This is a genomic window from Paraburkholderia saeva (assembly GCF_907164555.1).
GTDB classification, from domain to species: Bacteria; Pseudomonadota; Gammaproteobacteria; order Burkholderiales; family Burkholderiaceae; genus Paraburkholderia; species Paraburkholderia saeva.
In genome coordinates, this window is the sequence record NZ_CAJQZC010000004.1 from 1 (window position 1) to 57,671 (window position 57,671).

A 57,671-nucleotide genomic window follows, 5' to 3' on the forward strand; every position below is an offset into this window, starting at 1 on the left:
CCCAGCTCGACGCCGGTCTCCTGGGCACGCTGCTTCAGACGGATCGCCGCGGACAGCCCGGCGGGGCCACCGCCGACAATTACCACGTCGTATTCCATTGATTCGCGCGGGCCGTACTGCTCAATGAGACTTGCGGGGGTCATTGATGCTCCTCTTACCGTTAGAATGCTTTTTTCGGGATCGTATTGTCCGGGAACGACCAGGACGCCGCAACCCAAGCCGGATACATTAGCACGACCGTTCTATTTATGTGATACGGTTTAACCCTTCCTTGCGGGCACCCCTACAGGTGGCCGCCGCATCAACTGAACTGAATAAAGGACCGACAATGGGCCGTTCGATCAATCTGGAAGGCAAGGTCGCGCTGATCACAGGTGCGTCGAGCGGGCTGGGCAAACGCTTTGCGCAGGTGCTGTCGCAGGCGGGCGCGAAAGTCGTGCTGGCAAGCCGCCGAACCGAGCGCCTGAAGGAATTGCGCGCCGAAATCGAGGCTTCCGGCGGGGCGGCGCACGTCGTTTCGCTGGACGTGACCGATTACCAGAGCATCAAGTCGGCGGTCGCGCACGCCGAAACGGAAGCGGGCACCATCGACATTCTCGTCAACAATTCGGGTGTTTCGACCACCCAGAAGCTTTCAGAAGTCACGCCCGCCGACTTCGAATATGTGTTCGACACGAATACCCGTGGGGCGTTCTTCGTCGCCCAGGAAGTGGCCAAACGGATGATGATGCGCGGTAATGGAGGCGGCCAGAAGCCGGCCTATCGCATCATCAATATTGCTTCGGTGGCGGGTTTACGTGTGCTGCCGCAGATCGGCCTCTACTCGATGAGCAAGGCCGCGGTTGTCCATATGACGAAATCGATGGCGCTCGAATGGGGCCGTCACGGCATCAATGTGAACGCGATCTGCCCGGGCTATATCGACACGGAAATCAATCACCATCACTGGTCGACGGAGCAGGGGCAGAAGCTGGTTTCCATGCTGCCCCGGCACCGTGTCGGCAAGCCCGAAGACCTGGACGGCCTGCTGCTGCTCCTCGCCGCCGACGAATCCCAGTTCATCAACGGTTCAGTCATCACCGCCGACGACGGTTTCGGCCTCGCCTGAGCGTCTTTACAGCGCGCCGGGCGGGCGGTTGCGAGCCGCCGTCAGCCCGCGCGCAGCAACCTGTTTCAGCCCGCAGAAGAAGTACGATGAGCGAATATCACGCAGTGTTTGAGATGTCCATGCCGATCCGCTGGGGCGACATGGATGCGTTTGGCCATGTGAACAATACGGTCTATTTCCGTTACATGGAGCAGGTGCGCATTTCTTGGTTTGAGCAGCTCGGCATCGCTGGCGGCAACGGCGAAGGGCAGGGGCCCGTCATCGTCAATGCATCGATGGAGTTTCTGAAGCAGCTTCATTACCCCGGCGACGTGGTGGGCCGGATGTCGGTCGGCACGCCCGGACGTAGCAGCTTCGACACGGCTTTCGAGCTGACCCGCGCCGATGACCCGGGCACCGTCTACGCGCGCGGCGCGGCACGTTGCGTCTGGATCGATTACGCGGCGGGCAAATCCGTGCCGATTCCCGACCTGTTGCGCTCGACGATCGAAAACGCCGCGCTCGTGAAGGCGGCCTGAGCGGTTGGTCGCGCTGAGGACGCGGCCGGAGCCAGCCTCAAACGTCGCCGGAACGACGCCCGCGCGGGTAACTCAGTTTCCCAGCAGCCGCTGCAGCAACTCGGTCGCGTTGCCGGTGTCGTACTTGCGCATCAGCCGTGAGCGGTAAACGTCGACGGTTCGCGAACTGATATCGAGCGCCCGGCCAATCTGCTTGCTTGTCTTGCCCGTCACCAGCTGGGCGGCGATTTCGCGTTCGCGCGGCGTCAGCTCGACCGCGACACGCCGCGTCGCGCTGAGATCCTCGAATGTCCACACGCCCACTGCATGCGGCTCGGCGCGATCGAGCGAGCGTCCCGTCACGTGGCACCAGAACAGTTCGCCGGTCGCGCGTTTCATGATGCGGTCGTCGGCGTAACTGCCCTGCGCGGTCATGATCGGCGGAATCCGTTCGCCGATGCGCTCGAATTCATCCGGTGACGGATACAGCATCAGGAAAGACTGCCCGATCAACGCTTCGCGCGGACAGCGGAAAATCGACGCCACCTGCTCGTTACAGTCTTCGATGGTGCGCTCGCGCGAGAGCACGAGCCCGATTGGCGCGAGATGAAAGGCGGTTTGGTAATCCAGTGCGGGCATAAGGTGCGCGGGTGAAGCCTGAGGCGGCGTACAGTGACAAATACTTATGTAGTTTTGCGTATTGTGCCGCAAGGGCGCGCCATCGTACCCTTTCGAACATATCAACAGGTGGCGAAGTCGCAGTTGAAACGGACGATGTTGCGGCGTCGTCGTATGATTCAGCGGTATCGCACCGATCCGGATTTCGGAATTCCAGTCAAGGAAGGGACAAACTGATGAACAAGGTCTATCCAGGCGCGGCCGACGCGCTTAAAGACATCGTCAAGGACGGGCAGACATTCGCCGTCGGCGGCTTCGGCCTGTGCGGCATCCCCGAAGCACTGATCGCCGCGCTGCGCGACACCGGCGTGAAGGGCATCACGTGTATCAGCAACAATGCGGGCGTCGACGGTTTCGGCCTCGGCCTGCTGCTGGAAACGCGCCAGATCAAGAAAATGATCTCGTCGTACGTCGGTGAGAACAAGGAGTTCGAGCGGCAATATCTGGCCGGCGAACTCGAACTCGAATTCACGCCGCAAGGCACGCTTGCCGAGAAACTGCGCGCGGGCGGCTCGGGCATTCCGGCATTCTTCACGAATACGGGCTACGGCACGCTGATCGCCGAAGGCAAGGAAACGCGCCAGTTCGGCGAAAACCATTACGTGCTGGAGCATTCGCTGACGGCAGACGTCGCACTCGTAAAAGCGTGGAAGGCCGACAAGTCGGGCAACCTCATCTATCGCCGCACGGCGCGCAACTTCAACCCGATGTGCGCGATGGCCGGCAAGATCACGGTCGCGGAAGTCGAGGAAATCGTGGAAACCGGCGAACTCGATCCGGACGCGATTCATACGCCGGGCATTTTCGTGCAGCGCATCGTCCTGAACGCGAACCCGGAAAAACGTATTGAACAACGCATTGTCCGCGCGAAAGGAGACTGATCATGGCATGGAATCGTGACGAAATGGCCGCGCGCGCGGCGAAGGAACTGCAGGACGGCTTCTACGTGAACCTCGGCATCGGCTTGCCGACGCTGGTGGCGAATCACGTGCCGAAGGGCGTCGAAGTATGGCTGCAATCGGAAAACGGCCTGCTCGGCATCGGCCCGTCGCCGACCGAAGAGGAAGTGGACGCGGACCTGATCAATGCCGGCAAGCAGACGGTCACGACGCTGCCGGGCTCGTCGATTTTCTCGTCGGCGGATTCGTTCGCGATGATTCGCGGCGGCCACATCAATCTGGCGATCCTCGGCGCGATGCAGATCAGCAAGAAGGGCGATCTGGCCAACTGGATGATCCCGGGCAAGATGATCAAGGGCATGGGCGGCGCGATGGATCTGGTCGCGGGCGTCAAGCGCGTGGTCGTGCTGATGGAGCACGTCGCAAAGGGCGACCAGCACAAGATTCTCGAAGAGTGCACGTTGCCGCTGACGGGCGTGGGCGTCATCGACCGGATCATTACTGATCTCGGCGTGATCGATGTCACGGACGACGGCCTGAAGGTGGTCGAACTGGCGTCCGGCGTGAGCGTGGAGGAAATCAAGGCGAAGACGGGCGCACCGCTCGATGTGAGCGCGGTGAGTTGACAGGCCCGGTTTCGGGTGCGGGTATCGAGGCGGTGTTAGTTCGATAGATCTGCGGGTTGTCAAAAACGGGCGGAACGCGAGTTTCGCCCGTTTTTTATTTCGTGTAAGTGGGCGCAAAGCCGCATGTCTTATGGCGGTGGCTGGCCGTTCGGCCAGGGGGCGGGCATGGTGCAAAGCGGTTTACAATCGGTTGCATGTTGAGCGGCTGTCTGATGCTGCATATCAGGCGTGTTGCATTCTCTATGCGGGACAACGGCCGCGCTTCGGCCAGGAGACTCACGGATGACGACCGCCACGCCTTTCGCGTCGCCCCGCCAGCACGAAGTGCAGTGCATCAGTCCTGGCGGCCTGCATCGCGTCGCGTATACCGAGTGGGGCGATCCAGCCAATCCGCGCGTGCTGTTGTGCGTGCACGGCCTCACGCGAACGGGGCGTGATTTCGACCGTGTCGCGGCGGCGTTCGCCGATACATATCGCGTGGTGTGCCCGGACGTGGTGGGCCGGGGCTTGTCCTCATGGCTTGCCGACCCCAACTACTACGCTGTGCCGCAGTACGTCAGCGACATGATCACGCTCATTGCGCGGCTCAACGTGCAATCGGTCGACTGGTTCGGCACGTCGATGGGAGGCCTGATCGGCATGGCGCTGGCGGGCGTGCCGGATTCGCCGATCCGCAGGATGCTGATCAACGACGTGGGCCCGCATGTCGAGCCGGCGGCGCTGTCGCGCATCGGCGACTATCTCGGCAAGCCGGCGCAATTCGAAACGTTGCAGCAGGGTATCGACTACGCCGCGCTACTCGCAGCGTCGTTCGGACCGCTCACACCCGATGAGTGGCGCGAAATCAACACGCCGCTGCTGCACGAGCGCGATGGCGCATGGCAGCTTCGCTACGATCCGCGCATCGCACAGGCGTTTGCTGCTGTCACGCCCGAAATGACGGCGCTTGGCGAGGCCGCGCTGTGGCGTTCGCTGGCAGTCGCCGAAGGTCCGGTACTCGTGGTTCGCGGAGAGTTGTCCGATCTGCTTTCGCGTGAAACAGTCGAGAAAATGATCGCGCAGGGGCGCGCCGTATCGAGCGTCGAAATTCCGGGCGTCGGGCATGCACCCGCCTTCCTTGCGGAGGACCAGATTGCGATCGCGCGACGCTTCTTCATCGGCGAAACATCTGACGCGTCATAATATGGGGTTGCGCGTCGTGGTTTTTCTGTCGCGTCGCGTGCATGCTCAACCGGTTACCTTCAATCTCAATCACAGGATTTTCCATGGCAGTCATTCGTCACCATGTCGGCGCGCGTCTTTCGGAAACCGCCGTGCATAACGGCACCGTCTACCTCGCCGGCCAGATCGCGGAAGACACGAACCAGGATATCGCCGGCCAGATGCGCGAAGTGCTCGGCCACATCGACCGCCTGCTCGCCGAAGTGAACAGCGACAAGGCGCATCTGCTGTCTGTGCAGATCTACATCTCCGATATGGTTCATTTCGCCGGCATGAACGCCGTGTGGGATGCGTGGGTTGCCGCAGGGGCCACGCCGCCGCGCGCAACGGTCGAAGCGAAGCTGGCAAACCCGGCCTGCCTCGTCGAAGTTGTCGTCGTGGCCGCGCAGCGCAACTGATCGAACACAGCATCCGTTTTTCCGTCTCACCCGGCTTTTCCGGCGAAGCGCCGCATCATGAATACCGATACCGTCACGACCGTTTCGAATCCCATGCCGTCTTTTGACGAAGCGATGGCGTTCGTGCGCGAACACGCGGGCGACGTGCGGCTTTCGTCGGGCGAACTGCTCGCGGATCACGCGGCGGGCACGGCGGCGGTCATGCGCACGCTCAACGTCGATCCGCCCGCGGTGCTGGCGGCGGCGCTGTTCACGTTGACACCGCATCTGAAGGATCCGGAGCGGATCATCGCCGAGCGCTTCGGCGACGAGGTCGCGCAGCTGGTGGGCGACGTCCGCAAGCTGCTGCGGCTGGGTACCGTGAGCCTGCGCGCCGCGAAGCACGCAGTGCCCGACACGGGCCGCGATGCACAGGCCGCGCGGCGCGCGCAGGTCGAGGCGCTGCGCAAGATGCTGCTCGCGTTCGCGCAGGATATCCGTGTCGTGCTGATCAGGCTCGCATCGCGCGTGCAGTCGTTGCGCTACTACGCGGCAGCGAAGATCACGCCTTCGCCGGATGTCGCGCGCGAGACGCTCGATATCTACGCGCCGCTCGCCAACCGGCTCGGCATCTGGCAATTGAAGTGGGAACTCGAAGACCTCGCGTTTCGCTTCGAGGAGCCCGACACCTACAAGCGCATTGCGAAGCTGCTCGACGAGAAGCGCGTCGAGCGGGAGGCTTACGTCGCACAGGCGATCGCGCGTCTGCAACACGAGCTGGCGGCTGCGCATATCCGCGCCGAAGTAAGCGGCCGGCCGAAGCACATCTACAGCATCTGGCGCAAGATGCGCGGCAAGGAGCTCGATTTCTCGGAGCTGTATGACGTGCGCGCGTTTCGCGTCATCGTGCCTGACATCAAGGATTGCTACACGGTTCTGGGTATCGTGCACAACCTGTGGCAACCGGTTCCGAAGGAGTTCGACGATTACATCTCGCGGCCGAAGCCAAACGGCTACAAGTCGCTCCACACGGTTGTGATCGGCGACGACGGCCGGGCGTTCGAAGTGCAGATCCGCACGCAGGAGATGCATCAGTTCGCCGAATACGGCGTCGCGGCGCATTGGCGCTACAAGGAGGCGGGCACGCGCGGCTATGGCGGCCAGTTCACCGCAAGCGAGAAGTACGACGAGAAGATCGCGTGGCTGCGTCAGCTGCTGGCGTGGAAAGACGATGTCTCGGAAGGCGAGCACGGCGGCCGGCCGGCGGCGCAGCCGTGGGAACAGTTGCGTCAGGCAACACTCGACGACGACCAGATCTACGTGCTCACGCCGCAGGCACGCGTGATCCCGTTGCCGCAAGGTGCGACGCCCGTCGACTTCGCGTATCACCTGCATAGCGAACTCGGGCATCGGTGCCGGGGCGCGCGCGTCGACGGCGCGATGGTGCCGCTCAACACGCCGCTGCAGAACGGGCAAACCGTCGAGATCGTATCGGTGAAAGAGGGCGGTCCGTCGCGCGACTGGCTCAATCCGCAACTCGGCTATCTGCGCAGTTCGCGCGCGCGTCAGAAAGTGCGCGCGTGGTTCAACGCGGTCGATCTGCAGGAGAACATGTCGATCGGCCGCGCGATGGTCGAAAAGACGTTGCAGCGCGAGGGCAAGACCTCCGTCAATCTCGATCAGCTTGCTGCGAAGCTCGGCTTCAAGACAACCGACGATCTCTTCTGGGTCGTAGGCAAGGAAGAGTTCAGTCTGCGTCTCGTCGAACAGGCGCTACACGATGCGCCGCCGCCGGAGCCGGTTGTCGAGGCACCGGAGCAGTTCGAGAAGCGCAGCAGCGGTGCGAGTGTCGCGCAGGGTGCATCGACAGGCGTGCTGGTTGTCGGCGTCGACGCGCTGCTCACGCAGCTCGCACGCTGCTGCCGCCCGGCGCCGCCTGACGCGATCAGTGGCTTCGTCACGCGCGGCAAGGGCATGTCGATTCATCGCAGCGATTGCCCGACGTTCCGGCGCATGGCGGAGCGCGCCCCGGAACGCGTGCTCGAGACAGCGTGGTCGGCGGATGTGATGAGCGGACAGGGGCGCTCGGTGTACCCGGTCGATCTCACAATCGAGGCATCGGACCGGCAAGGTTTGCTGCGCGACATCTCCGAAATTTTCGCGCGCGAGAAGATGAACGTGATCGGCGTGAAGACGCAGACGCGGCGTAACGCGGCGTTCATGCAGTTCACTGTCGAGGTGTCGAGCGCCGCGCAGATTCAGCGCGCGTGCGCGTTGCTGGGCGAAGTAACGGGTGTCGTTCGCGCGTCGCGCAAGGGCTGAAAAGTGGCTCGTCTGGAGACGTCGACATGCGGCGTCAGGATTTTTAATGTCGACGCATAAAAGTGCTTGCCAAGTTTCGAGGTGCTCCATATAATCTCGTTTCTTCAGGCTCGTAGCTCAGCTGGTTAGAGCACCACCTTGACATGGTGGGGGTCGTTGGTTCGAGTCCAATCGAGCCTACCAACGAAAAGAAACGCTGGTTCGCCAGGGTTTCGTAGCAAGCAGCAACAGGCGCTTCGGCGCAAAAGGCGAATACGGTTATGACACCGCGAACGTTGACCGGAAGCACTTCGGATCGGCGCTAGTCGAGGACCAGGTTTGCCGTTGCAGTTAGCTGAAAATGTGAATGCGGCCCCTCGAAAGCGGGGCCGCATTTTTTTTCGCTTTTTTTGGTTTTCTCGCCTGATCGCGGCACGTGCCGCGGATCGGCCTTACGGAGAACACAATGGTTTCGATACGTCTGCCTGACGGTTCTGTTCGACAGTACGAGCATCCGGTAACGGTGGCCGAAGTCGCGGCGTCGATTGGCGCGGGTCTCGCGAAAGCGGCGCTCGGCGGCAAGGTCGACGGCGAGCTGGTCGATACGTCCTCGCTGATCGATCACGACGTCTCGCTCGCGATCGTCACGGAGAAAGACGCGGACGGCCTCGACATCATTCGTCACTCCACGGCTCACCTGCTCGCGTACGCGGTCAAGGACCTGTACCCGGAAGCGCAGGTGACGATCGGACCGGTTATCGACAACGGCTTTTACTACGACTTCGCGTACAACCGTCCCTTCACGCCGGAAGATCTCGAGAAGATCGAAAAGCGCATGCAGGAACTCGCGAAGAAAGACGAGTCCGTTTCGCGTCGCGTCGTGTCGCGCGATGAAGCAGTCGATTACTTCAAGAGCATCGGCGAAAAGTACAAGGCCGAGATCATCGCGTCGATTCCCGCTACCGACGAAATCAAGCTCTACTCGCACGGCGGTTTCACCGACCTGTGCCGTGGCCCGCACGTGCCGTCCACCGGCAAGCTGAAGGTCTTCAAGCTGATGAAGGTCGCGGGCGCCTACTGGCGCGGCGATTCGAAGAACGAGCAGCTGCAGCGCATCTACGGTACGGCCTGGACGAAGAAGGAAGATCAGGAAGCGTACCTGCACATGCTCGAAGAGGCCGAGAAGCGCGATCACCGCAAGCTTGGCAAGCAGCTCGATCTCTTTCACATGCAGGACGAGTCGCCGGGTATGGTGTTCTGGCATCCGCGCGGCTGGACGCTGTGGCAGCAGGTCGAGCAATACATGCGTCGCCGCGTGAACGACGCCGGCTACCTCGAAATCAAGACGCCGATGATCATGGACCGTTCGCTGTGGGAAGCGTCCGGTCACTGGCAGAACTATCGTGAGAACATGTTCACGACGGAATCGGAAAAGCGCGATTACGCGATCAAGCCGATGAACTGCCCGGGTCACGTGCAGGTCTTCAATCATGGCCTGCGTTCGTACCGCGATCTGCCGCTGCGTTACGCGGAATTCGGCTCCTGCCACCGCAACGAATCGTCGGGTGCGCTGCATGGTCTCATGCGCGTGCGCGGGTTCGTGCAGGACGACGCACACATTTTCTGTACCGAAGACCAGTTCATCAGCGAATCGATTGCGTTCAATACGCTCGCGATGAGCGTGTACCGCGACTTCGGCTTCGATAACGTCGACATCAAGCTGTCGCTGCGCCCCGATGCGCGCGCCGGCACCGACGAGACCTGGGATCGCGCAGAACAGGGCCTGCGCGATGCGCTGACCGCGTGCGGCGTCACGTGGCAGGAGCTGCCGGGCGAGGGCGCGTTCTATGGCCCGAAGGTCGAATATCACATCAAGGACGCGCTCGGCCGCTCGTGGCAGTGCGGTACGCTCCAGCTGGATATGGTGTTGCCAGAACGTCTTGGCGCCGAGTTCGTGGCCGAAGACAACAGCCGTCGCCGGCCGATCATGCTGCATCGGGCAATCGTCGGATCGATGGAGCGTTTCCTCGGTATTCTGATCGAGCACCATGCTGGTGCAATGCCGTCGTGGCTTGCTCCGATGCAGGTTGTGGTGATGAATATCGCCGAAAGTCAGGCCGAATATGCTCAGTCTCTGGCCCAAACGTTGCAAAAACAAGGGGTTAGAGTAGAGGCCGATTTGCGCAACGAGAAGATTAGCTATAAAATACGCGAGCACACGCTGGAAAAGGTCCCGTACCTGCTGGTTGTCGGCGACAAAGAGCGTGATGCCCAAACGGTAGCCGTGCGTGCCCGTGGCGGTGTCGATCTGGGTGTGATGCCGGTCGATGCCTTCATTGAGCGTCTGCGACAGGACGTCCAGTCGTTCAAGTAAGCCACCTGGCAGCGCGGCTCGTTTTTTTAATTTTTAGAGGAAACGTAACATCGCTACTGATAAGTCTGCGCATCGCATCAACGGTGAAATTACTGCACCCGAGGTGCGTCTGGTCGGAGTCGAGAACGAACCCCTCGGCATCGTGAAACTCGCTGATGCGTTCCGCCTGTCGGAACAGCAGGACGTGGATCTGGTCGAAATCGCCCCGCAGGCGGTTCCGCCGGTCTGCCGTTTGATGGACTACGGCAAGTTCAAGTACTCGGAAGCGAAGAAGCAACACGAGGCCAAGCTCAAGCAGAAGATCGTCCAGGTCAAGGAAGTCAAATTCCGGCCGGGTACGGATGACGGCGATTACAACGTCAAACTGCGCAACCTCATTCGCTTCCTCGAAGACGGCGACAAGACGAAAATCACGTTGCGTTTCCGCGGCCGTGAAATGGCGCACCAGGAAATCGGTATGCGCATGCTGGAGCGCCTGCGCACTGACCTCGACGAAGTCGGTTCGGTTGAGCAGATGCCGAAGATGGAAGGGCGCCAGATGATCATGGTGCTGGGCCCGAAAAAGAAGAAGTAAGCGGCGCGCTGCGCATCAATTGGTGCGCAATGTCGATGCTGTCGTACAGAACAGGTAGTGTCCGTCGGTGAGTGGCGGAATGGCAGGTTTCGGAAGTGGGTCCGCAAAGCGGGCGCTTTCCTGAAAAAGCGGCGGCCAGCAATATCGGCCTGCTGCATACCAAGTGGAGTGGGTTTCGAAGGGCGGGTCAGGGCCATCAGGGCCGACCGCACACCCATATCCATCTAATAATGGAGTTGTTCGTCATGCCTAAGATGAAAACCAAGAAGAGTGCTGCAAAGCGCTTCGTGGTGCGTCCGGGTGGTACCGTCAAGCGCGGTCAAGCCTTCAAGCGCCACATTCTTACCAAGAAGTCCACCAAGAACAAGCGTCACCTGCGTGGTTCCACGGCCGTTCATGATTCCAATCTGAACTCCGTGCGCGCGATGCTGCCGTTCGCTTAACCCTTAACTGAAACTCACAGGAGCTAGATATGCCTAGAGTCAAACGTGGGGTTACCGCACGGGCCCGTCACAAGAAGATCATCAAGCTGGCCAAGGGTTACCGCGGCCGTCGCAATAACGTCTATCGCATCGCCAAGCAGGCGGTCATGCGCGCAGGCCAGTACGCCTACCGCGATCGCCGCAACAAGAAGCGTGTGTTCCGCGCATTGTGGATCACGCGTATCAACGCGGCGGTGCGTCAGCACGACATGACGTACAGCGTGTTCATCAACGGCCTGAAGAAGGCTTCGATCGAACTCGACCGCAAGGTCCTGGCCGACATGGCTGTGTTCGACAAGGCCGCTTTTGCTGCGATCGTTCAGCAGGTGAAAGCCGCCGTTGCAGCCTGATTGCGCTAGTTAGCACATCGTACTGCGTGGTTCGTTGCAGCGAAGATCCGGTAGTCTCGGTGACGCTGCAACAGAAACGGGGCTCCTCACCGAGCCCCTTTTTTGTTGGTCGGGCGGTTTTCGCTCGTACCGAACATTGAACACTGACGTTGAAAAGATGGGATCAATGGATCTGGACCAGATTGTCGCCGATGCGCAAAAGGCCTTCGAACAGGCCACCGACCCCACCACGCTCGAAAACGAGAAGGCGCGTTTTCTCGGCAAGTCGGGTGCGTTGACCGAGCTGTTGAAGGGCCTTGGCAAGCTCGATCCCGAGACTCGCAAGACTGAAGGCGCGCGCATCAACGCCGTCAAGCAGCAGGTGGAAACCGCGCTGACGGCCCGTCGCCAGGCACTGGCCGACGCGTTGCTGAACCAGCGCCTCGCCGCCGAAGCCATTGACGTCACGCTGCCCGGCCGCGGCATCGGTGCAGGCAGCCTGCATCCGGTGATGCGCACATGGGAGCGCGTCGAGCAGATTTTTCACTCCATTGGTTTTGACGTGGCCGACGGCCCCGAGATCGAAACCGACTGGTACAACTTCACTGCGCTGAACAGCCCGGAAAACCATCCGGCGCGTTCGATGCAGGACACCTTCTATATCGACGGCAAGGATGCCGACGGCCGCCAGTTGCTGCTGCGCACGCACACGAGCCCGATGCAGGTTCGCTATGCACGCACCAACACGCCGCCGATCAAGGTCATCGTGCCGGGCCGCACGTATCGTGTGGACAGCGACGCAACGCACTCGCCGATGTTCAATCAGGTCGAAGGCCTGTGGATCGACGAGAACATCAGCTTTGCGGACCTGAAGGGCGTCTACACCGACTTCCTCAAGAAATTCTTCGAGCGTGACGATATTCTCGTGCGGTTCCGCCCGTCTTATTTTCCGTTCACGGAACCGTCTGCCGAAATCGACATGATGTTCGAACACGGCAAGAACGCGGGCAAATGGCTGGAGATTTCCGGTTCCGGCCAGGTTCACCCGACGGTCATCCGCAACATGGGCCTCGACCCGGAGCGGTACATCGGCTTTGCATTCGGCAGCGGCCTCGAGCGGCTGACGATGTTGCGTTATGGCGTGCAGGATCTGCGTCTGTTCTTCGAAAACGACCTGCGTTTCCTGCGGCAGTTCGCCTGACGCGCGACGTGACACGCAAGGCGACGGCTGCGTTGTGCGAGACGCGCGCGCCGTTACCGCAAGCTGCACGTCCGGCAGAGGTCTGAAAGCAGGCAACCCGCCGGATGTGGACCTAACCTGTTTAGAACGTAAAGAACCATGCTATTCCCTGAATCCTGGCTGAGAAGCTTTGTCGACCCGCAGATGACGACCGACGAGCTGTCGCACGCATTGACGATGGCGGGTCTCGAAGTCGAAGGGCTCACGCCCGCTGCGCCGCCGACGTCGAAGATCGTCGTGGGCCGCGTGCTCGAAGTGGTCAAGCACCCCGACGCGGACAAGCTCAACGTCTGCCAGGTCGATGCCGGCACCGGCGCGACGCTCAACATCGTGTGCGGCGCGCCGAACGTGGCGCCGGGCATCAAGGTGCCCGTGGCGCTGGTTGGCGCGCAGTTGCCGCCGGCCGAAGAGGGCGGCGCACCGTTCGCGATCAAGCTTTCGAAGCTGCGTGGGGTAGAGAGTCAGGGCATGTTGTGCTCGGCGCGCGAACTGAAGCTGTCGGAAGATCATAGCGGTCTCATGATCCTGCCGGAAGATACGCCGATAGGCCAGGACATCCGCGAAACGCTGAATCTCGACGACACGATCTTCGAAATCAAGCTGACACCGAACAAGGCCGATTGCCTTTCCGTGTTCGGCGTGGCGCGTGAAACGTCGGCGATTACCGGTGCACCGCTGAAGCCACTCGAAATCAAGCCCGTCGCCGTCAAGCTGGACGAAACGCTGCCCGTAAAAATCTCGGCGCCGGATCTGTGCGGCCGTTTCTCGGGTCGCGTGATTCGCGGCGTGAACGCGCACGCGAAGACCCCGCACTGGATGGTCGAGCGCCTCGAGCGTTCGGGCCAGCGCAGCATTTCCGCGCTCGTCGACATCTCGAACTACGTGATGCTCGAACTGGGCCGTCCCTCGCACGTGTTCGATCTCGACAAGATTCACGGCGGCATCGACGTCCGTTGGGGGCGCCGTGGCGAATCGCTCAAACTGCTGAACGGCAACACGGTCGAACTCGACGAAACCGTTGGCGTGATCGCCGACGATCAGCACGTCGAGAGCCTCGCGGGCATCATGGGCGGCGACAGCACGTCGGTCACGCTCGACACCACCAACATCTATCTCGAAGCCGCGTTCTGGTGGCCGGACAGCATTCGTGGCCGCTCGCGCAAGTACAACTTCTCGACGGATGCGGGTCACCGGTTCGAACGCGGCGTCGACTATGCGACGACGGTCGAGCACATCGAACGCATCTCGCAGCTGATCCTCGACATCTGCGGCGGCGAAGCCGGTCCGGTCGACGACCAGATCGTCAACGTGCCACAACGTGCGCCGGTAAAGATGCGCGTCTCGCGTGCGAACCGCATTATCGGCGTGCAGATCGGCGCGGACGAAATCGCGCAGATCTTCACGCGCCTCGGCCTCACGTTCGAGCGCGAAGGCGACACGTTCGCCGTGATGCCGCCGTCGTATCGTTTCGACATCGAAATCGAAGAAGACCTGATCGAAGAAGTCGCGCGCATTTACGGCTTCGAGAAGATTCCGGCGCGCCCGCCGGTCGCGACGAGCGAGATGCGCCGGACGAACGAGACGCAGCGCTCGATCCACGCGATCCGTCATGCGCTCGCTGCGCGCGACTACGCGGAGACGGTGAATTTCAGCTTCGTCGATGTCGAGTGGGAGCAGGATTTTGCCGGCAACGATAATCCGGTGCGTCTCCTGAATCCGATCGCGAGCCAGCTTTCGGTGATGCGCACGACGCTCTTTGGCAGCCTGATCAACGTGCTGCGTTCGAACCTGAATCGTCGTGCCGATCGTGTTCGCGTGTTCGAAGCTGGCCGTGTGTTCCTGCACGATCCGGCGATCAAGGCGGGCGAGCTGGCGGTCGAAGGTTTCGCGCAGCCGAAGATGCTGGGCGCGCTCGCGTACGGTCCTGCGCTCGAAGAACAGTGGGCCGCGCCGTCGCGCGCAGTCGACTTCTTCGACGTGAAGGGCGATGTCGAGGCGTTGTTCGCGCCTGTGGTGCCGAAGTTCGTGAAAGCGGAGCATCCGGCGCTGCATCCGGGGCGTAGCGCGCGCGTGGAAATCAATGGCCGGGCAGTGGGCTGGATTGGCGAGCTTCATCCGCGCTGGATGCAGAAATATGATTTGCCGCATGCGCCGATTCTGTTTGAAATTGAAGCGGATTCGTTAATTGAGCGCGCGTTGCCGATTCCATCGGAAGTTTCGAAATTTCCGCCGGTTCGACGAGATATTGCGGTTGTCGTCGATCAGAATATCGAGGCTCAGACGCTGCTTGACGAGCTGCAAAAGGTCCTTTCGGACGACGCCTGCAAGACCGTTCAGAGGGTTGCGCTTTTCGACGAATTTCGTCCAAAATCAAACACTTCCGGCGGTCTGGCGGCCACCGAGAAAAGCCTTGCGTTCCGTGTGACCTTGCAAGATACTGGCGGGACCCTTCAGGACGAAACGGTCGATCTGGCCATTAAAACCCTGGTGGATCGTCTGGCTCGAGTATATGGCGCACGGTTGCGCGGATAACCTTAAAACGGCTGTTTCCGCATTTACGTTTCTGGTTATCGCGCCATTTTATAGATTATGAACGAAATGAACTCGAGTGATTTCGAAGCCCTTCTTACGGCGCAGCGTAGCGCCATGATTCGCGATATTCCGACATCACCCGTCACTGCGTCGGCTGAAACGCCGACGCTCACCAAGGCTGAGCTTGCCGAGTTGCTGTTCGACAATGTCGGACTCAACAAGCGGGAAGCGAAAGACATGGTCGAAGCGTTCTTCGAGGTGATTCGCGATGCGCTGGAGAGCGGCGACAGCGTGAAGCTGTCCGGGTTTGGCAACTTTCAGTTGCGCGACAAACCTCAGCGTCCCGGCAGAAATCCGAAAACGGGCGAGGCGATTCCGATTGCCGCGCGCCGCGTCGTAACGTTTCATGCAAGTCAAAAGCTGAAGGCGCTGGTTGAAAGCGGCGCTGAGACGAATTTTACGCGCTCGTAGTTTTCGCGCGTTCCCTGCGCAACCACCACGGCTAACTGACGATGACAGCGACGATCGAAAAAGTCGTCTTGCCTCCGATTCCGGCGAAGCGCTACTTCACGATCGGTGAAGTCAGCGAGCTATGCGGGGTGAAACCGCATGTGTTGCGCTATTGGGAGCAGGAGTTCACGCAGTTGCGGCCGGTGAAGCGCCGCGGTAACCGTCGCTACTATCAGCATCATGAAGTACTGCTGATCCGACGGATACGCGAGTTGCTGTACGAGCAGGGCTTCACGATCAACGGCGCGCGCAATCGTCTCGATTCGCACGGCGGTCACGGTGGCCCTGCTGCGATTGAAGAGGTCGAAGAGCCGGTGGCGGCGCAGTCTTCGGCGGCGTCGCCGACTGTCGATGTCGACCAGTTGCGCAAGGAACTGCTGCATGTGATTGATCTACTGAGCCATTGATCCCGCCGAAGGTTCAATCGCAGTGCGTGAGGTTTGTTGAGCACCAGCGGTTCTAATCGGGCGAAGGCTCTGTTATACTTTTGTGCTGTTCGGGGCGTAGCGCAGCCTGGTAGCGTACCTGCATGGGGTGCAGGTGGTCGGAGGTTCAAATCCTCTCGCCCCGACCAAAGAAATCAAGGCCTTACAAGCAATGCTTGTAAGGCCTTTTTCGTCTGGGGCGCTTTTTGCCCCCACGTTTGCCCCCACACGACGGACGGCTCTCCCGGGAACAGCGTGGAATTTCCGGCAGATGCGAGAGGACGACCGTGTTCGTTGCTCACGAGTTCGGGGCTACATTGCGTGCTCGAAAATCTATGCGCGAGCTACGCCCGCGACAATCGGCTATACCAGTAACGCAGTCTCATCTCTGACGGTTCGGAGGCTACTAGCCGCCCAAGACTTTATCGTCGTTTGGATCTTTACAGTGGCGTTCAGGCATCACCGTCCACGTGCGTCTTCGCTGAGGTACCCGGCACGAGGGTGGTATTCTGCGAGGCCATAACTGTTCCACAGGGACAGCCCCGTACTTTCACTCTGAAGCGAAGGGGACACCCGGGTCGAAGTATCCGTGCGCCAACACGGTTACCTCTCCATATTGGCACGCTTGCGTTTCGCTTCACGCCATTCCCGGATAATTTCTAAGAGCGTGTCTACGTTTTTCGTAACCGAACGCCAATCCCGTCTTGAATATGGGGTATTGATCGGGCATCGTGCCGTCGAAGGAGATCGCGGCGACGGGTGGATCAAGGGTCGACAGATATGCGCCGGCGGCGCCAGTACAGTGCGGAGTTCAAGACAGCGACGCTGGAGCAAACGTGGCAGCGGGGGACATCAGTGATGGGCGTCGCGCGTTCACACGGCCTCAACCCGAACATGGTGCGCCGCTGGATGCGAGAGGCGCTAGCAGCAAGTCATGGCCGGTTGTCAAATGGCGGTCAAGCATTGGTGCCAATAGCGACTCCCGACGATCGGACCGCTGTGTCCGTGCCAGCGAGCTGCGCTTCCAGCCGCGGCCAACGCTGAAGTCAACCGAGCAGGACCACATTGGCCGCAACGTCGCCGGACATGCGCACGGGCGCCGACACGGCACGGACAAGAGCGGTCACTGTCGTCGATGCCGCCCATGCGCGCCATGCCTGCATATTTGCTAACAAGCGCGCCAATCGACTAAAGATGCTCATGCATGACGGCATACGGATCTGGCTGGCCCGCTCACCGGCTACACAGGGCAAGTTCATCTGGCCGATGGCCAGGAGTGGCGAGATGGTACCAAGCCACATTATCTGTATCGATCTCAACATTAGCTTCGCCACGGTGCACGAGGTAGTTCAGGCATGCCACACTTTCGCCGGTGGCCATGCTCAGCAGGTTGACGTCCGCCTCGCCAATCTCGCGGGCAAACAACGCACCAAACACATCGACGACCCGCCGGGGCTCGCCCAACGCTCGACGAAGGCGCTCGATGGCGCGGTCCTGGCCCTTTCGCAGTGAATCGAGCCGAGTATGCAGGCCTCGGAAGCATTCGTTGTGTGCCGGTAGGACCAGAACGTCATCGGGCACTTCCCGTTTCAGCTTCGCTAACGACGCATACCAGTCGGCCATAGGATCTGCATCCGGCTCGTTCGGATAGACAGATACGTTCGACGATATCTTGGGCAGCACCTGGTCGCCCGAGATTAGGACTTTCAACTGCGGACAGTACAGGCAGGCGTGCTCGGGCGAGTGCCCGTTGCCGACAATGACGCGCCAAGTGTTGGCGCCGATTCGAAGCTCTTCACCGTCTTGCAGACGGCGGAAGCTGTCCGGCAATGCATGGATGAACTTTCCGAAGTTTCCAAATCGCACGCGATAGGTTTCGATCGCAGCGGCGCCCCAGCCGGCACGGCGGTAGAAATCGGTGCCCTCTGGCGGCGCCTCGCGGCCGGTGTCAGAGGCCATTACGCGGCAGGTCAGGTACTCGAGCCGCGTCATCCACAGACGCACGCTGAACTTGCGGGTGAGCCAGCCCGCCATACCGACGTGGTCCGGATGCATGTGAGTAACGAACACGCGGGTTAGCCTTCGAGAGCCGGGCGCGTTGGCGAAAAACTCCCGCCAAAACAGCATGGAGTCCTCGGTCCGTAGTCCAGTGTCGATCAACGCCCAGCCATCGTCGTCATCGACCATCCAGAGGTTGATGTGATCTAGCGAGAACGGCAGCGGCATGCGGATCCAATGCACCCCTGGAGCCACCTCGATGCTGCGTCCTCGCTCCGATGGCGTTTCGAAGGGATACATGATCCCGGCCGTGGCCACGGTATCAACGGTTTCAAGTCCATCTGACATAGATTTATCTTTCAGTTAAGGGCAGCTTGCTGCCGGTGGTGCAAGCGTTCGCAACTTCGTGGGTCGCCGAGGTGCCGTCGAAGCTCAGATCAGCATAGCGATCTTCCTACGAAGGAAGCGAGTGCCGTGCTTGAACTTCCACGCGGTGTTGCCGAAGTAGGCTGCCCGCAACTGCCCGGGATCACAGTCAGCCTTCTTCAACGCGACCCGGATAGCCCATGCCGTCAAGCGCTGCGCACTCTTGCTCATGTGCCGGACCGTTTGCTACGGGTCGAGACCTAGGGACCATTCGGGAGCTTTGCCCGAAAACGAAGGTGTTCACGCTGCAAGTCTATACGGCACCCTACCCACAGCTCCTCATCCAAAGGGATGAAGCGGCAACACACTCCAATATCGTTCGATCGTGGTACGCGCGGGACGCCAATCGTCTCCAGAATCCGGAATCGAGTCGTAGCGAGCCTGGCCGTCCAGCTTCTCTTTGGGCCGATAGGTTTCCTTCAGCCAGATTGATCAGGAAAATCAACATGAGTAGCGTTCGAGTTGCCGGGGTCGGCATGATCCCCTTCACCAAGCCCGGCAAGAGCGAGGATTGGGATGTGATGGCGGAGAAGGCCATCCGCCTCGCGCTGGCTGACGCAGGTATTACGTACGATCAGGTTCAGCAGGCTTATGCGGGCTATGTTTACGCGGATTCGACTGCGGGACAGTCTGCCGTCTATCGGGTCGGGTCCACCGGCATTCCAGTCATCAACGTCAACAACAACTGTGCAACGGGCTCGACCGCGCTTTATCTCGCGCGCCAGATGATCGAAGCAGGCGTCGCAGATTGCGTACTCGCCTTCGGCTTCGAGCAGATGACGCCGGGCGCGCTCGGTGCAGTTTTCAGCGACCGCAAGGCAGTCATGGCGAATTACGGCGCCAAATTCAATGAGCTGCAGACGTTCGACCCGACCAAGCCGCCCACGGCGCAGCTTTGGGGCGGAGCGGCCCTTGAATATCAAAAGCGTTACGGTGGAAGCGACGAGTCGTTCGCGATGATTTCGGTTAAGGCGCGCCGGCACGCAGCCAACAACCCGCTCGCCGTCTTCCGCGATCCGGTGACAGTGGAAGAGGTGATGGCGTCCCCCAATCTCTCTGGGCCGGTTACGCGCCTGCAGGCCTGTCCCCCTACGTGCGGCGCGGCCGCGGCGGTGCTGGTCTCGCCCCGCTTCGCCGCCAGGCATGGAATTGATGCGCGGGTGGAGATCCTCGCGCAATCGCTCACGACCGATTTTCAGAAGACGTGGGATGGGAGCTCGATGATTAGTCTGGTTGGTTTCGACATGGCCCGGGCGGCCGCAGACCAGGTCTATGAAGCTTCGGGTGTGTCGCCCGACGACGTGGACGTAGTCGAACTTCATGACTGTTTCACGCCGGGCGAATGGCTCGCATACGAATCGCTGCGACTGACGCCTGAGGGAACAGCCGAGCGCTACATCCGAGACGGGCTGAACACCTATGGTGGCAAGCACGTGGTGAATCCGTCTGGCGGCCTTTTGTCAAAGGGGCACCCGATCGGTGCGACCGGCCTGGCTCAATGTTATGAGCTGACAAAACAACTCCGTGGGACCGCCGAAAAGACGCAGGTCGATGGTGCGCGACTTGCACTCCAGCACAACCTGGGCAATGGCGGCGCATGTGTAGTGACGCTCTACGGCCGGAGCGATTGAGTGGGTCACGTGGTCGCCACATTCGGCGAGCCAAAGGCGAACCGCGCTTCTTTTTCGTTAGCCGATCAGCAAGTGTGAAACAGGAGACACAAACATGACGACAGAAGACCGCAAGTACGAACAGGTGATTTACGAGGAGCCCGCTCCCAAAGTGGCGCGGATCGTGATGAATCGACCGAGCCGGCGCAACGCGCAGGGCATCACGATGACGTACGACCTGGACGACGCGTTCAAGCGCGCGTGCCACGACGACAAGATCAACGTGATCATCCTCGCCGGCTCCGGCGATCATTGGAATTCCGGCCACGACGTCAGTGGCGAAGGACCGGACAACCCGTCGCCGGACCAGATCGTTGGACTTTGCGGCTGCTTCGGCGGGAAGGGCTGGGAAGGGCCCTATTGTCGCGAGAGGGAGATTTATCTCGAGATCACTGAACGCTGGCGTAATGCGCCGAAGCCAGTGATCGCCGAGATCCAGGGATCCGTGATTTCGGGCGGACTTATGCTCACGTGGATGTGCGATCTTATCGTTTGCTCGGAGGATGCCCGCTTTCGCGACGCGACGGCGGCAGAGATGGGCATTCCAGGCGTGGAGTTCTGGCAGCATCCCTACGAGATGAGCGTGCGCCAGGCGAAGGAATGGCTGATGACCGGCGGGTGGTTGACCGCGCAGGAAGCGCAGCGGCGGGGTATGGTCAACCATGTAGTTCCCCGCGAGCAGTTGGCGGCGCGAACGCTTGAATTGGCCAACAACATCGCGGCCAAGAACCCCTTCACCATGAAGTTGGTAAAGCAGGCGATGAACTTCACGCAGGACCAGATGGGGCGCAAGGCGTCGATGGATTTCGCCTTCCATCTTCACCAGATCGGTCATATGCAGGCGATGCTCACCAACGGCTTCCCTGTTGACATCGACAGTCTGCCGCCCATGATTCGCAACAACGTCGAAAAGATCATTGCCGCGCGCAAGACTGCTGCTGGAGGTTGAAATCCTGAACACCGCAGAAGGTGATGCGCTTGCTGCGCGGGACAGCATGTCGCGGGTGAGCGTGATTGGGAGCGTGGCTGGCTGGCGAAGCGATAGGAGGCCACGACGGTGGGTCAGGCAATTGACGCAATGCGTCATCGCGAGTTTCTCACTAAGTTAACATGTATGGCATCGAGTGTAGATCAGCGCCCACTGGGCCGAAGGCGACAAGCATGTACATAACCCAGTCGCTACACCGCGCCGTGCAGCATCATCCCGACCGCATCGCGGTGCGGTTCGGAGATAGGCAGCGCACGTTTCGCGAGTTCGCAGACCGCGTGGCGCGCCTGGCCGGTGCGCTGCAGAAGATCGGTATGCAAGAGGGCTGTCGCGTCGCGATGTTGTCGCTGAATTCTGACCGCTACCTGGAATACCAGATGGCCGTGCCTTGGGGCGGCGGCGTGCTCAACCCGTGCAATACCCGCTGGACGGCGGCCGAAATCCTGTACTCGCTCGATGATTCGGGCTCGATTATCCTGTTGGTGGACGAGGCCTCTCGTCCAGTGGCGGAGCGACTTCGCCATGACTCGAGCAGTCTTCGCGAATTGATCTATTGCGGCGATGGCGAAGTACCTGCGGGCATGCACGGCTATGAGGAGTTGCTGACCTCCGTCGACCCTGTTCCGGACGTCGTTCGCCGCGACGAAGACCTGCTTGGAATTTTTTACACCGGCGGCACAACCGGGTTTCCCAAGGGGGTGATGTTAAGCCATGCCAACGTGTACAGCGCGGGTCTCGCGCTATGCGCAGGCGGGCTGGCGGCGCCTGGCGGAACCTACCTGCACGCCGCGCCAATGTTCCATCTAGCCGATCTGGGTATGGGCATATCGCATTGGATCGAGGGCAACACACACAGCGTCATCCCTGCGTTTGCTCCCGAGGCGGTGCTCGACGCACTGGAACGGGACCGCGTAACCCATGTGGTGCTCGTGCCGACGATGATCCAGATGATCGTCGACCATCCGGCCATGAATAAGCCGTACGACCTGAGCTCCTTGCAGACCATCGCCTACGGCGCGTCACCGATCTCTGATGCCGTGCTCGAACGCGCATTGGACGCCTTGCCCGACGTCGGCTTTGTCCAGGCCTACGGCATGACGGAACTGTCAGCGTTGGCGACCATTAACTCGGCCTATTACCACACGGCCGAAGGACGCAAGCTCGGTAAGTTGCGCTCAGTGGGGCGGGCTGGATGCTGCGTAGAACTTCGTATTGTGGACCAGGAGGACAAGGAAGTGCCGCGCGGTACGGTGGGCGAGGTCGTGGTGCGCGGTCCTAACGTGATGCTGGGTTACTGGAATAAACCCGAACAATTCGCCGAGGCCGTGCGTGATGGCTGGATGCACACTGGCGACGGCGCCTGGATGGACGATGACGGCTTCATCTTCATTGCCGACCGCCTCAAGGACGTCATCATCAGCGGTGGTGAGAACGTTTATTCTCCTGAAGTCGAGAACGCTCTTTCACAGCACCCCGACGTGGTCGCCTGCGCGGTGATCGGCGTGCCTAGCGAACAATGGGGCGAATCGGTCCACGCCGTGGTGGTACGCAAGCTTGGCGCCGAGCCTTCGCCCGAAGAACTCATCGCACATTGCAAATCCTTGATCGCCGGCTACAAATGCCCGCAGAGCGTGGCATTTGCGGACGCGCTGCCTTTATCCGCGACAGGCAAGGTCCTAAAAACCATGCTGCGCAAGCCCTTCTGGCAAGGCCGCAGCCGCGGCGTTGCGTGAGACGGCGCTCTGTTTCCGTTTCTGCCTTCAACCCAACTGGAGTTTCCAATGAGCCTTGACGTTTACGTCTGCGGGGTCGGCATGATCCCCTTTACCAAGCCGGGTGCTAGCGAGCCATATCCGCAGATGGCAGCCAGGGCGGCGCGCACAGCGCTCGCCGACGCCGGCATCGGTTACGAACTGGTGCAACAGGCCTATGTGGGATATGTCTATGGGGACTCGACCGCCGGTCAGCGCGCACTTTACGAGGTCGGCATGAGTGGCATCCCGGTTGTCAACGTTAACAACAATTGTTCGACCGGTTCGACTGCGCTGTTCCTGGCGCGCCAGGCGGTGGCCAGTGGCGCGGCTGATTGCGTGCTGGCGCTGGGCTTCGAGCAGATGAGCCCGGGTGCGATCGGCTCGGTGTTCAAGGATCGTCCCAGCCCATTCGAGCGCTTCGACGAAGTCACCGACGAGTTGGTCGGTCGTGGTGAAGTGCCTCTGGCGCTACGTTACTTCGGCGGTGCAGGTCTGGCGCACATGCAGCAGTACGGTACTCAGCTGACCACCTTCGCGAAGATTCGCGCCAAGGCGAGCCGCCACGCCACCAACAACCCGCTGGCACTGTTCCGCAATGTCCTTACCGAAGAGGAGGTGATGGCTTCTCCGATGATGTGGGACGGTGTGTTGACGCGCTTGATGGCTTGCCCACCGACCTGCGGCTCGGCTGCGGCCATCATTTGCTCGAGCGAATTTGCTGTGTCCCACGGACTGAGCCGCAGCGTCCGCATCAAGGCGCAGGCGATGACCACCGATCGCCCCACTACCTTCGAGGCGGGCGATATGCGCGAAGTGGTTGGTTTTGGTATGGCCCAGGAAGCTGCACGCCAGGTCTACGAGGCCGCAGGTATTAGCCCACATGAGCTTGACGTGGTGGAACTGCATGATTGCTTTGCGCAGAACGAGCTCATCACCTACGAGGCACTAGGCCTGTGCCCGCCGGGCGGTGCCGAGAAGTTCATCTGTGACGGGGACAACACCTACGGCGGCAAGGTTGTTACCAACCCTTCGGGCGGGCTACTTAGCAAGGGCCATCCGTTAGGCGCCACTGGCCTTGCTCAGTGCACCGAGCTGGTCCAGCAACTGCGCGGGACCGCGGACAAGCGCCAAGTCGACGGTGCGCGGCTGGCGTTGCAGCACAACCTGGGGCTAGGCGGTGCGTGCGTCGTAACCCTCTACGAACGCGTCTGACGGGGAATCGCATGATCGACAAGAAATGGATCGGCTATGAACTGCCCGCATCGGTGCTGCCTATCGAGCGAACCCGGCTTCAGTTCTTCGCCAAGGCTACCGGCGAGACCAATCCCATTTACACCGAAGTAGAAGCTGCGCGCGAGGCGGGTTATCCGGACTTGCCTGCACCGCCAACCTTTCTGTTCGCAGCGGAGCTCGACTCAGGTGCCGTGTTCGATCTGATGGATGACATGCAGGTTCCGATCGCCAAAGTGCTCCACGGCGAGCAAAGCTTCACCTACCACCGTACGGCCTGCGTTGGCGACACGGTGACAGTGCGTTCGAGGGTCACCGATATCTACGAAAAGAAAAGCGGTTCACTCGAATTTGTCGTAAAAACCTCGCGCGCCGTGAACCAGAACGATGAACTGGTGGCTGAGATGCATTCGGTGCTGGTCTGTCGCCATTGAGCCGAAATCCCATGAAATCACCTACCTTCGATACCGTGCAAGTGGGCGACGAGTTGCCACCTTTGCAACTGCCGCCCGTCGAACGGACCATGCTGGCCCTGTTTGCCGGCGCCTCAGGCGACCACAACGCCGTCCACATCGACATCGATGTGGCGCGTCGCGCTGGCATGCCCGACGTGTTTGCACACGGCATGCTGGGTATGGCCTGGCTAAGCCGGTTTGTCACGCGTTGGGCACCGCAGAATCAACTGCGCGGCATAGAGGTGCGTTTCCAGGGCATCACTCATCTTGGCAACGCGCTTTACTGCAGAGGCCGCGTAGTGGAGAAGCTCGAACACAACGGCGAGCTTTGCGTACGCGTCGAGTTGCAGAGCGCCAACCAGTTTGGGCAAACCAAAATCGCCGGCGAGGCCCTTGTCGCCCTGCCTTGATTCCCGGCAAATGACCGTTCAGCCCCAATCTGCACCGCGTCGATGATGCCGGTTGCTCGGGCAACCGTATCCGCTTGCCTAGCAGCTGCGCAAAAACCTCTACAGCGGACATGCGCAAATTGCGGTGGTTCGTCGATGCGGCTTCCAGAAGAGATCCCCATCAACAAACGAACGATCAAGGATCGCACGCCGCCAGCGAGTGGGCGGTTAACTTGAAGGGCGCTTGCTCGCGGCTTCTCGCTAGCAGCAAGCCCAACTGAACCAGGAGAGGCCATGTTGCCCCAGCTTTACCGCCATCAATGGATGGACGAGGATATCGAAGCGTTTCGCGAACAGGTGCGCCGCTACATTGCGGGTGAGCTATCGCCGCATATGGACGGCTGGCGGCGGCAGGGCTTCATCCCGCGGGAGGTCTGGCGGCCATTCGGGGAGATGGGTTTCATGCTGCCCGAGATAGACGAGGCCTATGGCGGTGTGGGCGCGTCGCGGGCCTACCAGCTTGTGGTGCAGGACGAACTGGCGAAAGCTGAGGTTCCGGCAACTACTGCCGTGCACACTATTGCCGCGCACTATATCCTCGACTACGGTACGGAGGAACAGAAACGTCGCTGGCTGCCGAAACTCACCAATGGCGAGCTGCTCGCCGGTATCGCGCTTACTGAACCCGGATGTGGCTCCGACTTGAAGGCGTTGCGCACCCGGGCGACTCGTGAAGGCGAAGAGTACGTTATCGACGGCGCCAAGACCTTCATCACTAATGGCTACAGCGCCAACCTACTAGTGGTGGCCGTGCGCACCGGAGAACCGGGCGGGCGCGGCGTGTCGCTAATCGTGCTGGAGACAGAGAACCTGCCGGGATTCCGGGTCGGGCGGCGGCTGGAAAAGCTGGGACAGCATGCCTCCGACACGGCCGAGTTGTTCTTCGACGGCGTGCGTGTGCCGGTGGACAACCTGCTCGGCGAGAAGGAAGGCAATGGCTTCACCCAGCTGATGAGCCAACTGCCGTACGAGCGGCTGCTTTTGTGCGTGCCGGCTGCTGCGGTCGTAGAACGCGCAGTTGAGTTGACGGTGGACTACACGAAGCAGCGCAAGGCATTCGGGCAGTCGCTGGCGGAATTTCAGAATACGCGATTCAAGCTCGCTGAGTGCGCGACAATCGCGCATGTGGTACGCGGGTTCCTCAACGATTGTGTCCAGCGTATGCTCGACGGCACGCTCGATGACGAAGCGGCCTACATGGCCAAGTGGTGGTGCACGGAGCAGCAGGGCAAAGTCCTTGACGAATGTCTGCAGCTATTCGGCGGCTATGGCTACATGGTTGAGTACCCAATCGCCAGGCTATACGCCGATGCACGCGTGCAGCGCATTTATGGTGGCACCACCGAGATCATGAAAGATCTTATCGCTCGGAAGCTGTTCGCTTAAAGCCCGCGCCGGTCCCGCTGACTGACCGGCGTGGACATTGCCAGTAACTATAAGACCTCGACGTCGTCCCTGTGCCTTGCCAGGCAGCCTCTGGCTGGGGCGGGGGGAGGTCAGGGTTGTCGCGGGGCAAGCCCGGCGGGCGATATTGATCCACACACCCCATAAGGACACTTCCGCGATTTACGCGCGCCATTCCCCGATGCGCAAATCGTCTGGAACGCGCGATGTCCGCGCCTGCGGCAGGCTAGCCAGCGCCGAGCAGACCGAGCCGACGGGCCAGCGCGACGGCGTGCGTGCGGTTAGTGGCGCCAAGCTTGCTGTTAATGCTACGTAGATGCGTCTTGACGGTGGCTTCCGATACGCACAATTGCTGCGCGATCAGCTTGTTACCCTGGCCCTCGGCCACCAGCCGAACGACTTTTGTCTCTGTGCCGGTCAGCGCATCGATAAGCGGCATGGGGTGCTCGGACTCAGTCTTCAAAGGAGGGTTGGTCTCCAGTTCGGCGCCTGGACGCAGTTTGCTGAGCAGCCGCAGCACCGCTGGACCTTCGTCGGCGAAGCTGCGCATCAGGCGTCCAGCCTCGGCGAAGGTCAGTGCCACCCTAAGGCAGCGCAGCGCCTGCGGGAGGTCACCGCTGAGCTGCAAAGCCAGCGCCAGCAGGATGCGTAGCTGGTGTGCCCGCCGCAGTCGTCCCCGGCCCTCGGCATCGCGTATGGCGTCGCGCAGCAATGACAGCGCGGCGGAGGCGCCGCTGGCGTGCACCTGGAGGCGCAGGGTGGCGATCTGTAACGAGTCAACATCGTCGGCGCCGGTCGCCCAGCCATCGCCGATTTCGCGGCATCCCGACTCTTGTGCATGTCGCAGCGCCACAGCCGCAGCCTCGGCGTCGTCACCGAGCACCGCGATTCGGGATCGCTCGATCCAGACGCTGCGGGCGATGCGCGGCATGGCGTGGCGCGCGCCAATAGCCTCAAGGGCGTTCAGTAGTGCCGTTGCGCGTGCCGGATTGTCCTCCTGCAGCGCGATGCGAGCGAGGCAGCGATAGCTGGTGATGATCTGCTCGGGTGATCCGATGTCGCTGATCATCGGCAAGTACGTGTCAAGCAGCCGCTTGGCCTCGGGCAACTCGTTGGCCGCGTAGAGCGCGTCAGCCAGAAAGGCTGCGGCGACTGTACTGCCCGAGACGTGTTGGCCCGGATGCGCTGTTCCTGTCGACAACACCGCGCGCGCTCTCTCGATAGCCTGGCCGGCGCGTCCCTGCGTCAGATGTACTTCCGATTCCAGGCAGGCCGCCAATGCAATGTTGAATGAACTGCCGGTGCGGTGGTGCGACGGCATGCCCGCAGCTGCGGCCTCCAGGGCCGAATCGAAACGGTCGGTGGCAATCAGGCAGAAGGCATACGAGCTGTGCTGCAGTCCGTGCGCGAAGGGTTGCGTAGCGGCCGGAATTTGGCCCAGTGTCTGTTCCCAGATGGCCTTCGCGCCATCGAGCTGCCAGGTCATCGTCAGCAACAACGCGCGCTGTGCCTTTGTTATCACCGCCAGATCATCCGTGGCGGCGGGCAAGGATTCGAGCCGCTCGATTAGCGCGAGCGCCTCCCCATAGCGCTGCGTGAAGATTAGCATCCAGCCAAATATCAGCGCGAGCTGCGGCGCGAGGCCGCAGCGCACGGCGGCCGGCAGGCTATCGAACAGCCGCCCCAGGAGGCGCACGCGACCCTCCCAAAGCAACGGCTCTGCGTGCTGCGCCAGCAACTCAGTCGCGATGTCATTTAATCCGCCGCGGATCGCGTGCTCGATCGCGGGCACCGGCTGCCCTTGCGCTGCATGCCACCGCGAAGCCGCCGCATGTAGAGCGGCGGCTTCGGCCGCACCAAGCTGGGCCTGCAGAAATTCTCGGAACAGCGGATGAAATCGCCAGCTATCGCGCCCCTGGCCCTGCGGCACGATGAAAAGCCCGCTGCGCTCGAGCGTGGACAGCAGCTCCCGGCTGTCGTTGCGCCCGGTGAGGACGTCGCAAGGAGCCGGTCGCAGATCGTCAAGCACGCTGATGTCGATCAAAAAGCGCCGCGTCGGGTCGGGCTGCCGCGACAACACGTCGTCGAGAAGGTAGTCGGCGACGTCAGCGCTCGATCCGGTGAAGCTCGCGACGAAGGTGTCGGGGTCTTGCCGCTCGCGCAACGCCAGCGCGGCTAGCCACAAGCCTGCGGCCCAGCCCTCGGTGCGCTGATGCAGTCGGCCAACCTGGTCCTCGCTGAGCGTCAGTGCGCCACGATCGCGCAGCAACTCGCGCGCCTCGTCGACCGAAAAGCGTAGCGTGGTCGCGCCGATCTCGAGTAAATGACCATGGGCACGTAACCGCGCCAAGCCGAGGTCGGGCGTCGCGCGACTGCAAATCAGCATTTGACCGTGTATCGGCAATGTGTCGAGCAGCATGCGTAACATGCCGAGCACCGTCGTGTTGTGAATTACGTCGAGGTTGTCGACGAACAGCGCGAACGGTGCGGTCTGCGCCGACACTTGCTGCACCAGGTGCATCGCGGCTACCGGCATGCCGGCCTCGGGGGCGTCCGAGCTCATGGTCGCTTGCGCAAGCGACGGGTCAACTGCCCCGAAGGCAGCGAGCATGTGCGCGATGAAGCGTGCGACTTCGTTGTCACCCGCATCGAGCGTCAACCAGGCGGTGGCGATTCCGGCTCGCTGGAGTGCATGGAAATGTTCGACCAGGACGCTTGTCTTGCCGAAGCCGGCAGGTGCGCGCACTAGCACCAACTTGGCACCGTCAGCTAGCTGCAGGGTGTCGAGAATGCGCTTGCGCGCGACAAGCTGGGTGGCCGCGGTGCGCGGCGCGAGCTTCGAGGCGATCGTTTGGATCGTGCCAGTCGCCGGAGGGGCCAAGTGGGATGCAGGCATGCGGTCCATTCTTCAGCAGCAGCGAATTAGGGTGCTATCAAAGCGATACACCCGCAATTGCGCGAGGGGCGGATGTTTTGCGGAGAGCCAGTATCGGTCCGATATTGCCGCAAACGGTATCCTCAGTTTCATTTATTGGATGCTCGCGCCGAACAGCGCGTGAGGCAATATGGGTTAGCAAGGATTGACAGGCGAAGCTGCTATCTTCGTTTGACAGCCATCCGAAATTGACGTTTCTGACTGGCCCTTACGCCCGAGCCTTTGTCTCTCTCCGTCTCACGCAGCCTCGCTACCACGGCGCCTCATCCAAAGGGATTAGGCGCGCCTCGCGCCAAAATCGTTCGATGGTAGTACGCGCCGGGCGCCGATCGTCTCCAGAATCGGATTGATAGCCTGTTGCCGCAACGTATTGTTGGATCAGATGCCAACGTCAACGCGTCGCCAATAGCCTACCACCCAAACAAGTGAACAAGTGCAGACGGTCCAATTTGACGGCACTCGGCACTGCGTTGTTCGGCGATCTCCCAGGCAAGAACCCAGTCCACAAAGGAAACAAGGCATGACGACCCATTCCAGCGGCAGTAAAACCCGGCAGCCTGATGAGCCACTGCGGCGGTCGAATGTGGTCTACGAGCGCACCGGACCGGTGGTGACACTGACGCTCGACAGCCCTGTCGACCGAAATGCGCTTAACACCGAGCGCATGGTCACGCTGGCCGAGTTCTTCGATCGTCTCGCAACCGAGCCGACGCTGAAGGTCGTGTTGATCCGCGCACGCGGGCCCATGTTCTGCCCGGGCGCGGATATGGACTGGCTGCGGCCTTCAAAGCCCGGCATGGACAGCCGTATCGACGCAGGCCTGACGCCGCTCAACGCTGCACTGGTGCGTTTGCGCGAACTGCCGGCAGTGATCGTCGCCGCAGTGCACGGCGCCGTGGCTGGCGGTGGCTTGGGTCTGATGAACCTGGCCGACCTCGTAATAGCCTCCGAAGATACCAAGTTCAGCCTCGCATATTCTCGCATTGGCGCCACGCCCGACATTGGCGCGACGTACTATCTGACGCGCCTCGTCGGCGAACGACGCGCGCTCGAACTGCTGCTGCTGTCGGAGAGCTTCGGCGTTGAGCGCGCGCGCGAACTCGGACTGGTGAACTTCAGTGCCCCGGCTGCGGACTTCGAACGCACGGTGGACCAGTTGGTCGAGCGACTCGCCTGCGGTGCGGGCGATGCCCAGGTAGCGATTAAGCGACTGGTACGCGCGGCGCACGTCAACGAATTCGGCGTGCAGCTCGATGCCGAGCGGCGTGGGCTGGTCGCAGCGGCGCAGGGTTCGGAGTTCAGCGAGGGCGTGCGCGCATTCGTTGAGCGTCGTCCGACGCGCTTCGGCGATACAGGTGGGCAGTGGACGGCGGCATGAGGCCAGCGAGAACTACTTTATACCTTTCATACCGAAGGATTTCGCAGTGAGCCGGTCCGTTTCGAAGATCATCGTAGCACTCGCGATCATCATGGCCGTTACGCTGACGATTGGCGGCTTCGGTATGCGTGGAATATCAGTGCTGAGCGATTCGCTACATGACACGTACGCCAACATCGTCGTCCCGATGAACTACGTGAGTGCCAGCCGGGCAGATATGCTGAGTATCCGTTTTGCCCTATGGCGTACGCAGGCGCAAAAGGACAAGACCTTGGTTTCGAAGGCGCGCGATTTTTCCGCGCAGTTGGAAAAGGACTGGAAAAGCTACTACCCGAGCGGTGCAACGGGCCTCGACGAGCGCGCAGTGGCCGACAAAATTGATGGCCAAATTACCCAGTTCCGCGAAGCCGTCGAGAAGGAACTGGAGATCATCGACCAAGGCGACTTCGACCGTGCCGCCACCTGGCAGGCGAGCAAGGTGATTCCCATAGGCGACAGTCTTACCGCGCTGCTGGCGCAGGATGTGCGGATCAATGCCGATCAGGCAAAAGACAACTATATCCAAGGTGCAGCAAAGGCCGGGCGATTGAAGTGGATTGCCGGCGCGCTGAGTCTTGCTGGCGCGTTGCTATCTATCGGCGCGGCGGTCTACCTGGTCCGCGCGATTATCCAACCATTGAACAAGACGGTGCGCATCGCCAGTGAAATTGCACAGGGGCGGCTCGACGTTCAGATCGCAGTGGATGTGGGCGGCAGGTTCGGGCAGTTGTTGGAAGCCATGAAGAGCATGAGCCGGCAACTGGTCACCACCATCGGTGGCATTCGCGATGGCAGCGAGTCGGTGAGGGTCGCCTCGCAGCAGATCGCCACGGGCAACCAGGACCTTTCGGCACGCACGGAAGAGCAGGCGGCGTCGCTTGAGCAGACTGCCGCAAGCCTGACGCAACTGACCGAAACGGTGAAACAGAACGCCGAGAATGCCCGACAGGCTAATTCGCTCGCGGCCAACGCGCGCGAGATGACCGACGCGGGAAACATGGCGGTGGGCACGATGGTGGCGACGATGCAGGAGATCAGTTCGGACTCGGTCAAGATTGCGGAGATCACCGGAATGATCGAGGGCATTGCCTTCCAGACCAACATCCTCGCGCTGAATGCGGCCGTCGAGGCTGCCCGCGCCGGGCAGCAGGGCCGCGGCTTCGCGGTGGTCGCCGGGGAAGTGCGCTCGCTGGCGCAACGCGCGTCGGCGGCTGCAAAGGAGATCAAGGGGCTGATCGATACGTCGTCCGGCAAGGTGCAACGGGGTGTCCAGCAGGCCGGTGACGTCGGCGCGACAATGGACAAGGTGATCCGGGCGATGGGCCAAGTGTCCGACATAGTGGGCGAAATCTCGGGAGCCTCCGACGAGCAGACAAAGGGCATTCAGCAGGTGCATCAGGCGATCAACCGGATCGACGAGGTGATTCAGCAGAACGCCGCGCTGGTGGAAGAGGTCGCGGCAGCGGCCCAGTCGCTGCAGGAGCAGGCAGCGAAGATGAACGCCGACCTCATGTTCTTCAGGCTCGGTCGAGGGTAATCGTTGCCCGCGTGCTCGGCCCTTCCGCAACTGGCGCAGAAGTGGATATCTCCTCAGCGAACAAAGACGACGCATGCACGGCCACTGAACCCGACGAAATTGACGAGGGCGGTACTTTTAGCAGCTACCAGTCTTCCCGTACCCCTTATGGGCAGGACATACGACAACTCAGATCACTGGGTGAGCTTTTGATTGAAGAGTGGGTTTGCGATGTTCAAATCCCTGAACAATCCATCGTGAAGATAGAAGTGCCATGGCGAAATCAGTTCAGTGAAATTTGCCGAGACTGAGCCTCTGCGTTGCGGCGTGCGCGGGCGTGCCAAGCGGACGAGAGTAGTCCTGTAGGAGATATTCTGCGCAGTTGTATTTGCTGCGTACAGATCGCCAGTGGCGCTTTCCTCCCGGTGCGTTCTATCGTGTCGAACAACCCAGTGATGGCGAGCCGGTCGTTCAAAGGGATGAGGGGCGTACTGCGCCAAAGTCATCCGATCGTGGTACGCGCGGGGCGCCACCTTCCTCCAGAATCCAGTCATCAAGTGATGCTGCGGACTGACCCAGCAGCGCCGAAAGCGGTGTTGCATCAGCGGTTTCGACGGCGATTGCATGAGTAAACGAAGGTAGGAGAGATCCCATGACAGACGTAAAAGGACGCACCGCATTCATCACGGGTGGTGGCAATGGCATCGGACTGGGCATCGCCCGAAGCTTGGCGCGCGCGGGTGTCAAGCTGGCTTTGGCAGACATTGATGCCGCTGGCCTGGCACGCGCCAAGGCGGAGTTGCAGGCCATCACTTCGGTAGCGACATTCCAGCTTGATGTTTGTGATCGTGATGCCTATGCGGAGACAGCAGAGGCGGTAGAGCGCGCATTGGGTCCGGTAACCCTCCTGTTCAACAATGCTGGCGTCCTCATTGGTCGACCTGCAGAGAAAGTCACCTACGACCTGTGGGACTGGACGCTCAACATAAATCTAAACGGCGTCATCAATGGCGTGCAAACGTTTTTGCCGAAGATGCTCAAATGTGGTCAGGGTGGCCATATCGTCAATACAGCTTCGGGAGCCGGCCTTGCCGCACAAAACGCCGGGGTCCTATACATCACAGCAAAGTACGCGGTGGTCGGAATGTCGGAGGCACTCAATGGCGAACTGGCGTCGGCCGGCATTGGTGTAAGCGTGCTTTGCCCAGGTGCCGTTGCGACGGACATCATCAAGCGATCGGTGGATGCGGCTCCTGAGGCCGGGGTGCACTTGACGGAGGAGCAGGCAAAGAGGAAGGCAGAGCGTACAGCCATGCTAACCCGGGCTCTCCAGCAGGGTGCCAGCATCGATGATGTCGGCGAGATGGTTCTTAAAGCGGTGCGGGAAAACAACCTGTACATACATACCGACCGGGTGATGGAAGAGCCAATTAAGGCTCGGACCAAAGCACTTCTCGACGCTATGCCGAGCTAAGACTGGCGCGGCAAGTCCAGGTGCCGAGAGACCGGGAATAGCGTTGGCGAAGCCCGCTCGATAGGGTTGTCCTTGAGACTATGGAGGCGGCGGTTGCTCTGGCGCGAAGCGGATTTTCGTGCACCAACACGTATCACCGCCGCCGAGGCGGCGCGATCTCTACAGGATTGAGAAATGAAAATTGAAGGCGGAATATTCATCGTAACCGGCGGTGCATCTGGGCTCGGGGAAGGCGCAGCACGAATGCTGGCGGCCAATGGCGGCAAGGTGGTGGTCGCCGATATGCAGACGGAAAAAGGTGAAGCTGTCGCGAAGGAGATCGATGGCGTTTTCGTCAAGTGCGATGTCAGTCAGGAAGCCGATGGTCACGCTGCCGTGGCCGGGGCGCTTCAACTTGGAAAGCTGGTCGGCCTGATCAACTGCGCCGGCGTCGCCCCGGCGGAGAAAACGGTGGGAAAGGACGGACCGCACGCGCTCGGAGTGTTCAGCAAGGCAATCTCTGTGAACCTTATCGGCACCTTCAACATGATCCGGCTGGCGGCCTCTGCGATGGCCGACAATGATCCCGAAGCTACTGGCGAGCGCGGCGTGCTGATTTCCACTGCATCTGTCGCCGCGTATGACGGCCAGATTGGACAGGCGGCCTACAGCGCTTCGAAGGGCGGCGTGGTTGGAATGACACTGCCCATCGCACGAGACCTGGCGCGCAACGGTATTCGAAACATGACAATCGCGCCCGGCATCTTCGGCACGCCGATGCTGTTTGGCATGCCTCTGGAGATCCAGGACGCGCTGGCCGCGAGCGTGCCCTTTCCATCGCGCCTGGGAACGCCGGAGGACTATGCGAGGCTCGTCAAGCACATCATCGAGAACGAAATGCTCAACGGCGAAGTTATTCGCCTAGACGGTGCCATCCGGCTGCCGCCGCGATAGCAATCGGACTCATTCCAAGTGAATCAAGGACTGCCATATGTCTGAACGCATCGTGATCGTTAGTGCCGCACGCACCCCTATGGGTGCTTTTCAAGGTCACTTTTCTTCTCTGGCTGCGCACGATCTCGGAGGAGTTGCCATCAAGGCCGCGGTGGAGCGTGCCGGCATCGCTGCCGATACGATTGGCGAGGTGCTGTTCGGCAACTGCCTGATGGCCGGACAGGGCCAGGCGCCGGCACGACAAGCGGTCTACAAGGGCGGTTTGCCGGACAGTGTTGGGGCCGTTACCCTTAGCAAGATGTGCGGGTCGGCCATGAAGGCAGCAATGCTCGCTCATGACATGCTAGTCGCTGGCACGCACGAGGTCATGGTCGCGGGCGGCATGGAGAGCATGACCAATGCGCCGTACCTGATGCTCAAGGGCCGTGGAGGCTACCGGATGGGGCACGATCGAGTTTTCGACCACATGATGCTCGATGGCCTCGAAGATGCTTACCAACCGGGCCGCCCGATGGGAACCTTCGGTGAAGACTGCGCAGCCAAATACAACTTCACGCGCGAGCAGCAGGACGCATTCGCAATTGCCAGCGTGGAACGCGCGAGGCTCGCCGCCGTATCAGGCGCGTTCAAAGCCGAAATTGCTGCGGTCAAGATCAGAGGTCGTGGCGGCGACACGGTGGTCGAGGTCGACGAGAGCCCGGTCAAGATCAAGCTGGACAAGATCCCTACCCTGCAGCCGGCCTTCAAAAAGGACGGTGGCACGATTACCGCGGCATCAAGCTCCTCAATCAATGACGGCGCCGCCGCGCTGGTGATAATGACCGAGAGCGCCGCGAAGCGGAGCGGCTGCCGGCCGATCGCCCGAATCGTCGCACACGCCACGCATGCGCAGCAACCGGAGTGGTTCTCCACTGCGCCTGTCGGTGCTGTTGCCAAGCTGCTCAAGAAGGCCGGCTGGAGCGTCAAGGACGTCGATCTCTGGGAAGTCAACGAGGCCTTCGCAGTGGTGCCGATGGCGCTCATGCGCGAACTTGAGATATCGCACGACATTGTCAACGTCCATGGAGGCGCCTGTGCGCTGGGGCATCCGATTGGAGCCAGTGGTGCGCGCATCATGGTGACATTGATTCATGCGATGCAGCAACTTGGCAAGAAGCGCGGTGTTGCGACGCTTTGCATCGGTGGGGGTGAGGCCACCGCCGTGGCAATGGAACTGCTCTAACAGAGCGGCCCCCGTGCTGCAGATGCGGCGCGGGGTTCCACTGTAACCGTATCGACGAGCGCTGTTCAAACTACTACGACCAGCGAGCATCGTTACGTCTCCCAGTGATCTGGCACGTCCGTTGGTGGCAAGGCGAGGACATCTGCGCCACGGCCCTGAATCCAAATCCTTGAACCCTTTTTGAGGATGTCCCTGGTGAAACAACCATGCTTAACGGGTTGCCTCGTCGCACGCAAAGACTCAAACGCTCTGGTCGGGAGCGTGAGCGCTGGAGCGTCTCCTCCTTGCGGGCATGATGAGCAGGAGCCCGATCGCTTCGTCGAACTGCCAGACGGCATGAGGCTCTGCTACCGGGCATATGGCGGAGCTTCGGGGACGCCGCTACTCTTGATTGCCGGGCTGGGCCTCCAGCTCATCTCCTGGCCAGAAGCCTTCGTGCAGGCGTTGGTCACGGCCGGTTATTGGGTCATTGCTCCGGACAACCGTGACGTCGGCAAGTCGTTCAGGGTCGGCACGCGCCCGCCTGGTAAACTCAGGCAAATACTCAGATGGCCTCCACCCGACAGCTACAGCTTAGACGACATGGCGGATGATATGACCCGTCTGCTGCAGAGTCTAGAAATACCAGCCGCACATGTGATTGGAATGTCCATGGGTGGGATGATCGGCCAAACGTTGGCATCGCGCCATGCGGAGCGCGTGCTCACCTTGACATCAATTTTCTCTACTACCGGCGCAGTTGATGTCGGACAGCCAGCGCTTTCTGCGCTCTTGCGCCAGGATAGGTCGGAGTCGCGTACGAGCTCCGAGGCGACGAACCGTTATGTGAACATAATGCGTTATGTCGGAGACCCGCAGGCGCCGGGTATCGAATCCGAGTGGTCTGCCTACGCGCTGCGCGCTTGGGAGCGCAATGGCAATCGTGCCAATGCCTCAGGCAGCGGCCGTCAGATCGGCGCGATCCTGAAGTCCGGGGATAGGACCGCGCAGCTGCGCCGCATCAAGGCACCTACCTTGGTGATCCACGGCGACAGAGACCTTCTGGTCCACCCGAGCGGCGGTGCTGCAACAGCGGCTGCAATCCCTGGCGCGCGGCTCGTCACAGTGCCTGGCTTGAGACACCAAATCGATTCGATGCGTTCGCCGGAGTTGGCGGGACTCATCGTTCGGCACATCAAGGAGTCCACGAAAGCCCTGGGGCTCACCGTCAATGAGCGCACTTGAAGAGTCGCGCCGAAGTCCCCGTGGCCGACAGAGCAAGGTAACCGTCCGGCCATCCCACCTCGATGTTGGCTGGTGAGGAGGCAAGGATCATGTCCACGATTAGAGTCGAGGTGGACATGAGGCTCCGATGTCATCTCGTAGAGATCAAGATGGGGTGGTCAAACGCTTACGCTCGTGGGTTTGTGCGCGCGCGCTGATCGTGTCGAACGCCCGGGTGATGGCGAGGTGGTCGTTCGAAGGGATGAGGGGTTCCTCACGCCAAAATCATCCGATCGTGGTACGCGCCGGGCCCCACGCGCCGCCAGAATCCAGTCATCGAGTAATGCTGCGAAATGACGCAGCAATATCGAACGCGGCGCTGAGCCGATGGGACGATATCTGTGGCGATAACGAAGGTGGGAGAGACTCCATGACAGACGTAAAAGGACGCACCGCATTTATCACTGGTGGTGGTAACGGCATCGGCTTGGGCATCGCCCGAAGCTTGGCGCGCGAGGGTGTCAAGCTGGCTTTGGCAGACATTGATGCCGCTGGCCTGGCACGCGCCAAGGCGGAGCTGCAGGGGATTACCTCCGTAGAGGCATTCCAGCTCGATGTTCGCGATCGTGATGCCTATGCGGAGACAGCAGAGGCGGTAGAGCGCGCATTGGGCCCGGTAACCCTCCTGTTCAACAATGCAGGAGTCGCGGGCGCTTCCCCGGTGGGCAAGCTTACTTACGACCTTTGGGATTGGTACATCGGAATCAATCTCCACGGCGTCATCAACGGTGTGCAGACGTTTCTGCCGAAGATGCTAAAAGGCGGGCAGGGTGGCCATATTGTAAACACGGCTTCGGGAGCGGGCCTTGTAGCTGCCAATGCCGGGGTTTTGTATACAACATCCAAGTTCGGAGTTGTCGGAATGTCGGAGGCGCTCAGCGCAGAGCTGGGGCTTATCGGCATCGGTGTCAGCGTACTGTGTCCTGGTCCCGTTGCAACCGACATCGTTCAGCGGTCGATGGATGCAGCGCCCAAGGCCGACGCGTCGTTGTCGGAGGCGCAGGAGCGGCGAGTAACAGAAGGGGTCGCTCAGGCGATCCAATACTTAAAACAAGGGGTGAGTATTGACGAGGTCGGCGCGATGGTTCTCAAAGCGATCCAGGAAAACAGCCTCTACATACACACCGACCGGCAGGCTGAAGCACTGATCAAGGCCCGGACAAAGGCACTTCTTGACGCCATGCCGAGCTAGCCAATGCGATTCTGCCGGACACTTCGAGCCTGAAGACTGGGACGGCAGATACGGATTGCAGCCTAGTCGCGGTATCGGTCGAACTCATTCATCGACCTGGACTTGAGGGCGAAATACGCCGCGATAGGCAGTAGATTACAGGTGGAAGCGGGCGCATCCGCCCATCGAAATGGAAACGAAAACATGTCCCTACGGTCCATAGCCTCAATCATTCAGGATAATGCACAGCGAAAAGGCTCAGCGCCCGCAATAACATATCCTGATGGCACACTGACCTGGAGTGACCTTGACCGGCGCTCCAACCAGCGAGCTCGATTGCTCAAGTCTCTGGGTGTCAAGCGCGATGATCTGGTCGCAGTCATGCTGCCAAATGGCAGCGAGTTCCACGAAGCCGTGGTGGCTGTCTGGAAGGCGGGCGCAACGCCGTGCATTCTGCCGTCCAAACTGCCCGGCCGAGAGGCTGGTGACGTACTCGCGCTCGCGCAGCCGGCGGCAGTGATCGGCGACGTCCCGGTTGCCTTCGACGGGGCTCGCATCGCTCCCCGCGCCGCTTTGGATCAATTTGACGTCGCCCCAATGGAAGAGGCCGGCGCCGCCCACTGGAAAGCGGTTGCAAGTGGCGGTTCCAGCGGACGACCAAAAATCATCGTCGATACGATGCCAGCCTTCATCGATCCCGCCGCCCCGCCCTTCGCTGGCTTCGGATTCCCGGCAGAAGGTGCAATGCTCAATCCGGGACCGCTGTATCACAACATGCCGTTCCTGTTCACAAGCTTTGGCATGATGGCGGGTTCGCACGTTGTCGGGATGAGCCGCTTCGACGCGGAGGAGTGCTTGCGGTTGATCGAGTTGCACCGAATCGAATTCGTCGCACTCGTGCCAACGATGATGCAGCGAATCTGGGCACTCCCGGAAAACGTCCGCACTTCATACGACTTGTCCTCGCTGAGAGTCATCTGGCACATGGGAGCACCGTGCCCGCAATGGCTTAAGCGCGCCTGGATTGAATGGCTGGGGCCGCACAGAATTTTCGAAGCCTATGGCGGTACCGAAGCGGGTGGCTGCGTCATCACTGGCCATGAATGGCTCAAGAAACCCGGATCGGTCGGTAAGGCGGCGCCCGGGGGATTGCGTATCCTTCGGGAGGACGGAAGCGAAGCGGACACGGGCGAGATCGGTGAAGTTCACTTCCCGGCTACTGGCAAGGGCAGATTCCGATATATCGGCGCGGAGGCGAAAGAAGACGCGACGGGCAGCTACTCGATCGGCGACCTCGGCCATCTCGACGAGGATGGCTACGTCTTCCTCGCGGATCGTAGGTCAGATCTGATCTTGCGCGGGGGGGCAAATATCTACCCGGCCGAGGTGGAGGCGGTGCTGGACGAGCATCCGCTCGTGTCCACCTCGGCGGTTATTGGATTGCCGGACCACGACCTCGGCGAGCGTGTTCACGCCATCATTCAACTGCGAGAAGGCGAACAACTCGACCTTAAAGTGATCCTCGCGCATGTTGAGGACAGGTTGTCCAAATACAAGTGGCCGTCGTCCTACGAGGTAAGCGACACGCCGCTTAGGGATGACGCTGGGAAGGTTCGGCGAACGCTGCTGAAGGCGGAGCGGCTGGCATGGCTCGAAGCAGGACGCTCTTTCAAGGTGGTACCGGCGAAATAGTGTATGTAAAAAATGATGTTGTGGACTTCAGTATTACCGGATCAACCAGTCGGACGTTGGCGTGAAGGCCAAAGGAAATAACGTCAACGGCACCGACAATATTCGGAACTGGACCAAACGGTACATACGTAGTTTCAACGAAAACTCCTCAGATCAGTACGTCATTATATTAGTACTACAAATAACATTTCTGAACGCGCCATGCAATATCCATTCAAGTCAATACCTGACTGGATTACCTGAAGCTACTGCGGAGCTAGACCCATGAAATCAGTGTTCGCCCTCGTCTTCGCACCTCTCGCGGCCAATATCTGCTTCGCTGCAGCGCCGGCCTCGGTCCAGACCACCGCACTCGATGCGCCGCTCGCCTGCACCGTTACAGGACACCGCTTCATCGCCGATCTCGAAGCCGCGCAGCTGATCGACCCCACGCCCGCGCACGTCGAATCCAACTCGCTCAACACATTCAAGCCGGCCCACGATGCGAGCCTCACTGCGTTCGGCTTCAAGGTGGTCGCTCTCGTCGCGTATGAGAAGGAAGACGGATTATTTCAAAGGGGTGACGGCGAGCCCGTCGCGAACTCGGCTTACGGCGCCGTGGTATTCGCGGGCGAAGGCAAAGTGCACGACGCTCTCGCCGCCGCGGGCAGCCCGGCCATCGTCCATTCCGTGGCGCCGTTCGTGACGGCGATTTTCTGTAAGCGCAGCTAGGCAGGTCGGCCGAGTCGGCCTTCGCCCATGCGGCCGAGCTAGAACTTGGGGGCGGCCGCACTTGGGTGAGCGGCTCGCCGAACGCGTCGAAGGCGCAGAGCAGCGGGTAGGGATCGTCGTCGGACACGACCTGCCCCGGTGGTGTTCCACCGTGTCCTTGCGCTCGGCGAGGCGGCGTTCACGCGCTTGCGCCGCATTGCGGGAAGCTGCTGCTCGTGTCGGCGCAACGCCTCCGAGGCGGTCTTGATCAGTGTGTTGAACGCAGCCACGTCGCTCAGACGACCTCGTAAGGATTTGGAAAAAATGACTAAGAATTTCGATTACATCATTGTTGGGGCTGGGTCATCGGGAAGTGTTATTGCGAGCCGGCTTAGCGAACACTCTGACCTCAAAGTCGCGTTGCTTGAATCTGGTGGTCCCGACAGGAGCCTGTTCCTGAAAATGCCGCTCGCCTACCGAGTGATTCGCTCGAACCTGATGTTCGATTGGGGATACCAGACAGATCCAGAGCCTTACGCTGAACAGAGAGTTGTCCCGGCGGCGCGTGGAAAAGTCTTGGGTGGATCTTCTTCAGTGAATGGCATGATGTATTCACGCGGGCATCCGAGCGATTATGACCAATGGGCGCAAATGGGAGCGCAAGGCTGGTCATATGACGAAGTGCTTCCCTATTTCCGGAAATCAGAACGTAACTGGCGTGGAGAGAGTCAGGTTCATGGCGGCGCCGGCCCCATGAACGTCGCCCCGTCGACAAGTGACGAGCCGATCGCGTCGGCCGTGCTGTCTGCTGCGCGCGCGATGAACTATCGGATAGTGGATGATTTCGACGCTGGCGATACCGAGGGTTTCGGATTGCCGGACCGAACAACTACGCCGGGACGTAGGGCGAGTAGCTCTAAAGCCTTCCTCGATCCAGCACGCGGGAGGGCGAATCTCAAGGTTTTTACGAACGCTCACGTGACTCGAATCATCATCGAAAATGGCCGCGCCGTTGGCGTCAGCGTCATGCGCAATGGATACCTGCACGAGATGAGAGCCGAACGCGAGGTCATTCTTTGCGGCGGCGCCTATGCCTCTCCACAACTGTTGATGTTGTCGGGAATTGGCCCGGCCGATCACCTGAGGAAAAGTGGTATCACGCCTCTTGTAGATCTGCCGGGTGTTGGCCAAAATCTGCAGGAACACCCTCTGGTGCCAATGGGCTTTTCCGTACGTAAAACTTTGAAATTCGGCGCCAGACTGCGGGCTGACCGGATTGCGTTGTCCGCAGCCTACTGGATGCTGACCGGACGCGGCTTCGCTGCGAGCCAGCCACTGGTTGGCTTGGGCTACTACAAATCTCGGCCCGAAATTACACGACCTGACCTCGAAAGCATTTTCCTGCCGACCCATCTAAATGCTCAGGTCTGGTTCCCAGGTATTCGCAAGAAAGTGCCCGACATGTTGACCTCGTTTAATGTCGTTTTGCGCCCTGGTAGCCGTGGTTTCGTCAAACTCCGCTCCTCCGACCCGATGGATCGGCCCCGGATCCAGTTCAATTTGCTGCAGGATCCAAGCGATCTAGCGCTGATGCGGCACGCCGTTCGCTGGACACGAGAATTTGTGCGCCAGGCCGATCTGGCCGAACACGTCGGCGATGAAATCATTCCAAAACCGAGCGTTCAGAGCAACTCCGAGGTTGACGCTTACATCCGTCAAATGGTGGTCACGGCCCAGCACCCAACCAGCACCTGTCGCATGGGAAATGACGTTGATGCTGTCGTCGATCCCGATCTTCGGGTGCGCGGGGTTGCAGGACTGCGCGTCGCCGATGCCTCGGTGATGCCCACACTCATTGGCGGCCACACAAATGCACCGTCGATCATGATTGGCGAAAAAGCGACAGATATCATTTTGTCGACCTAGGACCGCTCTGCCGGCGTGCTGCTTGGTCGTACGAAGAGGAGAAGAGGGTGATGACTTACGAGAACATTCTGGTGGAAACGCGTGGCCGCATCGGCCTGATCACGCTTAACCGTCCCAAGGCGCTAAACGCGCTCAATGACGCGCTGGTCGACGAACTCGGCCTGGCGCTGAAGGCGTTCGATGCTGCCGACAATATCGGCGTGATCGTGATGACCGGAAGCGAGAAAGCTTTTGCCGCCGGCGCCGATATTTCGATGATGTCGAACTACACGTATATGGACGTGTATTGCGGAGACTACATCACGCGTAACTGGGAGGTGGTCGGCAAGATCCGCAAGCCAATCATCGCGGCAGTGGGTGGCCTCGCGCTGGGTGGCGGCTGCGAGCTTGCAATGATGTGCGACATCATCTTCGCGGCGGACACGGCCAAGTTCGGCCAGCCAGAAATCCGCCTTGGCGTAATGCCGGGAGCGGGCGGAACGCAGCGCCTGCCCCGGGCGGTTTCCAAGGCCAAGGCCATGGACATGTGCCTGACCGCGCGCTTCATGGATGCGGTCGAGGCTGAGCGCGCGGGCTTGGTCTCGCGCGTGGTGCCAGCAGAGAGACTGCTCGACGAGGCACTGACCGCCGCGACGACAATTGCCGAGTTCTCACTTCCCGCGGTGATGATGGTCAAGGAGTCGGTCAATCGAGCGTACGAGACGACCCTGAGTGAAGGCGTGTACTTCGAGCGCCGTCTGTTCCATTCGATGTTCGCGACCGAAGATCAAAAGGAAGGCATGGCCGCGTTCCTTGAGAAGCGCAAGCCGCAGTTCAAGAACCGGTGATCACTGGAAAGATCGCGGCGACTTAACGGGGAGTGCATGAGTGCAGGCCCTCCTGTCGAATTTCATGAGTCCAGGCATGAGCGTGGTGACAGAGCGTTGCCTCGATTGTTGAATTTTCAGACCTTCCTTTGGAATACATCATGCCAGTCATCTACAAATACTCAGCTGCCACGGAATGCAGCTTGAAGCGGCCCTTTCAAATGTTGATCGGTGGGGCTTGGGTCAACGCAGAAAGCGGTGAGACGCTCGAGACGCGGAATCCGGCAGACGGTAGCGTAATCACCACCATTCCTGCCGGAGACAAAGTCGATATCGACCAGGCAGTGGTGGCGGCACGTCGGGCCTTCGAGAATTCCCCTTGGGCCGGTATGACGCCAGGGATCAGGGCCAAACTTCTTTGGCGCGTCGCAGAATTGATCGAAGAACACGCTGATGTTTTTGCTGAGCTGGAGACGCTTGATAATGGCAAGCCACTCAAAGCATCACGCGCGCTCGATGTTCCCGGTGCCGCAGCGTATTTTCGTTATTGGTCTGGATGGTGCACGAAGGTTTCAGGGCAAACGCCTCAGTTAGATTTACCGGGTGAATTCATGGCCATGACCTTGCGCGAGCCGGTCGGCGTGGTTGGCCTGATTACACCATGGAATTTCCCGCTTTTGTCCGCGGCGTCCAAACTCGGCCCGGCATTGGCTGCGGGATGTACCGCTGTTCTGAAGCCAGCCGAACAAACGTCATTGACGGCGCTGCGGCTGGGAGAACTTTTGATGGAAGCAGGGTTACCCGCTGGAGTCGTAAATATCGTCACCGGTCTTGGCATAAAGGCCGGGGCAGCGCTTGCTGAGCATCAAGGTGTCGATAAAATTTCATTTACCGGGTCCACAGCAGTAGGAAAATCTCTTCTAGTCGCATCGCAAGGCAATTTGAAGCGATTGACGCTTGAGCTCGGCGGCAAGTCACCAACAATTATCCTTCCTGACGCAGACCTCGATCGTGCCATTGCCGGGGCGGCGCATGCCATTTTCCGCAATGCAGGACAGGTGTGCGCAGCGGGATCTCGGCTTTATGTGCCGCGCCGTCAATTTGATTACGTCGTCAACGGCATTGTCTCCATGTCCGGCGATTATAAAATTGGTCCCGGAAGTGATCCAGAAACGACGCTTGGCCCACTGGTATCAGAGAGGCAGCGTGAACGGGTTCTTGGCTATGTCGACGACGCCCGTCAGGACGGAGCGCAGATCCTTACCGGTGGACGCGCTTATGGCAACGCAGGCTATTTTGTCGAACCAACCATCATCGGCAATGTGAAGCCCGATATGAAGGTTGTCCAAGAGGAAATATTCGGTCCCGTTCTTGTAGTCACGCCCGTCGATGACCTGGAAGAACTTGCAGCACTTGCAAATAACACAATTTATGGATTGTCGGCTAGCATCTGGACTCGCGATATTTCAAGTGCCTATAAACTCGCACGCCGGATTCGCGCTGGAACTATAACCATTAACAGTGGAAATATAGGCGGTCCTAATATCCCGTTTGGTGGTTTCAAACAATCTGGCTGGGGGCGCGAGAATGGTGTTCAGGGTATCGAAAGTTTCACAGAATTGAAGACTGTGATCACAGCGCTTTAGCCCGTCGATATCCATCGACCGAGAACGAAACATATTCAACCTTTAGAAAACGTGTCCGGACCCCGGTTCGCACCAGCTTCTAACGATATCGCTCTTCGTGGGCAAGGAAATTAAATGAATGATCAGGTAAAAAATTCGAGCCTCCCACTTCTTGGTCTTGGATATTATTGGCAAGATCTCGCCTGTGGGCAGATTTTCCGGACTTCCCGGCGAACACTCACGGAAGCGGATCTGGTGAATTTTGTTTCGGTCACTGGAATGTTGGAAGGGTTCTTTATTGACATCACCGCATCAGAGGGAGGTATCGGTGGACGTCCGGTTCCAGGGGCTCTTACTTATACCATCATTGAAGGATTTATCCTTCAATCAATGGCGAGAGGAACAGGAATTGCCTTGCTGTCCTGCTCTCAGGAAATGTTGGCCCCTGTCCGGGTCAACGATACGATTTATGGCGTTGTTGAAATCACTGGATTAAGGCCAACATCGCGATCCAATAGAGGAATTGTCGATTCTCTAATTACGGTTTTTAATCACAAGGATGAAGAGGTTCTCCGCTACACGGCGAAGCGTATGTTTGCCGGTCGGCCACAGTCTTTGGTTGGACTGTGATGAATCCTTTAACTGGAATAAAGGTCCTCGATCTTACGACTGTGGCAATGGGGCCGCTTGCTAGTCAATGGCTGGGCGACTTTGGCGCTGACGTGATTAAAATCGAGGTTCCTGCAGGGGATTCAAGCAGGCAAACAGGGCCGGCCGTTGAGGCCGGCATGGCTGCCCTCTATCTCGGCGTAAATCGAAATAAGCGCAGTATTGTCCTTGATCTCAAGAAGGAGCACTCAAAAAAAGCTCTTTTGAAGCTCATTGATGGTGCCGATGTGCTGATGCATAATATCAGGCCACAAAAACTGGCGAAGCTTGGGATCGATCCGGATCAAGTGCTCACCCGCAACCCAAAGCTTATTTATGCAAGTCTGCTTGGCTTTGGTGAGGCGGGTCGATATGGAGGGAGACCCGCTTATGACGATATTATTCAAGGTATGTCGGGAAATGCTAATTTGATGGCACGTCAAAATGGAAAGCCAAATTATTTTCCAACGATTTCGGCGGACAAAACGACGGGTTTGATGGCGGCGATGGCGATATTGGCGGCATTGTCCGGGCGACATCGCACTGGTCGAGGCGTCGCCATCGAAATACCTATGTTTGAGTGCATGGCGGCGTTCAATCTAGTCGAGCATCTGTATGGATCCACTTTTAATCCTCCGATTGCGCCGATGGGGTATTCTCGCGTTTTGTCCTCACATCGCCAGCCTTATAAAACATCGGATGATTACATATGTTTGATGCCTTATACGGATGCTCATTGGCATGCATTTTTCGAGGCGGCTGATGCTCACGATGCAGCAGCGGATCCGCGATTCAAAACAATGGCGGATCGTACCAAAAATATCGATCAGCTTTATGAATTGACCGGTAAATTGATCTTCGAACGAACCACAGGTGAATGGTTGGCTATTTGCGAAAGACTAAGTATTCCGGCTGCCCCTATTCTCGGACTGGATGACTTGTTAAGAGACGCGCACTTGGCCGATGTCGGCTTTTTCGAGGAGGTGAACGATCCGTCGATGGGACGATTGCGATTCTCGGGTGTGCCAGTCCTTTTCGATGGTGTCCGCCCGGAAATTAACCTCCCCCCTCGCCTTGGGGAGCATACGCGTGACGTACTTCTGCAAGCCGGTGTTCCGTTAGATGATGTAGAGCATATCCTCGCGGATGCACGTGGTTCCATCGATTCGGCCACTTAGCTGCTGCCGAATATAACCCGACAAACACGCTTCACTGATGGCGTGTGGGCGCCAATCGAATGTTGGCCACATGGATGGAGCCGAATTGAATCCGGCAACGCTCCGGATTCGAAGGAGCTGGGCTTAAATGCCGTTGTGCCACCGAAGGTCGTGCGCCGGATTCGCCACGGCATAGCCGTGCAAGGCCAAGGTATGCGGCGCCGAGATACCGTATCACGCCTAGGCGCCGATCGTTAGCCGCGCGAATCGCGTGAAGGACCTGATCCGCGAGGGGATTGGAATCTGGTAGGCGTTGTTCCGCGTGAACCAAGAGCAGCCTGTCTGGCTGCGCACCGATAATGACCCGAAAATGCATGATTCGCAGTGCGAACAGTGGGCAGAACGGCTTCCATCAACACAAAGTCAAGTCGAAACCGATTTTCGACTGATCAGGCTTGCGATATCGGCGCTCAGCCTTCACGGTTTCAAACGAGTTTGTTTCGTTCCCGCCCGTGATCTCGACGCCGATAGTCTGGACTGCACCTTCGAAATGTAAGTGCCCTGAAGTTTCGCTCAAGGTGAGCCAACGCACTGCAGCGTTTGCCGACGTTCATGCTGCCATCTGACACGCCAAAGTCTGCTGCTGAGAGTCGTCGAAACGCGAACGCTGGTATGCATCGCTGGCCTACTTACGCAAGCTGATCTTCGGCCAGACCAGTCGGCGCGCACGCACCAATGCTCGTGGCGCCGTGATCGATGCTGTTTATCCGGTTCCTCGTTCAAAGGGATGAGGCATGTCTTGCGCTAAAACCATCCGATTGTGGTACGCGCCGCGTGACGCTCGTCTCCAGAATTCGTACATCAACTCTGTCGGTTTGGTCACAAGTCAGCGATATCAATTTGCGATCGGCAGCAGCGGACCCGGTCGGGAGTCTCGCAAGCGATCTCGAATCTGACGGTTGCAGTTCATCGATAAAGTCGCAGTCCATCAATAATATTTCGCAAGGAGACAGCAATGAAGAAACGTACGGTGGCCATCGCCGCTCTCATGTCTGCGTTCATGGCAGGAAGCGCAAAGGCGCAATCGTCGGTGACGCTCTTCGGCGTAACTGATGCTGCGCTGACGCACGCGTCCGGAAGCTTGTCGAACACGACTGGGCTCACCGGAGGCGGCAATGCGGACAACCGGATCGGATTCAAGGGCACCGAAGACCTAGGCGGCGGATTGAAGGCTGGATTCTGGCTTGAGTCCGGATTCAACATTGCAAACGGAACAGGCATCGCGACCAATACCAACAACCAGAACAGTGGCATTTCAAGCGGGGGGGGGCTCACTTTCAATCGCCGCTCCACTGTGAGCATCGGCGGAGACTGGGGTGAAGTGCGGCTCGGGCGGGACTACACGCCGCAGTATTGGAACATCGGGATGTACGATCCGTTTTACCAAGTGGGGGTGGGCGCCTCGCAAATCCTCATGAGTTATCTTCCGGCCTTGCAAGGTGGCGGCTCGGGTCCTGCGGTGTGGGCGTCAAATAGCGTCAGTTACATCTACAACATGCCCTTTAATGGCCTAACTTACGGGGGCGGAGGTTTCTACGGGCAGGCGATGTACTACAGGGGCAATAACCCGAGCAACCTCCCAAATTCGAGTGATGGGAACGGTTACGGCATCCGGGTTGGCTTCATCGGCGCTAACCTGACGGTCGCAATTGCCCATGGTCAGACGAGCTATGAGACCGGCAACACTCAACAGGACAATATCGGCGCTTCGTATAACTTCGGAATCATCAAGCTGACATCCATGTTCGAGCACGACAGATTCAGTTCAATTACTGCCAACGGTTTCCTCGTCGGTGCGACTGCCCCGGCTGGTCAGGGAATTGCTCGGATCGCGTATTCCCGCTACCAATATGACATCTCCCATGACCCTTCGGCAAGCAAGCTGGCGGTGGGCTACGTCTATCCCCTGAGCAAGCGCACCCAGCTTTACGGTACGTACGCGCATGTATGGAATACCGGTGGCAACGCAGCGTCGATTCCAGGTAGCACTACCGGCCCAAACGAGCCGTCCAACGGGTTCCAGCTCGGCATGACGCATAGCTTCTGATTTGGCAACGTGCCTGGCCGCGGCATGCGGGCGGTAGCGACTACATGAGGCGCCGATTGGTTCGGTGCCTCATTCCTTCTCGCCAGCGGTCAACCGACGGAAGTTAGTATTTGAAAAGGGCCATCGTGTCTCGGAGGGCGGTGTCTAGCTACACGGGAAATATTGGCCCGCTTGAACAGGAGTGTCGAATTGAATAACAGCCTTATTGACTCAGCAACTTCGGCATCCTCGCTAATGCCGATCGGTGATCTGCTCGCCTATCATGCGGGCAAGGATCCGACGCGTCCGGCGGTGACATTCAATGACATGAGCGTCAGCTACGCCGAGCTTGACGCGCGATCCAATCGCAAAGCGCGCCAACTAGCGGGGCTGGGCGTGAGCGAGGGAGATGTCGTGACCCTCGCCGTGCCGAACGGCCACGAGTTTTACGAGACAGCCTTTGCGATATGGAAGCTTGGCGCAACCCCGAACATTGTGTCCTCAAAGCTGCCCACGGCTGAATTGCAGGCAATTGCTGACATCGCAAAGCCCCGGCTGATAATTGGGGAAGAGACCGTACGGCTCGAAGGCTGGGACTTTTTGGCCACAGGTACGAGCCCGAGCGAGGACCTTTCGGCCGATCCGCTTCCGACGAAAGTCTCCCCGCGCTGGAAGATGCATACGAGCGGCGGATCGACCGGACGACCAAAGGTGATCGTAGACAAATTGCCGGGTTTGCACGATCTTGGCAAAGCTCCTCCGGGCCAGAATGTCGGCGAGACGATGCTTAACCCCGGCCCGCTGTACCACAACTCACCGTTCATCGGGACATTTCACTGCCTATTCTCCGGCGGTCATGTCGTCGAAATGGGGCGATTTGAACCCCTACGCGCGCTCGAACTGATCGAACGCTACGGGGTCAACTGGGTGAATTTCGTGCCGACGATGATGAACCGGATTTGGAGATTGTCCGACGAACAACGCTCCTCCTTCGACCTGTCTAGCCTTCGTGTGGTCTTTCACATGGCCTCGGTATGCCCTCAGTGGCTCAAGCAGGCATGGATTGATTGGCTTGGACCCGAACGGATCTTCGAGGTGTACGGCGGGACCGAGCTTTTGGGCGGCACAACCATCAACGGGCACGAATGGCTCGAGCATAAGGGTTCTGTCGGCAAGGTTATACCGGGATTTCAGATGCGCTTGATGGACGAGCAGGGCAACGAATGTGCACTGGGCGAGGTTGGCGAGATTTACTTCCTCCCAGACAAGGGCCCGAATTCGACCTATGAATATATCGGCGCGCACGCTAAATCAGTGAATGGTTGGCAGACCTACGGCGACCTTGGCTACATGGACGAAGACGGCTATCTGTATATTGCGGATCGGCGAACTGACATGATCATATCGGGCGGTGCCAATATTTTTCCGGCCGAAGTGGAAGCCGCCCTCGATCAACACCCAGATGTCGAATCCTCTATCGTGATCGGCCTGCCTGATGATGATTTGGGCCAGCGCGCGCACGCCATCGTGCAGATGGTTGAAGGTGCTCGCGCGCGCAGCGATGCGGATGCATTGCGTGCGTTCCTATTCGACAGACTGGTGCGGTACAAAATTCCGAGAACGTTTGAGTTCACGAGTGAGAACCTGCGGGACGACGCGGGCAAAGCACGCCGGACAAAATTGCGTGATGAGCGGGTTGTCAATGCTTCGTGATCTCACGGGCCCCAAGCCTACCTAGCGTATGGCATGCGTGACTTTGACGAAGCACGTTTCCCAGTCGGGCTGGCCTACAGTGTGGGCGGTGCCCACGCAGCGATCAAGAGGTTCGTTAGCGGCGCAATCGTCCACAACCTCGCCGCTGGGTCGATTGCTGAGCGGCGCGAACTGGTTACGTCCGCACAGACTTCGGAGTGTGGCAGCTAATGACACCGACGCCGGAACGCCTATCGCTCCACGTCATCGTCTCTGGTCCTACGCCCAGGGCACCCTAGATGAGCTGAACATGGCGTCGACACGATCCGGTGCCCAACGATGTAATGAGCAAAATTAAAGGACTACCCACATGCAGCTGATAGATACCGACGGGGCACCGCCAGCGGGTGCGCTAGTGCCTGACCAAGGACCCAGCGTGCTCACCGGGTCCCGCCGCGTCGGGCGCCTTCCGCTCAGGCGTAAGGCGGGCTATGCAGCGGGCCAACTGGTCGACTTGGTTGTCTCGAGCATGCTCAACATCTTCGTGTTGTTCTATGTGACGGCAGTCTGCGGTCTACCGGGTGGACTTGCCGGCCTTGCACTCGGCGGGGGAATAGTGGTCGATGCGGTGATGGATCCGTTGATCGGATCGCTGTCGGACGGTTGGCGCTCGCGCTTTGGCCGGCGGGTTCCTTTCATGGTCGGAGCCCTCGTTCCGCTCGTTTTGACGTTTAACCTGATGTTCGCTCTTCCTTCGGGTCTCGGGCAAGCCGCATTGTTCTTGTGGCTGATGTTGCTTTCAGTGTGCCTGCGTATCTCGCTGTCGATGTTTCACTTACCCTATCAGGCGCTTGGTGCTGAGCTCAGCGACGACTATGACGAGCGCTCGTCAATTGCAGTGTGGCGCTGGGGCATTGGCATCACCGGTACCCTTGCAGTTGTTGGGCTGGGCTACGGAGTGTTTCTTGCGGGGCCTGCTGGCGTGTCGAATCGCGCCGCATATCTATCGCTTACGCTGACGTTGAGCGTATTGTTGCTGGCCGGCGCGCTTGTCGCTATTAGGCAAGGACTCGCGACACGATACATGCAGCATCAGACCACGGCGCCGACCGAAGCGATTCATTTACGGCTGTACGGCGAGATGAGGGAAATGTTCCGAAACCGCACCTTCCGCATCCTGTTCGCCGCAAGTCTGTTTTTCAACATCGAACTAGGAGTGAACCAGGCGCTGGGGCTGCACGTCGCGACGTTCTTCTGGGGATTGAGCTCAAAACAGATGCAGATTGTGTTTGTGCCTGCAGTCCTCGGGCTAGCAGTTGGTGCCCCACTTGCAGTGCCGCTCTGGAAACGCTTCGAAAAGCGCACGGTGCTACTGATCGGGATGATCGGCATGGTGACCTGCCATGCCTTGCCGGTGAGCCTGCAACTGCTCGGTCTGCTGCACCTGTCCAAGGAAGGATTGATTGCCGTCCTGTCGCCGCTTGTATTTCTCGGCAGCCTGACGATGGCGTTGTCGCTCATCGCCTTTCTGTCGATCATCCCCGATGCCGCCGACGAACACGAGCATCTATTCGGAACCCGGCGCGAAGGCCTCTATTTCGCTGGCTGGGCCTTCGCAACCAAGGCTGCGACAGGAGGAGGCGTACTGATCGCGGGGGTGGTGCTGCAGATCCTCAACTTTCCCGCTCAAATGACTGAACAAGCCCACGCGGTGGTGTTGCCTGCGCGGACGATATCCTGGCTGGCGTTTGCTCAAGGTCCCGGGGCCGCGCTATTGTCAATCGCGGGCATTGCGCTGGCGCTGCGTTACCCAATCAACAAGCAGTCCCATGCCCGAATCATCTCTGACCTGACAGCACGCAAGCGTGCGGCTCCTTAAACAAAGGGAGGGGGAATCCCTTGCGAAAACATTCGTTTGTGGTTACGTGGCGGCTGCCTTGTCGTGAGAATCAGGAAGTGGATTGCGGGGTTCAACGGCAGCAAGAAACGTTCAGGAACGATAGCAACGGTAACGCTGAATGACCGTCTTGGATTCGCAACAGTGGAATCCACGTCAGTGCTGAGGTGCTGCGCAAGCTGGGTGCTAAAAATCCTGCGGCCGCAAGCGGTGTCCCCTTCCAGCTGTGGTGCACGAAAGCCAGGACGACGATCGAATCAATCATTAACTGACAAAGAACTGGAGGGAAACCATGAAGAATAGAGTTGAGGGCAAAGTCGCGCTGATTACTGGTTCGGGCCGCGGAATCGGCCGTGAGGTCGCGCTGAAGTTGGCTGGCGAGGGTGCCCGTGTGGTGGTGAACGATCTCGACCAGGATGTCGCCTACCAGGTGGTCGAAGAAATCAAGCAGAGCGGGGGCGAGGCCGTGGCATGTCCCGGCAGTGTAACTGCGCCCGATTTTGCCGAGCGCCTGATCAAGACCGCCGTTGATCAGTACAAAAGCATCGACATCATTGTCAACAACGCCGGCTACACGTGGGACAACGTGATCCAGAAAATGAACGACGAGCAGTGGTATGCGATTTTGGACTGTCACCTGACAGCTCCGTTTCGCATCCTGCGCGCCGCGCAGCCGGTGATTCGTGCGCTTTCAAAGGCTGAGCAGGAGGCAGGTCAGGAAGTGTTTCGCAAAGTCGTGAATATTTCGTCCATAGCCGGCACCGCCGGCAACGCGGGGCAGGCCAATTACTCTTCGGCCAAGGCCGGTATTCTTGGATTGACCAAGACGTTGGCTAGGGAGTGGGGCCGAATGAAGGTCAATGTGAATGCAGTAGCCTTTGGCGTGATCGATACGCGGCTGACAGAGGCCACGGCCGCCGACAACGCAACGATCGACATCGAAGGCCGCGCAATCAAGGTCGGTTTGAATCCGGCCTTGGTGAAACAGATGGCGGCGGCGATTCCGCTGGGCCGCAGCGGAACTGCTGTCGAGGCGGCGGGTGCGGTCTTTCTGTTCTGCATTCCCGAGTCAAACTACGTCTCAGGTCAGGTACTGGTCTGTGGTGGCGGCATCGAGTAGCCATTGACGCTGCAGGCGCCTAATTCGACACGCGATATTGACATAGTGTCGTGCTCGGGGACATGTGTCGCGGTGGTGCCTCGATTGGGAACGTTCGGTGGCTGCGCTAGTTTGCTCAAGTTGAGCTACGTCATGCTGTTGCCACCAGCGTCGCGAAATTGAACGACAGCAGGTCGATGACATCCGAGTCTGGCGCACACCACGGCAATTGGATAGGCACATGTCCGACGTTTGCGTACGGGAAGCTGTGTCAGCCCAAAGCGTACGTATCAGATTGCAGACCACTTCGTTAGCTTTCACTCGGGCCACTTTGTCGCAGGACAGCCATGAGGAAATCTTTGTGCGGAATGGCCTGAGGTCTCTGTTTGATGACCGTATTGCCTGGCTTGCTATTTGAAGCGGTCCCCTAGCGCGAACGTAACGCCGAGCCAAGTTACCGGCTTGCTCGTGCAGGATCTGCCTCCTCATGCTGGATCGGCCGGGGCTGTTTGTCGATCCGGCCGACGGCTGACCGACGCGGCGTGGCCGCCACTTCTCAGACTTTCGTCACGTCGACTAGGTCACGGTCTATCCTGCTCCGAATAGCGGCCATCGCAAACCGCATCAGGCTGTCGATGAGCCTTCCGCGTTAGAGGAGCAAGTGAGTCATCCTCATTGGAACTGCATTTCAAGTGCGGTCTTGTTAATGACGAACCATACTTGCGCGATCTTACCGTCAGGAAAGGCGTAAAACGCGTTCTCCGCGAAGGAGACCCGTGCGCGGCGGTGGCAGAATCGCGGGCTGGAATGAGAAACGCCGGAATCAGCTAGCGTACTAGGCGGATTGCTTGAGATCTGCGAGGGGGCTCGAGCCGTCGGGTTGCCAGTTCAACCGTTCGCATCTATGCCCGCTTGAAGCAGCCATATAACGGCTCCGTGTGCGTGACTCCTCATCCAAAGGGATGAGATGCAGCTCGCGGCAAAATCATTCGATCGTGGTACGCGTGGGGCGTCAATCGTCTCCAGAATCGGGCATCGAGTCATCGGTTCAATTTCATTGGGAAGATCGCTCATTTGCGAACTGGCCGTCCAGCTTCCCGTGGACCGGTGAGTTTCCTTCAGACAGAATGATCAGGAGAATCAACATGAGCAACGTTCGAGTTGCCGGGGTCGGCATGATCCCCTTCACCAAGCCCGGCAAGAGCGAGGATTGGGATGTGATGGCGGAGAAGGCCATCCGCCTCGCGCTGGCTGACGCAGGTATCACATACGATCAGGTTCAGCAGGCTTATGCGGCCTATCTCTACGCCGATTCGACCGCGGGGCAATCCGCCCTCTATCGAATCGGCTCTAGCGGCATCCCGATCTTCAATGTCAACAACAATTGTTCATCAGGCTCGACCGCACTCTATCTCGCGCGCCAGGCGATTGAAACAGGTGCCGCAGATTGCGTACTCGCCTTCGGCTTCGAGCAGATGACGCCGGGTGCGCTCGGTGCGGTTTTCAACGACCGCAAGGCAGCCATGGGGAACTACGCAGCCAAGTTCACCGAGTTGCAGACTTACGATCCGACCAAACCGCCCGCGCCGCAGCCTTGGGGCGGCGCCGCGCGTGAGTACCAGCAGCGTTACGGTGCCAGCGACGAGGCGTTCGCGATGATCTCGGTCAAGGCCCGCCGGCACGCTATCAACAACCCGCTCGCTGTCTTCCGCGATCCGTTGACGCTAGAAGAGGTGATGGCGTCCCCCAATCTCTCTGGGCCGGTTACGCGCCTGCAGGCCTGTCCCCCTACGTGCGGCGCGGCCGCGGCGGTGCTGGTCTCGCCCCGCTTCGCCGCCAGGCATGGAATTGATGCGCGGGTGGAGATCCTCGCGCAATCGCTCACCACTGACTTACAAAAGACGTGGGATGGGCGTTCGATGATGAGCGTGGTTGGCTTCGACATGGCCCGGGCGGCCGCAGACCAGGTCTATGAAGCCTCGGGTGTGTCGCCCGACGACGTGGATGTGGTCGAACTCCATGATTGCTTCACGCCAGGGGAATTGTTCGCCTACGAATCGCTGCGACTGACGCCTGAGGGAACAGCCGAGCGCTACATCCGAGACGGGCAGAACACCTATGGTGGCAAGCATGTGGTGAATCCGTCAGGCGGCCTTCTCTCGAAGGGTCACCCGATTGGGGCGACCGGTCTGGCGCAATGCTATGAGCTGACACACCAACTCCGCGGGACCGCGGAAAAGAGGCAGGTCAATGACGCGCGACTTGCACTCCAGCACAACCTGGGCAATGGCGGCGCATGTGTAGTGACGCTCTACGGCCGGAGCGATTGAGTGGGTCACGTGGTCGCCACATTCGGCGAGCCAAAGGCGAACCGCGCTTCTTTTTCGTTAGCCGATCAGCAAGTGTGAAACAGGAGACACAAACATGACGACAGAAGACCGCAAGTACGAACAGGTGATTTACGAGGAGCCCGCTCCCAAAGTGGCGCGGATCGTGATGAATCGACCGAGCCGGCGCAACGCGCAGGGCGTCACGATGACTTACGAACTGGACGACGCGTTCAAGCGTGCGTGCCACGACGACAAGATCAACGTGATCATCCTTGCCGCCTCAGGTGATCACTGGAACTCCGGCCACGACATCAGTGGCGAAGAAGCATCCATGCCGTCGCCAGATCAAGTCGTAGGGCTTTGGGGAGACTATGGTGGCAAGGGCTGGGAGGGCTTCTACTCACGTGAGAGGGAGATCTATCTCGAGATCACCGAGCGCTGGCGCAATGCGCCGAAGCCCGTGATTGCTGAGATCCAGGGATCCGTGATTTCGGGCGGGATCATACTCACCTGGATGTGCGATCTTATCGTGTGTTCTGAGGATGCCCGCTTTCGCGACGCGACTGCGGCAGAGATGGGCATTGCGGGTGTCGAGTTCTGGCAGCATCCCTACGAGATGAGCGTGCGCCAGGCGAAGGAATGGCTGATGACCGGCGGGTGGTTGACCGCGCAGGAAGCCGAGCGGCGGGGCATGGTCAACCATGTCGTTCCCCGCGACCAGCTGGCGGCGCGAACGCTCGATCTGGCCAACAACATCGCAGCAAAAAATCCGTTCACCATGAAGATGGTGAAGCAGGCGATGAACTTCGCGCAGGACCAGATGGGGCGCAAGGCGTCGGTTGACTTCGGCTTCCATCTTCACCAGATCGGACACATGCAGGCGATGCTCACCAGCGGGTTCCCGATCGACATCGACAGTATGCCGCCTGCCATGCGTGCGACCATACAAAAGGCGATCGCCGCACAAAAGGGCGCCGCTGCAGAATAAGAACCCGAACCCCGCAGTGGGCGATGCGCCCGCCGCGGGAGCAGCAGTCCGATTGGAAATCAAATGATGGACATCGTTAGCCGCGCCGTCTTTTGCCCCGAGTTAGAAGTTCGCAGTGAAACATTGCGATTTTCGATGGGGATTCGGTGGATTCGGTGGACTCTGGGACAGGTCGTATTACACCTGTCAACAGGGCGGTGGCATTAAATGAGGCGAAAGAGAGGTCATGAGTAGCGCAAAAAACTCGTTACGAGAGACGGTCGCGCACTGGCTCGATGTGGATTCGCCGAACGGGCTTCGGGTCACCGAGTTTAGAAACAGGCGATCCACGCACGAATGCTACGTACGCGTCGAGAGGATGACTGCGACAGGTCCCGTTGCGATGTTCTTTTTTCGCCACCAAGACGGGGCGTGGCGCATATTCCCACCGAGTCGGGAACGGCCGGCAATGCGCCCCACACCAAGATCGACGGACTTCTAACTCACCACACTAGTGCGAGAGGATTGGCTGGACGGCGGGCAAACGGCAACCTCTTTTGTCGTGTTTTCGCCGCCGG

The 57,671-nt window shown here is 59.7% G+C and carries 48 protein-coding genes, 2 tRNA genes and 1 pseudogene; 47 read left to right on the plus strand and 4 right to left on the minus strand.

All coding sequences use genetic code 11. The annotated features are described in order from the left end of the window. The coding region (locus LPA36_RS11505) for an FAD-dependent oxidoreductase (protein WP_228877468.1) at positions 1 to 143 on the minus strand (143 nt) is incomplete at its 3' end. Between the two features lie 185 nt (positions 144 to 328). Here LPA36_RS11505 and LPA36_RS11510 point away from each other — a divergent pair. Both LPA36_RS11510 and LPA36_RS11515 read left to right on the plus strand, forming a co-directional pair. Continuing rightward, positions 329 to 1,108: an SDR family oxidoreductase gene (locus tag LPA36_RS11510; protein WP_228876564.1), complete on the plus strand. Its 780-nt coding sequence runs from the start codon at positions 329 to 331 to the stop codon at positions 1,106 to 1,108. An 86-nt stretch (positions 1,109 to 1,194) separates the two neighbouring features. Further along, the gene (locus LPA36_RS11515; RefSeq protein WP_228876566.1) at positions 1,195 to 1,626 is read left to right on the plus strand and encodes an acyl-CoA thioesterase; all 432 of its coding nucleotides are present in this window, start codon (positions 1,195 to 1,197) and stop codon (positions 1,624 to 1,626) included. 72 nt (positions 1,627 to 1,698) lie between these two features. Here the strand turns inward: LPA36_RS11515 and LPA36_RS11520 are convergent, their stop codons facing one another. Next, positions 1,699 to 2,244 carry a PAS and helix-turn-helix domain-containing protein gene (locus LPA36_RS11520; RefSeq protein ID WP_228876568.1) on the minus strand — a complete coding sequence of 182 codons (546 nt, stop codon included), beginning with the start codon at positions 2,242 to 2,244 and terminating at the stop codon, positions 1,699 to 1,701. 215 nt (positions 2,245 to 2,459) lie between these two features. Between LPA36_RS11520 and LPA36_RS11525 the strand changes: the two genes are divergently transcribed. From LPA36_RS11525 to LPA36_RS29595, 17 genes and pseudogenes are all read left to right on the plus strand, one after another. After that, positions 2,460 to 3,164, plus strand: coding sequence for a CoA transferase subunit A (locus tag LPA36_RS11525; RefSeq protein ID WP_228876570.1), 705 nt, complete (start codon positions 2,460 to 2,462; stop codon positions 3,162 to 3,164). A 2-nt stretch (positions 3,165 to 3,166) separates the two neighbouring features. Beyond that, a complete protein-coding gene (locus LPA36_RS11530; protein WP_228876572.1) occupies positions 3,167 to 3,808 on the plus strand; it encodes a CoA transferase subunit B in 642 nt (213 codons plus the stop codon). 282 nt (positions 3,809 to 4,090) lie between these two features. Continuing rightward, positions 4,091 to 4,990, plus strand: coding sequence for an alpha/beta fold hydrolase (locus LPA36_RS11535; protein ID WP_228876578.1), 900 nt, complete (start codon positions 4,091 to 4,093; stop codon positions 4,988 to 4,990). Between the two features lie 83 nt (positions 4,991 to 5,073). Then, positions 5,074 to 5,427, plus strand: coding sequence for a RidA family protein (locus LPA36_RS11540; protein ID WP_228876580.1), 354 nt, complete (start codon positions 5,074 to 5,076; stop codon positions 5,425 to 5,427). 57 nt (positions 5,428 to 5,484) lie between these two features. Then, a complete protein-coding gene (locus LPA36_RS11545; RefSeq protein ID WP_228876582.1) occupies positions 5,485 to 7,728 on the plus strand; it encodes a RelA/SpoT family protein in 2,244 nt (747 codons plus the stop codon). 106 nt (positions 7,729 to 7,834) lie between these two features. Continuing rightward, positions 7,835 to 7,911, plus strand: a tRNA-Val gene (locus LPA36_RS11550). 262 nt (positions 7,912 to 8,173) lie between these two features. Further along, positions 8,174 to 10,081 carry a threonine--tRNA ligase gene (gene thrS, locus LPA36_RS11555; protein WP_228876583.1) on the plus strand — a complete coding sequence of 636 codons (1,908 nt, stop codon included), beginning with the start codon at positions 8,174 to 8,176 and terminating at the stop codon, positions 10,079 to 10,081. A 49-nt stretch (positions 10,082 to 10,130) separates the two neighbouring features. Further along, a complete protein-coding gene (gene infC, locus LPA36_RS11560) occupies positions 10,131 to 10,655 on the plus strand; it encodes a translation initiation factor IF-3 (RefSeq protein WP_228877474.1) in 525 nt (174 codons plus the stop codon). Between the two features lie 245 nt (positions 10,656 to 10,900). After that, positions 10,901 to 11,098: a 50S ribosomal protein L35 gene (gene rpmI / locus LPA36_RS11565; protein ID WP_228876595.1), complete on the plus strand. Its 198-nt coding sequence runs from the start codon at positions 10,901 to 10,903 to the stop codon at positions 11,096 to 11,098. Positions 11,099 to 11,127: 29 nt separating this feature from the next. Then, positions 11,128 to 11,487, plus strand: coding sequence for a 50S ribosomal protein L20 (gene rplT / locus LPA36_RS11570; RefSeq protein ID WP_006052502.1), 360 nt, complete (start codon positions 11,128 to 11,130; stop codon positions 11,485 to 11,487). A 166-nt stretch (positions 11,488 to 11,653) separates the two neighbouring features. After that, positions 11,654 to 12,667, plus strand: coding sequence for a phenylalanine--tRNA ligase subunit alpha (gene pheS / locus LPA36_RS11575; RefSeq protein WP_228876596.1), 1,014 nt, complete (start codon positions 11,654 to 11,656; stop codon positions 12,665 to 12,667). Positions 12,668 to 12,805: 138 nt separating this feature from the next. Continuing rightward, entirely contained in the window at positions 12,806 to 15,238 is a 2,433-nt protein-coding gene (pheT, locus tag LPA36_RS11580; protein ID WP_228876598.1) for a phenylalanine--tRNA ligase subunit beta, read from the plus strand. A 57-nt stretch (positions 15,239 to 15,295) separates the two neighbouring features. Further along, positions 15,296 to 15,709, plus strand: a complete 414-nt coding sequence (locus LPA36_RS11585) for an integration host factor subunit alpha (RefSeq protein ID WP_228876600.1) — start codon at positions 15,296 to 15,298, stop codon at positions 15,707 to 15,709. Positions 15,710 to 15,750: 41 nt separating this feature from the next. Further along, positions 15,751 to 16,155: a MerR family transcriptional regulator gene (locus tag LPA36_RS11590; RefSeq protein WP_228876602.1), complete on the plus strand. Its 405-nt coding sequence runs from the start codon at positions 15,751 to 15,753 to the stop codon at positions 16,153 to 16,155. Between the two features lie 90 nt (positions 16,156 to 16,245). Next, positions 16,246 to 16,322: transfer RNA gene (locus LPA36_RS11595), tRNA-Pro, on the plus strand. Positions 16,323 to 16,953: 631 nt separating this feature from the next. Next, a complete protein-coding gene (locus LPA36_RS29590; RefSeq protein WP_407674277.1) occupies positions 16,954 to 17,217 on the plus strand; it encodes a transposase in 264 nt (87 codons plus the stop codon). Positions 17,218 to 17,259: 42 nt separating this feature from the next. After that, positions 17,260 to 17,394: pseudogene (locus tag LPA36_RS29595) on the plus strand (hypothetical protein); the annotation flags it as partial. Positions 17,395 to 17,406: 12 nt separating this feature from the next. Here LPA36_RS29595 and LPA36_RS11600 read toward each other — a convergent pair. Next, positions 17,407 to 18,519, minus strand: coding sequence for an MBL fold metallo-hydrolase (locus LPA36_RS11600; protein WP_228876604.1), 1,113 nt, complete (start codon positions 18,517 to 18,519; stop codon positions 17,407 to 17,409). Positions 18,520 to 19,043: 524 nt separating this feature from the next. Between LPA36_RS11600 and LPA36_RS11605 the strand changes: the two genes are divergently transcribed. From LPA36_RS11605 to LPA36_RS11635, 7 genes are all read left to right on the plus strand, one after another. After that, on the plus strand, positions 19,044 to 20,228 hold the full coding sequence (locus LPA36_RS11605; protein ID WP_228876605.1) for a lipid-transfer protein: 1,185 nt from the start codon (positions 19,044 to 19,046) through the stop codon (positions 20,226 to 20,228). A gap of 94 nt (positions 20,229 to 20,322) precedes the next feature. Beyond that, complete coding sequence (locus LPA36_RS11610; protein WP_228876607.1) at positions 20,323 to 21,216, plus strand: enoyl-CoA hydratase; 894 nt, start codon at positions 20,323 to 20,325, stop codon at positions 21,214 to 21,216. Positions 21,217 to 21,428: 212 nt separating this feature from the next. Next, positions 21,429 to 22,988, plus strand: coding sequence for an acyl-CoA synthetase (locus tag LPA36_RS11615; protein ID WP_228876609.1), 1,560 nt, complete (start codon positions 21,429 to 21,431; stop codon positions 22,986 to 22,988). A gap of 48 nt (positions 22,989 to 23,036) precedes the next feature. Next, on the plus strand, positions 23,037 to 24,221 hold the full coding sequence (locus tag LPA36_RS11620; RefSeq protein ID WP_228876613.1) for a lipid-transfer protein: 1,185 nt from the start codon (positions 23,037 to 23,039) through the stop codon (positions 24,219 to 24,221). Between the two features lie 11 nt (positions 24,222 to 24,232). After that, positions 24,233 to 24,673, plus strand: a complete 441-nt coding sequence (locus LPA36_RS11625) for a MaoC family dehydratase N-terminal domain-containing protein (RefSeq protein ID WP_228876615.1) — start codon at positions 24,233 to 24,235, stop codon at positions 24,671 to 24,673. Between the two features lie 11 nt (positions 24,674 to 24,684). Then, complete coding sequence (locus LPA36_RS11630) at positions 24,685 to 25,104, plus strand: MaoC/PaaZ C-terminal domain-containing protein (RefSeq protein ID WP_228876616.1); 420 nt, start codon at positions 24,685 to 24,687, stop codon at positions 25,102 to 25,104. A gap of 273 nt (positions 25,105 to 25,377) precedes the next feature. Further along, positions 25,378 to 26,529, plus strand: a complete 1,152-nt coding sequence (locus LPA36_RS11635) for an acyl-CoA dehydrogenase family protein (RefSeq protein ID WP_228876618.1) — start codon at positions 25,378 to 25,380, stop codon at positions 26,527 to 26,529. Between the two features lie 244 nt (positions 26,530 to 26,773). On the opposite strand, the gene LPA36_RS11640 is transcribed toward LPA36_RS11635, so the two are convergent. Beyond that, a complete protein-coding gene (locus LPA36_RS11640; protein ID WP_228876620.1) occupies positions 26,774 to 29,443 on the minus strand; it encodes a LuxR C-terminal-related transcriptional regulator in 2,670 nt (889 codons plus the stop codon). A gap of 559 nt (positions 29,444 to 30,002) precedes the next feature. Here LPA36_RS11640 and LPA36_RS11645 point away from each other — a divergent pair. From LPA36_RS11645 to LPA36_RS11750, 21 genes are all read left to right on the plus strand, one after another. Beyond that, positions 30,003 to 30,860 (plus strand): enoyl-CoA hydratase/isomerase family protein, encoded by an 858-nt coding sequence (locus LPA36_RS11645; protein WP_228876621.1) that lies wholly within the window; start codon positions 30,003 to 30,005, stop codon positions 30,858 to 30,860. 46 nt (positions 30,861 to 30,906) lie between these two features. Beyond that, on the plus strand, positions 30,907 to 32,436 hold the full coding sequence (locus LPA36_RS11650) for a methyl-accepting chemotaxis protein (RefSeq protein ID WP_228876622.1): 1,530 nt from the start codon (positions 30,907 to 30,909) through the stop codon (positions 32,434 to 32,436). Between the two features lie 631 nt (positions 32,437 to 33,067). Beyond that, a complete protein-coding gene (locus LPA36_RS11655) occupies positions 33,068 to 33,889 on the plus strand; it encodes an SDR family NAD(P)-dependent oxidoreductase (protein WP_228876623.1) in 822 nt (273 codons plus the stop codon). A gap of 174 nt (positions 33,890 to 34,063) precedes the next feature. Then, positions 34,064 to 34,822, plus strand: coding sequence for a 3-hydroxyacyl-CoA dehydrogenase (locus LPA36_RS11660; protein ID WP_228876624.1), 759 nt, complete (start codon positions 34,064 to 34,066; stop codon positions 34,820 to 34,822). Positions 34,823 to 34,859: 37 nt separating this feature from the next. After that, complete coding sequence (locus LPA36_RS11665) at positions 34,860 to 36,044, plus strand: acetyl-CoA C-acyltransferase (protein ID WP_228876625.1); 1,185 nt, start codon at positions 34,860 to 34,862, stop codon at positions 36,042 to 36,044. Positions 36,045 to 36,380: 336 nt separating this feature from the next. Then, on the plus strand, positions 36,381 to 37,268 hold the full coding sequence (locus LPA36_RS11670; RefSeq protein ID WP_228876626.1) for an alpha/beta fold hydrolase: 888 nt from the start codon (positions 36,381 to 36,383) through the stop codon (positions 37,266 to 37,268). Between the two features lie 409 nt (positions 37,269 to 37,677). Next, entirely contained in the window at positions 37,678 to 38,499 is an 822-nt protein-coding gene (locus tag LPA36_RS11675) for an SDR family NAD(P)-dependent oxidoreductase (protein ID WP_228876627.1), read from the plus strand. Between the two features lie 183 nt (positions 38,500 to 38,682). Continuing rightward, positions 38,683 to 40,170, plus strand: coding sequence for an AMP-binding protein (locus LPA36_RS11680; RefSeq protein ID WP_228876628.1), 1,488 nt, complete (start codon positions 38,683 to 38,685; stop codon positions 40,168 to 40,170). Positions 40,171 to 40,434: 264 nt separating this feature from the next. Further along, entirely contained in the window at positions 40,435 to 40,881 is a 447-nt protein-coding gene (locus LPA36_RS11685) for a hypothetical protein (RefSeq protein ID WP_228876631.1), read from the plus strand. Between the two features lie 303 nt (positions 40,882 to 41,184). Continuing rightward, positions 41,185 to 42,786 carry a GMC family oxidoreductase gene (locus tag LPA36_RS11690; RefSeq protein ID WP_228876632.1) on the plus strand — a complete coding sequence of 534 codons (1,602 nt, stop codon included), beginning with the start codon at positions 41,185 to 41,187 and terminating at the stop codon, positions 42,784 to 42,786. A gap of 50 nt (positions 42,787 to 42,836) precedes the next feature. Next, the gene (locus tag LPA36_RS11695; protein ID WP_228876634.1) at positions 42,837 to 43,613 is read left to right on the plus strand and encodes an enoyl-CoA hydratase; all 777 of its coding nucleotides are present in this window, start codon (positions 42,837 to 42,839) and stop codon (positions 43,611 to 43,613) included. 140 nt (positions 43,614 to 43,753) lie between these two features. Beyond that, positions 43,754 to 45,238: an aldehyde dehydrogenase family protein gene (locus LPA36_RS11700; RefSeq protein ID WP_228876635.1), complete on the plus strand. Its 1,485-nt coding sequence runs from the start codon at positions 43,754 to 43,756 to the stop codon at positions 45,236 to 45,238. 114 nt (positions 45,239 to 45,352) lie between these two features. After that, the gene (locus LPA36_RS11705; RefSeq protein WP_228876637.1) at positions 45,353 to 45,847 is read left to right on the plus strand and encodes a MaoC family dehydratase; all 495 of its coding nucleotides are present in this window, start codon (positions 45,353 to 45,355) and stop codon (positions 45,845 to 45,847) included. Further along, the gene (locus LPA36_RS11710) at positions 45,847 to 47,043 is read left to right on the plus strand and encodes a CaiB/BaiF CoA transferase family protein (RefSeq protein WP_228876638.1); all 1,197 of its coding nucleotides are present in this window, start codon (positions 45,847 to 45,849) and stop codon (positions 47,041 to 47,043) included. The genes LPA36_RS11705 and LPA36_RS11710 overlap by 1 nt, the downstream gene beginning before the upstream one ends. Before the next feature lie 301 nt (positions 47,044 to 47,344). Beyond that, positions 47,345 to 47,578, plus strand: coding sequence for a hypothetical protein (locus LPA36_RS11715; RefSeq protein ID WP_228876640.1), 234 nt, complete (start codon positions 47,345 to 47,347; stop codon positions 47,576 to 47,578). A 459-nt stretch (positions 47,579 to 48,037) separates the two neighbouring features. After that, positions 48,038 to 49,129, plus strand: coding sequence for a porin (locus LPA36_RS11720; RefSeq protein ID WP_228876641.1), 1,092 nt, complete (start codon positions 48,038 to 48,040; stop codon positions 49,127 to 49,129). 189 nt (positions 49,130 to 49,318) lie between these two features. Next, a complete protein-coding gene (locus LPA36_RS11725; RefSeq protein ID WP_228876643.1) occupies positions 49,319 to 50,821 on the plus strand; it encodes an AMP-binding protein in 1,503 nt (500 codons plus the stop codon). Positions 50,822 to 51,170: 349 nt separating this feature from the next. Continuing rightward, a complete protein-coding gene (locus LPA36_RS11730) occupies positions 51,171 to 52,679 on the plus strand; it encodes an MFS transporter (RefSeq protein WP_267478899.1) in 1,509 nt (502 codons plus the stop codon). A gap of 310 nt (positions 52,680 to 52,989) precedes the next feature. Next, positions 52,990 to 53,817, plus strand: a complete 828-nt coding sequence (locus LPA36_RS11735) for an SDR family NAD(P)-dependent oxidoreductase (RefSeq protein WP_228876645.1) — start codon at positions 52,990 to 52,992, stop codon at positions 53,815 to 53,817. Positions 53,818 to 54,941: 1,124 nt separating this feature from the next. Then, entirely contained in the window at positions 54,942 to 56,126 is a 1,185-nt protein-coding gene (locus tag LPA36_RS11745) for a lipid-transfer protein (protein ID WP_228876646.1), read from the plus strand. Positions 56,127 to 56,220: 94 nt separating this feature from the next. Next, a complete protein-coding gene (locus LPA36_RS11750; protein ID WP_228876647.1) occupies positions 56,221 to 57,114 on the plus strand; it encodes an enoyl-CoA hydratase in 894 nt (297 codons plus the stop codon). Positions 57,115 to 57,671: the final 557 nt, after the last annotated feature.

Excerpts from the sequence above, each read along its gene's own strand:
- LPA36_RS11510 (WP_228876564.1), top strand. The coding sequence starts at position 329 with ATGGGCCGTTCGATCAATCTGGAAGGCAAGGTCGCGCTGATCACAGGT.
- LPA36_RS11515 (WP_228876566.1), top strand. The coding sequence starts at position 1,195 with ATGAGCGAATATCACGCAGTGTTTGAGATGTCCATGCCGATCCGCTGG.
- LPA36_RS11520 (WP_228876568.1), bottom strand. The coding sequence starts at position 2,244 with ATGCCCGCACTGGATTACCAAACCGCCTTTCATCTCGCGCCAATCGGG.
- LPA36_RS11525 (WP_228876570.1), top strand. The coding sequence starts at position 2,460 with ATGAACAAGGTCTATCCAGGCGCGGCCGACGCGCTTAAAGACATCGTC.
- LPA36_RS11530 (WP_228876572.1), top strand. The coding sequence starts at position 3,167 with ATGGCATGGAATCGTGACGAAATGGCCGCGCGCGCGGCGAAGGAACTG.
- LPA36_RS11535 (WP_228876578.1), top strand. The coding sequence starts at position 4,091 with ATGACGACCGCCACGCCTTTCGCGTCGCCCCGCCAGCACGAAGTGCAG.
- LPA36_RS11540 (WP_228876580.1), top strand. The coding sequence starts at position 5,074 with ATGGCAGTCATTCGTCACCATGTCGGCGCGCGTCTTTCGGAAACCGCC.
- LPA36_RS11545 (WP_228876582.1), top strand. The coding sequence starts at position 5,485 with ATGAATACCGATACCGTCACGACCGTTTCGAATCCCATGCCGTCTTTT.
- thrS (WP_228876583.1), top strand. The coding sequence starts at position 8,174 with ATGGTTTCGATACGTCTGCCTGACGGTTCTGTTCGACAGTACGAGCAT.
- rpmI (WP_228876595.1), top strand. The coding sequence starts at position 10,901 with ATGCCTAAGATGAAAACCAAGAAGAGTGCTGCAAAGCGCTTCGTGGTG.
- rplT (WP_006052502.1), top strand. The coding sequence starts at position 11,128 with ATGCCTAGAGTCAAACGTGGGGTTACCGCACGGGCCCGTCACAAGAAG.
- pheS (WP_228876596.1), top strand. The coding sequence starts at position 11,654 with ATGGATCTGGACCAGATTGTCGCCGATGCGCAAAAGGCCTTCGAACAG.
- pheT (WP_228876598.1), top strand. The coding sequence starts at position 12,806 with ATGCTATTCCCTGAATCCTGGCTGAGAAGCTTTGTCGACCCGCAGATG.
- LPA36_RS11585 (WP_228876600.1), top strand. The coding sequence starts at position 15,296 with ATGAACGAAATGAACTCGAGTGATTTCGAAGCCCTTCTTACGGCGCAG.
- LPA36_RS11590 (WP_228876602.1), top strand. The coding sequence starts at position 15,751 with ATGACAGCGACGATCGAAAAAGTCGTCTTGCCTCCGATTCCGGCGAAG.
- LPA36_RS29590 (WP_407674277.1), top strand. The coding sequence starts at position 16,954 with ATGCGCCGGCGGCGCCAGTACAGTGCGGAGTTCAAGACAGCGACGCTG.
- LPA36_RS11600 (WP_228876604.1), bottom strand. The coding sequence starts at position 18,519 with ATGTCAGATGGACTTGAAACCGTTGATACCGTGGCCACGGCCGGGATC.
- LPA36_RS11605 (WP_228876605.1), top strand. The coding sequence starts at position 19,044 with ATGAGTAGCGTTCGAGTTGCCGGGGTCGGCATGATCCCCTTCACCAAG.
- LPA36_RS11610 (WP_228876607.1), top strand. The coding sequence starts at position 20,323 with ATGACGACAGAAGACCGCAAGTACGAACAGGTGATTTACGAGGAGCCC.
- LPA36_RS11615 (WP_228876609.1), top strand. The coding sequence starts at position 21,429 with ATGTACATAACCCAGTCGCTACACCGCGCCGTGCAGCATCATCCCGAC.
- LPA36_RS11620 (WP_228876613.1), top strand. The coding sequence starts at position 23,037 with ATGAGCCTTGACGTTTACGTCTGCGGGGTCGGCATGATCCCCTTTACC.
- LPA36_RS11625 (WP_228876615.1), top strand. The coding sequence starts at position 24,233 with ATGATCGACAAGAAATGGATCGGCTATGAACTGCCCGCATCGGTGCTG.
- LPA36_RS11630 (WP_228876616.1), top strand. The coding sequence starts at position 24,685 with ATGAAATCACCTACCTTCGATACCGTGCAAGTGGGCGACGAGTTGCCA.
- LPA36_RS11635 (WP_228876618.1), top strand. The coding sequence starts at position 25,378 with ATGTTGCCCCAGCTTTACCGCCATCAATGGATGGACGAGGATATCGAA.
- LPA36_RS11640 (WP_228876620.1), bottom strand. The coding sequence starts at position 29,443 with ATGCCTGCATCCCACTTGGCCCCTCCGGCGACTGGCACGATCCAAACG.
- LPA36_RS11645 (WP_228876621.1), top strand. The coding sequence starts at position 30,003 with ATGACGACCCATTCCAGCGGCAGTAAAACCCGGCAGCCTGATGAGCCA.
- LPA36_RS11655 (WP_228876623.1), top strand. The coding sequence starts at position 33,068 with ATGACAGACGTAAAAGGACGCACCGCATTCATCACGGGTGGTGGCAAT.
- LPA36_RS11660 (WP_228876624.1), top strand. The coding sequence starts at position 34,064 with ATGAAAATTGAAGGCGGAATATTCATCGTAACCGGCGGTGCATCTGGG.
- LPA36_RS11665 (WP_228876625.1), top strand. The coding sequence starts at position 34,860 with ATGTCTGAACGCATCGTGATCGTTAGTGCCGCACGCACCCCTATGGGT.
- LPA36_RS11670 (WP_228876626.1), top strand. The coding sequence starts at position 36,381 with ATGAGGCTCTGCTACCGGGCATATGGCGGAGCTTCGGGGACGCCGCTA.
- LPA36_RS11675 (WP_228876627.1), top strand. The coding sequence starts at position 37,678 with ATGACAGACGTAAAAGGACGCACCGCATTTATCACTGGTGGTGGTAAC.
- LPA36_RS11680 (WP_228876628.1), top strand. The coding sequence starts at position 38,683 with ATGTCCCTACGGTCCATAGCCTCAATCATTCAGGATAATGCACAGCGA.
- LPA36_RS11685 (WP_228876631.1), top strand. The coding sequence starts at position 40,435 with ATGAAATCAGTGTTCGCCCTCGTCTTCGCACCTCTCGCGGCCAATATC.
- LPA36_RS11690 (WP_228876632.1), top strand. The coding sequence starts at position 41,185 with ATGACTAAGAATTTCGATTACATCATTGTTGGGGCTGGGTCATCGGGA.
- LPA36_RS11695 (WP_228876634.1), top strand. The coding sequence starts at position 42,837 with ATGACTTACGAGAACATTCTGGTGGAAACGCGTGGCCGCATCGGCCTG.
- LPA36_RS11700 (WP_228876635.1), top strand. The coding sequence starts at position 43,754 with ATGCCAGTCATCTACAAATACTCAGCTGCCACGGAATGCAGCTTGAAG.
- LPA36_RS11705 (WP_228876637.1), top strand. The coding sequence starts at position 45,353 with ATGAATGATCAGGTAAAAAATTCGAGCCTCCCACTTCTTGGTCTTGGA.
- LPA36_RS11710 (WP_228876638.1), top strand. The coding sequence starts at position 45,847 with ATGAATCCTTTAACTGGAATAAAGGTCCTCGATCTTACGACTGTGGCA.
- LPA36_RS11720 (WP_228876641.1), top strand. The coding sequence starts at position 48,038 with ATGAAGAAACGTACGGTGGCCATCGCCGCTCTCATGTCTGCGTTCATG.
- LPA36_RS11730 (WP_267478899.1), top strand. The coding sequence starts at position 51,171 with ATGCAGCTGATAGATACCGACGGGGCACCGCCAGCGGGTGCGCTAGTG.
- LPA36_RS11735 (WP_228876645.1), top strand. The coding sequence starts at position 52,990 with ATGAAGAATAGAGTTGAGGGCAAAGTCGCGCTGATTACTGGTTCGGGC.
- LPA36_RS11745 (WP_228876646.1), top strand. The coding sequence starts at position 54,942 with ATGAGCAACGTTCGAGTTGCCGGGGTCGGCATGATCCCCTTCACCAAG.
- LPA36_RS11750 (WP_228876647.1), top strand. The coding sequence starts at position 56,221 with ATGACGACAGAAGACCGCAAGTACGAACAGGTGATTTACGAGGAGCCC.